This is a genomic window from uncultured Winogradskyella sp., assembly GCF_947501905.1.
Lineage (GTDB): Bacteria > Bacteroidota > Bacteroidia > Flavobacteriales > Flavobacteriaceae > Winogradskyella.
On the sequence record NZ_CANMXL010000006.1, the window covers coordinates 57,672 to 109,635 of the forward strand.

The 51,964-nt window shown below is 32.4% G+C and carries 51 protein-coding genes (1 of these 51 running past the window's edge); 25 read left to right on the forward strand and 26 right to left on the reverse strand.

Annotated elements, in window-relative coordinates; all coding sequences use genetic code 11:
• From Q0770_RS13685 to Q0770_RS13760, 16 genes are all read right to left on the reverse strand, one after another.
• Positions 1-277, reverse strand: partial view of a sensor histidine kinase KdpD gene (locus tag Q0770_RS13685; RefSeq protein WP_299117905.1) — the beginning only. The gene continues 1,298 nt to the left of window position 1, outside the view; only the first 277 of its 1,575 coding nucleotides appear in the window; it begins with the start codon at positions 275-277; its stop codon lies beyond the left edge, outside the window.
• A 76-nt stretch (positions 278-353) separates the two neighbouring features.
• On the reverse strand, positions 354-959 hold the full coding sequence (gene coaE / locus Q0770_RS13690) for a dephospho-CoA kinase (RefSeq protein WP_299117907.1): 606 nt from the start codon (positions 957-959) through the stop codon (positions 354-356).
• On the reverse strand, positions 959-1,927 hold the full coding sequence (locus tag Q0770_RS13695) for a YbbR-like domain-containing protein (protein WP_299117909.1): 969 nt from the start codon (positions 1,925-1,927) through the stop codon (positions 959-961). Before Q0770_RS13695 ends, coaE begins: the two co-directional genes overlap by 1 nt.
• Positions 1,924-2,928, reverse strand: a complete 1,005-nt coding sequence (locus tag Q0770_RS13700) for a glycosyltransferase family 2 protein (protein ID WP_299117911.1) — start codon at positions 2,926-2,928, stop codon at positions 1,924-1,926. Before Q0770_RS13700 ends, Q0770_RS13695 begins: the two co-directional genes overlap by 4 nt.
• A gap of 75 nt (positions 2,929-3,003) precedes the next feature.
• Positions 3,004-4,746, reverse strand: a complete 1,743-nt coding sequence (locus Q0770_RS13705) for an FG-GAP-like repeat-containing protein (protein ID WP_299117913.1) — start codon at positions 4,744-4,746, stop codon at positions 3,004-3,006.
• 31 nt (positions 4,747-4,777) lie between these two features.
• Positions 4,778-6,520 carry an FG-GAP-like repeat-containing protein gene (locus tag Q0770_RS13710; RefSeq protein WP_299117915.1) on the reverse strand — a complete coding sequence of 581 codons (1,743 nt, stop codon included), beginning with the start codon at positions 6,518-6,520 and terminating at the stop codon, positions 4,778-4,780.
• A gap of 78 nt (positions 6,521-6,598) precedes the next feature.
• Positions 6,599-9,412 carry a T9SS type A sorting domain-containing protein gene (locus Q0770_RS13715; RefSeq protein WP_299117916.1) on the reverse strand — a complete coding sequence of 938 codons (2,814 nt, stop codon included), beginning with the start codon at positions 9,410-9,412 and terminating at the stop codon, positions 6,599-6,601.
• Positions 9,413-9,582: 170 nt separating this feature from the next.
• Positions 9,583-11,319, reverse strand: coding sequence for an FG-GAP-like repeat-containing protein (locus tag Q0770_RS13720; protein WP_299117917.1), 1,737 nt, complete (start codon positions 11,317-11,319; stop codon positions 9,583-9,585).
• 105 nt (positions 11,320-11,424) lie between these two features.
• Entirely contained in the window at positions 11,425-12,243 is an 819-nt protein-coding gene (locus tag Q0770_RS13725) for an enoyl-ACP reductase (RefSeq protein WP_188375307.1), read from the reverse strand.
• 51 nt (positions 12,244-12,294) lie between these two features.
• Positions 12,295-13,947: a DNA repair protein RecN gene (gene recN, locus Q0770_RS13730; protein ID WP_299117919.1), complete on the reverse strand. Its 1,653-nt coding sequence runs from the start codon at positions 13,945-13,947 to the stop codon at positions 12,295-12,297.
• A 71-nt stretch (positions 13,948-14,018) separates the two neighbouring features.
• A complete protein-coding gene (locus Q0770_RS13735; RefSeq protein WP_299117921.1) occupies positions 14,019-14,906 on the reverse strand; it encodes a DUF4835 family protein in 888 nt (295 codons plus the stop codon).
• Positions 14,899-16,110 carry a bifunctional phosphopantothenoylcysteine decarboxylase/phosphopantothenate--cysteine ligase CoaBC gene (gene coaBC / locus Q0770_RS13740; RefSeq protein WP_299117923.1) on the reverse strand — a complete coding sequence of 404 codons (1,212 nt, stop codon included), beginning with the start codon at positions 16,108-16,110 and terminating at the stop codon, positions 14,899-14,901. Before coaBC ends, Q0770_RS13735 begins: the two co-directional genes overlap by 8 nt.
• A gap of 7 nt (positions 16,111-16,117) precedes the next feature.
• On the reverse strand, positions 16,118-16,447 hold the full coding sequence (locus Q0770_RS13745; protein WP_188375311.1) for a DNA-directed RNA polymerase subunit omega: 330 nt from the start codon (positions 16,445-16,447) through the stop codon (positions 16,118-16,120).
• A gap of 17 nt (positions 16,448-16,464) precedes the next feature.
• The gene (locus Q0770_RS13750) at positions 16,465-17,256 is read right to left on the reverse strand and encodes an outer membrane protein assembly factor BamD (RefSeq protein ID WP_299117928.1); all 792 of its coding nucleotides are present in this window, start codon (positions 17,254-17,256) and stop codon (positions 16,465-16,467) included.
• A gap of 107 nt (positions 17,257-17,363) precedes the next feature.
• The gene (gene dapA, locus Q0770_RS13755) at positions 17,364-18,248 is read right to left on the reverse strand and encodes a 4-hydroxy-tetrahydrodipicolinate synthase (RefSeq protein WP_299117930.1); all 885 of its coding nucleotides are present in this window, start codon (positions 18,246-18,248) and stop codon (positions 17,364-17,366) included.
• Entirely contained in the window at positions 18,248-18,766 is a 519-nt protein-coding gene (locus Q0770_RS13760; RefSeq protein ID WP_299117932.1) for a hypothetical protein, read from the reverse strand. Before Q0770_RS13760 ends, dapA begins: the two co-directional genes overlap by 1 nt.
• A 72-nt stretch (positions 18,767-18,838) precedes the next feature.
• Between Q0770_RS13760 and Q0770_RS13765 the strand changes: the two genes are divergently transcribed.
• Complete coding sequence (locus tag Q0770_RS13765; protein WP_299117934.1) at positions 18,839-19,597, forward strand: 5'-nucleotidase C-terminal domain-containing protein; 759 nt, start codon at positions 18,839-18,841, stop codon at positions 19,595-19,597.
• 5 nt (positions 19,598-19,602) lie between these two features.
• Positions 19,603-20,517, forward strand: a complete 915-nt coding sequence (locus Q0770_RS13770) for a bifunctional UDP-sugar hydrolase/5'-nucleotidase (protein WP_299117936.1) — start codon at positions 19,603-19,605, stop codon at positions 20,515-20,517.
• Positions 20,518-20,520: 3 nt separating this feature from the next.
• Here Q0770_RS13770 and Q0770_RS13775 read toward each other — a convergent pair whose 3' ends face one another.
• The 4 genes from Q0770_RS13775 to Q0770_RS13790 all read right to left on the reverse strand — a co-directional run bounded on the left by Q0770_RS13775 (position 20,521) and on the right by Q0770_RS13790 (position 24,769).
• Positions 20,521-20,934: a hypothetical protein gene (locus Q0770_RS13775; protein WP_299117939.1), complete on the reverse strand. Its 414-nt coding sequence runs from the start codon at positions 20,932-20,934 to the stop codon at positions 20,521-20,523.
• Between the two features lie 474 nt (positions 20,935-21,408).
• Positions 21,409-23,403, reverse strand: coding sequence for an NAD-dependent DNA ligase LigA (gene ligA, locus Q0770_RS13780; protein ID WP_299117941.1), 1,995 nt, complete (start codon positions 23,401-23,403; stop codon positions 21,409-21,411).
• 2 nt (positions 23,404-23,405) lie between these two features.
• Positions 23,406-24,275 carry a peptide chain release factor N(5)-glutamine methyltransferase gene (prmC, locus tag Q0770_RS13785; RefSeq protein WP_306420477.1) on the reverse strand — a complete coding sequence of 290 codons (870 nt, stop codon included), beginning with the start codon at positions 24,273-24,275 and terminating at the stop codon, positions 23,406-23,408.
• Between the two features lie 2 nt (positions 24,276-24,277).
• Entirely contained in the window at positions 24,278-24,769 is a 492-nt protein-coding gene (locus Q0770_RS13790) for a GNAT family N-acetyltransferase (protein ID WP_299117943.1), read from the reverse strand.
• 66 nt (positions 24,770-24,835) lie between these two features.
• On the opposite strand from Q0770_RS13790, the gene Q0770_RS13795 reads away from it, so the two are divergent.
• The 5 genes from Q0770_RS13795 to Q0770_RS13815 are packed head-to-tail and all read left to right on the forward strand — an operon-like array spanning position 24,836 to position 28,358.
• Positions 24,836-25,291, forward strand: coding sequence for a hypothetical protein (locus tag Q0770_RS13795; protein WP_299117945.1), 456 nt, complete (start codon positions 24,836-24,838; stop codon positions 25,289-25,291).
• A gap of 2 nt (positions 25,292-25,293) precedes the next feature.
• Positions 25,294-26,298, forward strand: a complete 1,005-nt coding sequence (gene ribD / locus Q0770_RS13800) for a bifunctional diaminohydroxyphosphoribosylaminopyrimidine deaminase/5-amino-6-(5-phosphoribosylamino)uracil reductase RibD (RefSeq protein ID WP_299117947.1) — start codon at positions 25,294-25,296, stop codon at positions 26,296-26,298.
• Positions 26,291-26,902 (forward strand): HAD family phosphatase, encoded by a 612-nt coding sequence (locus tag Q0770_RS13805; RefSeq protein WP_299117949.1) that lies wholly within the window; start codon positions 26,291-26,293, stop codon positions 26,900-26,902. The genes ribD and Q0770_RS13805 overlap by 8 nt, the downstream gene beginning before the upstream one ends.
• A 44-nt stretch (positions 26,903-26,946) precedes the next feature.
• Positions 26,947-27,759, forward strand: coding sequence for an EamA family transporter (locus Q0770_RS13810; RefSeq protein ID WP_306420478.1), 813 nt, complete (start codon positions 26,947-26,949; stop codon positions 27,757-27,759).
• Positions 27,750-28,358: a YigZ family protein gene (locus Q0770_RS13815; RefSeq protein ID WP_299117953.1), complete on the forward strand. Its 609-nt coding sequence runs from the start codon at positions 27,750-27,752 to the stop codon at positions 28,356-28,358. Before Q0770_RS13810 ends, Q0770_RS13815 begins: the two co-directional genes overlap by 10 nt.
• Here the strand turns inward: Q0770_RS13815 and Q0770_RS13820 are convergent.
• A complete protein-coding gene (locus tag Q0770_RS13820) occupies positions 28,353-28,760 on the reverse strand; it encodes a thioesterase family protein (protein WP_299117954.1) in 408 nt (135 codons plus the stop codon). The two genes, Q0770_RS13815 and Q0770_RS13820, sit on opposite strands and share 6 nt — an antisense overlap.
• A 211-nt stretch (positions 28,761-28,971) precedes the next feature.
• Between Q0770_RS13820 and dnaA the strand changes: the two genes are divergently transcribed.
• Genes dnaA through Q0770_RS13835 form a run of 3 tightly spaced genes read left to right on the forward strand, consistent with a single transcriptional unit; the run spans position 28,972 to position 31,631 of the window.
• A complete protein-coding gene (gene dnaA / locus Q0770_RS13825; protein WP_299117955.1) occupies positions 28,972-30,399 on the forward strand; it encodes a chromosomal replication initiator protein DnaA in 1,428 nt (475 codons plus the stop codon).
• Between the two features lie 16 nt (positions 30,400-30,415).
• Positions 30,416-30,889, forward strand: a complete 474-nt coding sequence (locus Q0770_RS13830; RefSeq protein WP_299117956.1) for a low molecular weight protein-tyrosine-phosphatase — start codon at positions 30,416-30,418, stop codon at positions 30,887-30,889.
• A gap of 28 nt (positions 30,890-30,917) precedes the next feature.
• Positions 30,918-31,631, forward strand: coding sequence for an SAM-dependent methyltransferase (locus tag Q0770_RS13835; RefSeq protein ID WP_299117957.1), 714 nt, complete (start codon positions 30,918-30,920; stop codon positions 31,629-31,631).
• Here the strand turns inward: Q0770_RS13835 and Q0770_RS13840 are convergent.
• The 5 genes from Q0770_RS13840 to dapF form a co-directional block, all read right to left on the reverse strand.
• On the reverse strand, positions 31,628-32,284 hold the full coding sequence (locus Q0770_RS13840; protein ID WP_299117958.1) for a peptidoglycan-binding protein LysM: 657 nt from the start codon (positions 32,282-32,284) through the stop codon (positions 31,628-31,630). The two genes, Q0770_RS13835 and Q0770_RS13840, sit on opposite strands and share 4 nt — an antisense overlap.
• A gap of 106 nt (positions 32,285-32,390) precedes the next feature.
• Positions 32,391-33,272: a DUF2279 domain-containing protein gene (locus Q0770_RS13845; RefSeq protein WP_299117959.1), complete on the reverse strand. Its 882-nt coding sequence runs from the start codon at positions 33,270-33,272 to the stop codon at positions 32,391-32,393.
• Positions 33,273-33,297: 25 nt separating this feature from the next.
• Positions 33,298-34,341 carry an endolytic transglycosylase MltG gene (gene mltG / locus Q0770_RS13850; RefSeq protein WP_299117960.1) on the reverse strand — a complete coding sequence of 348 codons (1,044 nt, stop codon included), beginning with the start codon at positions 34,339-34,341 and terminating at the stop codon, positions 33,298-33,300.
• Position 34,342: 1 nt separating this feature from the next.
• A complete protein-coding gene (locus Q0770_RS13855; protein WP_299117961.1) occupies positions 34,343-34,867 on the reverse strand; it encodes a GNAT family N-acetyltransferase in 525 nt (174 codons plus the stop codon).
• The gene (gene dapF, locus Q0770_RS13860) at positions 34,861-35,643 is read right to left on the reverse strand and encodes a diaminopimelate epimerase (RefSeq protein ID WP_299117962.1); all 783 of its coding nucleotides are present in this window, start codon (positions 35,641-35,643) and stop codon (positions 34,861-34,863) included. Before dapF ends, Q0770_RS13855 begins: the two co-directional genes overlap by 7 nt.
• A 126-nt stretch (positions 35,644-35,769) precedes the next feature.
• On the opposite strand from dapF, the gene Q0770_RS13865 reads away from it, so the two are divergent.
• The 15 genes from Q0770_RS13865 to Q0770_RS13935 all read left to right on the forward strand — a co-directional run bounded on the left by Q0770_RS13865 (position 35,770) and on the right by Q0770_RS13935 (position 51,892).
• A complete protein-coding gene (locus Q0770_RS13865; RefSeq protein ID WP_299117963.1) occupies positions 35,770-37,185 on the forward strand; it encodes a trypsin-like peptidase domain-containing protein in 1,416 nt (471 codons plus the stop codon).
• Positions 37,186-37,356: 171 nt separating this feature from the next.
• Positions 37,357-38,805 carry a glyceraldehyde-3-phosphate dehydrogenase gene (locus tag Q0770_RS13870; protein WP_299117964.1) on the forward strand — a complete coding sequence of 483 codons (1,449 nt, stop codon included), beginning with the start codon at positions 37,357-37,359 and terminating at the stop codon, positions 38,803-38,805.
• Between the two features lie 135 nt (positions 38,806-38,940).
• On the forward strand, positions 38,941-39,561 hold the full coding sequence (locus tag Q0770_RS13875; RefSeq protein WP_299117965.1) for a tRNA (guanine-N1)-methyltransferase: 621 nt from the start codon (positions 38,941-38,943) through the stop codon (positions 39,559-39,561).
• Positions 39,562-39,613: 52 nt separating this feature from the next.
• Positions 39,614-40,054: a GNAT family N-acetyltransferase gene (locus Q0770_RS13880; RefSeq protein WP_299117966.1), complete on the forward strand. Its 441-nt coding sequence runs from the start codon at positions 39,614-39,616 to the stop codon at positions 40,052-40,054.
• Between the two features lie 5 nt (positions 40,055-40,059).
• Positions 40,060-40,494 (forward strand): DUF1801 domain-containing protein, encoded by a 435-nt coding sequence (locus tag Q0770_RS13885; protein ID WP_299117967.1) that lies wholly within the window; start codon positions 40,060-40,062, stop codon positions 40,492-40,494.
• A 109-nt stretch (positions 40,495-40,603) separates the two neighbouring features.
• Positions 40,604-41,545, forward strand: coding sequence for a hypothetical protein (locus Q0770_RS13890; protein WP_299117968.1), 942 nt, complete (start codon positions 40,604-40,606; stop codon positions 41,543-41,545).
• 214 nt (positions 41,546-41,759) lie between these two features.
• Positions 41,760-42,404 carry a hypothetical protein gene (locus Q0770_RS13895; RefSeq protein ID WP_299117969.1) on the forward strand — a complete coding sequence of 215 codons (645 nt, stop codon included), beginning with the start codon at positions 41,760-41,762 and terminating at the stop codon, positions 42,402-42,404.
• 90 nt (positions 42,405-42,494) lie between these two features.
• Positions 42,495-43,172, forward strand: a complete 678-nt coding sequence (trmD, locus tag Q0770_RS13900) for a tRNA (guanosine(37)-N1)-methyltransferase TrmD (RefSeq protein WP_299117970.1) — start codon at positions 42,495-42,497, stop codon at positions 43,170-43,172.
• Between the two features lie 388 nt (positions 43,173-43,560).
• Positions 43,561-43,911 carry a 50S ribosomal protein L19 gene (gene rplS, locus Q0770_RS13905; RefSeq protein WP_299117971.1) on the forward strand — a complete coding sequence of 117 codons (351 nt, stop codon included), beginning with the start codon at positions 43,561-43,563 and terminating at the stop codon, positions 43,909-43,911.
• A 649-nt stretch (positions 43,912-44,560) separates the two neighbouring features.
• Positions 44,561-45,136, forward strand: coding sequence for a pentapeptide repeat-containing protein (locus tag Q0770_RS13910; protein ID WP_299117972.1), 576 nt, complete (start codon positions 44,561-44,563; stop codon positions 45,134-45,136).
• A gap of 102 nt (positions 45,137-45,238) precedes the next feature.
• Complete coding sequence (locus Q0770_RS13915; RefSeq protein ID WP_299117973.1) at positions 45,239-47,458, forward strand: NADP-dependent isocitrate dehydrogenase; 2,220 nt, start codon at positions 45,239-45,241, stop codon at positions 47,456-47,458.
• A gap of 62 nt (positions 47,459-47,520) precedes the next feature.
• Entirely contained in the window at positions 47,521-49,896 is a 2,376-nt protein-coding gene (locus Q0770_RS13920) for a TonB-dependent receptor (RefSeq protein WP_299117974.1), read from the forward strand.
• Between the two features lies 1 nt (position 49,897).
• Complete coding sequence (locus tag Q0770_RS13925; RefSeq protein WP_299117975.1) at positions 49,898-50,713, forward strand: DUF4249 domain-containing protein; 816 nt, start codon at positions 49,898-49,900, stop codon at positions 50,711-50,713.
• 128 nt (positions 50,714-50,841) lie between these two features.
• Positions 50,842-51,663 (forward strand): N-acetylmuramic acid 6-phosphate etherase, encoded by an 822-nt coding sequence (murQ, locus tag Q0770_RS13930; protein ID WP_299117976.1) that lies wholly within the window; start codon positions 50,842-50,844, stop codon positions 51,661-51,663.
• Positions 51,650-51,892 (forward strand): DUF6095 family protein, encoded by a 243-nt coding sequence (locus Q0770_RS13935; protein ID WP_299117977.1) that lies wholly within the window; start codon positions 51,650-51,652, stop codon positions 51,890-51,892. Before murQ ends, Q0770_RS13935 begins: the two co-directional genes overlap by 14 nt.
• Positions 51,893-51,964 lie beyond the last annotated feature (72 nt).

Consider the following 51,964-nt stretch of genomic DNA (forward strand, 5'->3'; position numbering starts at 1 on the left):
TTTCTTCATCTTCTAACGCTACAAATAAACGTTGAATAAGCGTAGAGTCAGGCTCCTTAGAGTCCTGAAGATAGGGCTGAATTTTTTCGAAATAATTTCTAAATTCTATATCTTCAATAGACTTTGAAACAAAACTCAAAGACCGTTTTACATTTAATGTAAACTGCTGACGCTCATTCTCTAAACTCTTATTTATAAAAAATGACTGAACGAAAATTATACCAATGAGTGATAGGCTCATTAATACCACCAATAACACGAAAAGCTTTTTGTTCATCGGTTCAAATTTAACATTTTAACATTTAGCATAAATTGTGTTTAACCTTACATTAACACAAATGTTAAAATTTGACTTATTTGATTTTTGCTAGAAGTTGCTCATGTATAGTTATAGCTTGAAGTTTTGCTTCTTCTAAATTGTTATTATAAATAACAAAGTCGGAGTTTTCAATTTTTTCATGATCTGAAAGTTGATTATTAATAATAGCCTTCACAGTATCACGGGATGTGTTATCTCTTTTAGTTACTCTTTTTATTCGTTCTTCTTCATCAGCAACTACAGTAATAATATAATCGTATTGTGCTTGTAAATTATTCTCAAATATTATAGCTACTTCTTTTAGCGTATAAGGCGCTGTTTGTTTTTTTACCCATCTCTTAAAGTGGGCACCAACTTTTGGATGCACAATACTATTCATTTGTTCTAAAAGCGCCTTATCTTTAAATATTTGCTGGCGTAGAAACTCCCTGTTAAGTTTATTTTCTTGGTAAGCCTTGTCTCCAAATAATGCAACAAGTTTCCGCTTAATAATCTTTGAACGGTTCATTAAAGCTTTGGCTTCTTTATCGGCGTGATAAACAGGTATGTCAAATTCTTCAAAATACTTTGAAATAGTAGTCTTTCCACTACCTATACCACCAGTTATACCAACAATTATATGCTCTTTTGACTCTTGCATTAATCTGAAATAATGAATTCTATCCTATTCTGTAATGTACGAGCGCGTTTCACTAATGGCGATATTTTTGCTAATTCTAAATCTAGGTAGCGTTTATTTTCATCTTTGAAATCTTTGAAATCACATATAACTTCAAAATTTTCGGACTTGATTATATTATAATTATCTAAATCTACATAATAAACAACATCAACATTTTTAGGAAAATAATTTATTTTTTTTCCTAATGGCTCATTAATTAGTTTGATTGGTATATTTAGCTTTCCCTCAGTAAAACGTCTTACAATTCCATTGATTTTTACTTTATCTGGTACTAAACTAATCTTATTGCTATTATTATTTAACAAAGTAATAGACGCTTCTATATCTTTATTAATATCTCCTAGCACAATTGGCTCAGTAACTATTTTTTTAATAGAGTCTATAATTCGCCTAGATCCAATAACTTTAACTGAGTCTTGGGATAATTCTAACTGTCCAACTACATCGTATCCTTCAGCATAAGTTATATCACTATCTAATATTAATGGGACATTTTTTGAAGAAAGGACATCGTAATGAAATTCAATTGTATCCGGTTTGACACTTAATATGTCTACTGTATTACCAAATTCTTGTATTAGCCTGTACCTATTATTACTTACATCCCAAAACAATGATTTGTCTTTCTTAAAAACTTCCGTTTGGGCATCAATATCTAGAGATATTGTACTACTGAATAAATATTTTAAAAGATTAAAACCTCTAGCTTTTACTGTAACTTCTGCAATACTAGAAGAATCATTTAATATTACTATCTCATCTTCTAAATTAGTAAGCTTTAGATTAACGGAAACTACTTGAGTGTAAGATTCAGAAAATTTAGTAAGCATTAAAAACAAAAATGCAGCAGCTAAAAAAAATCCAAATAACTTAATATTTCGCTTTTTTAAAGTACTAAACGTTTTTTTTGAAACTAGGTTTTTCATTTAAAAAACAATTTAGGAAAAATCTTCTCAGGTTTTCCTTTTAATGTCTTTAGTTTTATAGTAGAAATTAAGAAGCCATAGCCATATCCAAAAAACTGTATACAAACTGCCAATAAAGATTGAAAGCCAACCCATATGTTTTTATTAGATATAGTAGAAAGTATAAAAATTAGTAAAAGATAAAAACCATACATGTAAATCGGAATGTAGATATCTAAAAATAGTACTACAATCGACAATAAAAGCCCCAATGAAAAGATTGTAGGAAACCAATAGGTGATTTTTTTAGAACTAGGATGCCACTTATTTAAAATTGGTCTTACCTGTCCAAATTTATTTACCTGCTTGTAAAATTTGCGCCATGAGATCCGTCTTTTATGATAGACATAAGCATTTTTTATTAAGGTTGTTTTATAATTTAAAGCTTTAATCCTTAAGACTAAGTCTGGATCTTCTCCTGGATGAACTTTACCAAATCCTCTGGTAGCCAAAAAAGCTTCTTTTGATAATCCCATATTAAAACTCCTAGGCTGAAAATCTTCTAGAGCCTCGCTACCTCCACGGATACCTCCAGTGGTTATAAAGGATGTCATTGCAAAATTTATAGCTTTTTGCAAGCTGCTAAAAGAATGATGCGCTGCATCTGGACCACCAAAACAATGATAAAACTTATTACTTAAAAAATTATCTGCTTCAATAAGGTAATTTTCTGGAAGTATAACATCTGAATCTAGTATAATATAATAGTTGCCTTTAGCATATGTCATCCCGTAATTACGAGAATCTCCTGGTCCTGAATTCTCTTTAAAAAAATATGAAATATTCAATCTCTCATTATAATCAGAAATAATATGTTTCGAAGTTTGCGTAGAGCCGTCTTCTACTATTACAATTTCGAAACTAATAGAACCTCTAAGGTTCAAAAAACTCTCTAAAAGCTCTTCAATTTCTTTTGGTCTGTTATAAACAGGAATTATAAAAGAGTAACTCAATGGTTCCATATCAACAAATGTAAGTATTGTGCATAAAAAAAGCCACCTATTTTAGGTGGCTTTTAAATTAAAATAATTTATAAATTATTGTTTTATAACACGTACAGTTTTTGTATCTCCTTGGATAGATACTTTTACAAAATATGCACCTGATAACAAACTAGACAAATCTACATCTGTATTTACAGTATTAGGAGATAGTTTCATAACTTCTTGTCCTAGCATGCTATAGATAGCTACACTATCGATGCTTTCTCGAGCATTGAGTGTTAATACATTTTTAGTAGGATTTGGATAGTATACAAATGCTGTTTGGTTATCAAAATTAGTTGACGATAAGGCAGTTCCTTCTACAATAGCTAATTTTTGGTTTACACTTACATTGTACAAAATATCTGTTAAACCACTGAGCCATTTTACTTTTACGTAATCCACAGTTGACACATTACCAACTCCAAAGCTTTCAATTAAAGAATTCTGAGCCATATAACTTTCACCACCTAATACAACTCTAAATTGTTTATTACCTCCTATTGAGATTTCAATTACCGAGCCAATTCCATCTTTATTACTTACACTTCCTTCAAGTTGTATAGACAAATAATTGTTACTTGGAGTGGATGTGTTTTCCCAAAAAGAAGGATTCTGGTCGTTACCATTATTACTAATAATTTCAAGCTTTCCGTCATTATTATAATCACCTATAGCAGAAGAATAACTATTATAATCATTAGTCGTAAAGCCTACAGAAGTTGAATTTGAAAAACTACCTGAATTATTATTAATATAGAACCCATATGTTGGTAAACTGCTATCTGATGATGTATATTGAGAATTAATATATAAATCTAAATCTCCATCATTATCTGCATCTAAAAAATTAGAACCCCAACAAAAGCTAACTAGACTAGTTTGCGTAGAATTGGTTACATCAGAAAACGTTTCATCCCCATTGTTTCTTAGAAGTACAGTCCCAGGAGCATCGTAACCAGCGCCATTTGGTGAATTAGTTATAAATATATCGAAGTAACCATCAGAATCATAATCGTCTACAGTAACACTCATTGCACCAATAACAATATCTGCTCCCGATGACACACTTACATCACTGAAAGTTCCATCACCATTATTTTTAAATAAATGATTTGGTGTAGTCTTATCATTAGCTATATAGATATCTTGAAAGCCATCGTTATTGAAATCAAAAAAAGCTGAGCAAAATGACCATACCGAGCCTGCAGAAACACCAGAGGAACCAGTGATATCAGAAAAAGTACCATCACAATTATTCAAAAATAAATAATTAGTAATCAAGGTTCCTAAACTTCTATTAGACAAGTATACATCTAAACACCCATCATTATTTATATCTCCCCAAGATGCTCCGTAAGTAAATACATTATCTGTAGGGAAACCAGCTGTCAATGTTGCATCAACTAATGTCCCATTTTGATTTTCAAAAAGTCTATTACCATCAGTATCGCTGGTTAAAAATAAATCTTTATCTCCATCATTATCATAATCTATCCATGTGGTACTTCTAGTCCTGTAATCGTAACTTACAGAAGTAGGTAATAAACTTTCTTGAGAGAAAAGAAGACCATCAATATTTTTATAGAATCTTACAGGTATATTATCTCCTGATGCTAAGGTAATATCATCAAAGCCATCTCCATTATAGTCTACAAAACTTACGCCGAAGCCTCCAAAAACAGTATTGCCAGTGTTTGAGTTAAGCCCAAGTATACTAGCTCTGTCTTGAAAATTAATTTGTGCCATAGCACTATTAATAAACAAGCCTAATATGGTAAGTAAAAAATATTTCACTGTTAAGTTCTAAAAATGCAAAGTTATATAATTACTGCTTAAAAACTTTGATAACCTTTATATCTTCTTCGGATATTATTTTTACAAAATAATATCCTGATGCTAATTTAGAAAAATCGATACGATAGTCTCCAATGTCTGGTAATACATTAAATTGCTGTTGCACTAAGCTATTATAAACTAAGATTTGTTTTATTCTTTGCTGTGACTCTAGTTTTAAAGTATTAACAACTGGATTGGGATAATAAATAAATGCATTTTGTGTGTCAAAATCTGCTGAAGATAATGCTGTTCCTTCTACAACAGTTAACTTTTGGTTTACACTTACATTATACAAAATATCTGTTAAACCACTAAGCCATTTTACTTTTACATAATCCACTGAGGTAGCATTACCTACTCCAAAGCTTTCTATAAAAGAATTTTGAGCCATATAACTTTCTCCACCTAATACTACTCTATATTGTTTATTACCGGCTACAGAAATCTCGATAACTGAACCAATGCCATCTCTATTACTTGTTGTACCTTCTAAATCTATAGAAAGATAATTATTAGTATTAATTGATGATGTATTAGTCCATAATGAAGGTGTTTCATTAGCATCATTATTGACAACTATATCTTGCTTCCCATCATTATCATAATCGCCTATTGCACAGGCGTAACTCTTATAATCGTTGTTTACAAAACCAACACCAGTAGGGTTTGAAAACTGTTCATTACCTTCATTTTTATAAAACGCATAAGAAGGAAGATTATCTACCTGAGTATATTGGCAGCTTACATACAAGTCCAAATCACCATCATTATCAGCATCAAGAAAACTAGAACCCCAAGAAAAACTATCTAAACTTGTTCCCGAAACAACTGATATGTCCGAAAAAGTTTCATTTCCGTTGTTTTTTAATAAAATACTCCCCAGTGTAGGCGTGCTTATACTGTTTGGTGTGTTTGTAATAAAAATATCAAAAAAGCCATCAGAATTAAAATCATCTACAGTTACAGACATAGCATCAACTACAATATCTGTTCCTGATGATTGACTTACATCAGAAAATGTTCCGTCACCATTATTTTTATATAAGTAATTAGGTTTAAACTTATCATTAGCGACATATAAATCTTGATAACCATCATTATTAAAATCGAAAAAAGCAGAACAAAATGTTAGTGCCGAAGAATTTGTTAGCCCAACGCTATCTGTAACGTCAGAAAAAGTTCCATCACAATTATTTTTAAATAGATAATTGGTTATTGTCGTGTCACCTATTCTATTAGAAAGGTACACATCTAGACAGCCATCATTATCTATATCTCCCCATGACGCACCATAAGTGTGCACATTATCTAAAGGAAACCCTGCTACTATCGTTACATCAACTAATGTGCTATTTTGATTTTCAAAAAGTCTATTGCCATCAGTATCGCTTGTAAGAAATAAATCTTTATCACCATCATTGTCAAAATCTATCCAAGTAACACTTCGGGTTTTATAACTATAATCTCCTAAAATTGGAAGCAAATTCTCTTCAACAAAAAAGGTACCATCTAAATTCTTATAGAATCTTACGGGTAAGTTGTCTCCAGAGGCCAAAGTAATATCATCATAACCATCACCATTATAATCAACAAAGCTTACCCCAGAACCTCCAAAAATTGATGTACCTGTATTAGCTGTAAGTCCCAATACATTTCCATTATTCTGAAAATTAATCTGAGCTATAATAGAAAAACTCGATATATAGCATAATAATGCAACTATCTTTTTCATTGAGAATAGTATACAAAGTATTTATAAAATTGAAAAAAGCCACCTTTTCAGGTGGCTTTTGTTTTAATAAATTATAGTTTATTGCTTTATAACTCGTATTGTTTTTGTAGCACCTTGGATAGATACTTTTACAAAATACGCACCAGATAATAAACTAGACATATCTACTTCTGTATCAACAGAATTTGGAGACAATCTTATAACTTCTTGACCTAGCATATTATACATTGCAATGCTTTCAACATTTTGTTTTGCATTGATTGTTAATGTATTTTTAACTGGGTTAGGATAGTAAGTAAATGCTCTTTCAATATCAAACGAATCATTTGACAATGCAGAACCAGAAATAGAGAAGTTAAAAGCTCCAGGAGCTCTTCGCGTAGTACTACCATCATCACCAATTCTAATATAATAAGTAGTTCCTGTTGTTGCACTTGTTAAATTAGTGTTACAAGCAAGAGAAGTCGTAGTTGCACAATCGGCGTAGAAACCATATTCAAACCCTGCATCGATAGTCATCATAACGTCTCCATCTTGCGCTGCGGTAAACGAATACCATACATCATTACCAGACACACAACCATCTGTTAAGCCAGAATCTGTTGCTCCAACATTAGTTCCAGGTATTGTCATGCCAAAACTACCAGAGTCTATTGCCTCTGCGCCAGCACAATCATCATTTGGTAGAGTTGCACAATCAAGAGTTAAACTTATTGTTCCTGTAGTTGTATTACCATCTAAGTAATGTGCGATGTATACATAATATGTTTCGCCATTTGTAGTCGCAAATGTATGAGTTTCAGCTCCTGTACTTTGATCATCACATATTATGTTAGTTAATGTACCACAGTCTCCGCTAGCAATAGCCATTCTGTGGTCAAAAGAAGCCGTAGACGTTAAAGTTACATCTAAACCAGTACCAGTAAATGTGTACCATAAACCATTAACTCCCATGGCACATCCACTATCCTCAGAAGTACCCATTGAAGTAGATGAATTCCCATTAAGAGTCTCTCCACAAGTAATCGTATCTGCAGTAGCACAAGTAGTATTTGTCGAAGGCGGTGGTGGAGTACCTAAGCAAAAGGTAACATCTCCAAAATCATCATTATTAAAATCATACATTCTTAAATAGTAAATTGAACCTCCTGTTAATCCTGTGAAAGTATCAGCTGCTGATGTTGTGCAATCAACTTCTACGAGTGTCATACAATCTCCAGAATATAATTCAACTTGAGTGGTAGAGAAATCGGATGCACTTCTTGTGTAGTTCAATTCCGTTTCTCCCATTGGCATCATAAACGCATACCATATGTCTCCTCCTGCATAAGTAGCAGTAGCACATGTTGCTTGTGCTACACCAGAATCAGTGGCAGACACATTAGTACCAGTAACATCAGTCCCACATGTTCCAGACCCAACTGATACCATAGTTGCCCCAGAACATAAATCATTAGCTGGTGGTGGAGGTGCATCTTCAGTTGTAAAACTCCACTCAGGGCAACCAGTAGCAGGAGATCCCATATTTGATGGTACAATGGTCCAGAAATATTCTGTAGCAAAATCAATTCCTGTAACATCAATAGTTGTATTAGCAGCGAATGTTCCTAAATTATTCAATGCGCCAGAAGTAGTACCAAATAATAAATCGTAATTATCCGCTGTTTCTCCAGTAGTAGAAAATTCCCAAGCTAAAGTGACTCTATTATCTGTATCAAATACATCTACATTAGTAGCATCATCTGCTGGAGTAGGGTTCATAGCACATTCTGGTGCAGGTGGCAAAGTAAATTCTTCCAAACAAAATGCTACTGTTGATGTAGATCCTGAAAAATCGTAAATTTGAATTATTAAATCTTGACCTATTGTCCATCCGCTTAAAACTTCACCAGCTCCACTCGTAGCTGTAGACGTAAATGTTTGAGCACAATCTATTTCTGTTCCAGACGTATCTCTAATAACTATACCTGGATTACCAGGAGCAGTATCTAAGAAAAGTAAACCATCAGTTGTGGCAGTCCAAGTGAACCATTGGTCTAAACCAGTATCTGCCCCATTACAAGAGCCATCTACACCACTATCTGTAGTACCATCTATATCAAAAGGCAAAGTAAACTGTGCTGTTGCGCAACCTGTTCCTTGTGGATTAGGAACTATAGGTATGGCTGTTGCTTGTGTATCATTAACGACTGGCTGAAAGGTAGTAAACGTCTCTTCTGTACAACCAGTTGCTGGCCCTTGAGAATTAAATGGAATAATATTTACATAATACGTAGTTCCCTCCATTAAAGCTCCAATATTAGTAGTAAGCACATTTCCTAGTGTTGCTTGATATACATCATTCAATCCAGAACCTGTACCTACTGTTACACTGTAACCATCAACACCTCCAGATGCAGGTGACCAAGAAATATCACCTGTAGTAGGTAAATTAGCAGTCTGTGTCAACATAGCATCACAATTTGGAGCTGAACTAGGAGTAAATGTAGACACTACATCTATTGTTATAGTAATAGCATCAGAAAATCCATCATTCTCAGCTGATGTAATTGTAAGAGAAGTAAATCCAGTAATATCTACTCCATTTAACTCACCAGAACACCCAGAGATAGTAACGCCATCACTTGGCCCTCCTGTTATTAAAAGTGTAAAATCATACCAGTTGGATGTCCCATTAGTATCACAATTTGTATTTGTAAGGTTTCCAGCAGAATTGTTAAGTGTTAAAGCTGTAGGAGTTTCTGGGTCGGCACAATTAATTTCAGCGGCAGTAATTGTTAAAACTGTTGGGTCATCATCAAACCCAGAAGCAGAAAAAGTTTGATTACATGTCGATTGAGCGACAGAAAAAAAACTTGCAAATAAAAATAATAGTAAAGTAATTTTTTTCATAAACATAAATTAAAGTTAGTAGTGAATCTAAAAATATGTTAATTACTACTTAATTACTGGTTAACCAGATTATTATTCGACAAATAACAATTTTTCACGATAAGAGGTGTTTGAAAAAAAGAACTACAAAATATATTTTAAAAATAATTAAGAATAATCTAATAATAGTGCTAAAATATTGCGATTTTCTTAATAACTATATTATTACCTTTAAAATGTATTTTAAGTAGATATATTCCTTTTGAAAAAGAATTTATATCTGCTTTCAAGTTATTGGAATTTACCTCATAACTATTTATTTTTTGACCTGCAATATTTATGATATCTATCTGTTCCATCAGAGTATTAGAAGCTATATTAACTGTTTTGGATATTTGGTTTATATACGCAGTTAATTCTATATCATTGTTTGGGTTTGCTAATGAAAGAGTATTACCCTCAGTTATTTTCAAAGTATTATTAACATTAACATTATATATAATATCTTCTATACCACTTAACCATTTTACTTTTACATAATCAACAGTAGTAGCATTACCAACACCAAAGAATTCTTGAAGAGAATTTTGGGATAAATAACTTTCACCATTTGTAACATATCGATATTGTTTTTTATTTGCAACAGAAATTTCAATAACAGACCCTAAACCGTCTCTATTACTTACTACACCTAACAAATTAACTATCAAATAATTATTAACAGATGATGAGTTGTTCATCCACAAATTAGGAACTGTATTTAGATTATTAATTACAGCTATGTCAACTTTACCGTCATTGTTGACATCTCCTGTTGCAGAACCATAACTTCTGTATTCATTATTTTGAAAACCAAAACTACCAAGCTGACTATATGTTCCATCTGATTTATTATCGTAAAATCCATATGTGGGAAAATTATCATCTTGGGTATATTGACAGCTAACATATAAATCTAAATCTGTATCATTATCAGCATCTAAAAAATTTGCACCCCACGACCAACTGTCTAACTGTGTACCAGAACCAATAGAAACATCGGTAAACTGAACTCCATTATCATTTTTTAAAAGAATACTACCGCTAGTTTCTGTGCCTAAATCATTAGGTGTATTTGTAATATATATATCAAAATATCCATCATTATTGTAGTCATCTACGGTAACAGACATAGCATCTACAACTATATTAGAATTTGTAATTTCACTTACATCTGTGTAAGTACCATCTCCATCATTTATATACAAAAAATTAGGGTAAATTTTATCATTTGAAACATATAAATCTTGCCAACCATCATTATTAAAATCAAAAAAAGAAGCACAAAAGGTTAAGGCTGGATCATTATTTAGACCAGATTGCTCTGTAAAGTTTGTAAAAGTACCATCACAATTATTTTTGAAAAAATAATTTGTAATTACTGAGTCAACAGACCTATTGGATAAATACAGATCCAAGCAACCATCATTATTTACATCTCCCCATGATATTCCATATGTAAAAACATTATCCTCAAAAAGACCAGAAGCAATTGTAACATTAGTAAAACTACCATCGTCATTATTCCTGTAAAGTCTATTGCCATTAGTATCACTAGTTATAAATATATCTTTATCTCCATCATTATCATAATCAACCCATGAAACCGCCCTAACTTGATATGTGATTTGTGGAGTAATCAGGCTTTCCTCCACAAAAAAACCTCCTATATTCTTATAAAACCTTAAAGGAACACCATTACCAGAAGGAAGCGTAATATCATCCCATCCATCATTATTATAATCAACAAAAGTAATTCCATTACCATTCCCAATAGTTCCGGTATGTAATGTCATTCCTCTAATAGCTGCTTCATCTTCAAACAAGATTTGTCCATTAAGCAATAGACAGGAAAATACAGTAATTAGCGTAAGTGTAGATTTATACATTAAAAATAGAAATATATTTTCTTGTGCAATAAATATATATAATTATATAAACACAAAAAAGCCATTGCTATAAACAATGGCTTATTAACGTTAAAGAGTAATACTCTATTCTTTTTCTACAAAAGCATCCATAACAGCATCACTAACACCCATGTTGCTAAATCCACCATCATTATATAAGTTTTGTAATGTCACACGCTTAGTTAAATCACTAAATAGTGTTACTGTATAATTAGCACAATCTAAAGCTGTAGCGTTACCAAGAGGAGACATTTTTTCTGCGTAAGAAATAAATCCATCAAATCCTTTTACACCTTGACCTGCTGTTGTTGGTGTAGGTGATTGCGAAATGGTATTCACTCTAACTTTTTTATCACGTCCAAAAAAGTATCCAAAACTACGTGCTATACTTTCTAAATAGGCTTTGTTATCTGCCATGTCATTATAATCTGGGAATACACGTTGTGCAGCCATATAGGTTAAAGCTACTATACTTCCCCACTCGTTCATGGCATCTGCTTTGTAAAGTGATGACATTACTTTATGAAAAGACATTGCAGAAACATCAGTGCCTTTTTGAGTCCAATCATATTTCTGGTCTGTATACGCTCTTCCCTTTCTTACATTAACTGACATACCAATAGAATGCAATACGAAATCGATTTTACCACCGAGGATTTCCATAGATTTTTCGACAAGGTTTTGTAAATCTTCTTCTGATGTTGCATCTGCAGGAATAATTTGCGAACCTGTTTTCTCTGCCAAGTCATTAATCTGTCCCATACGCATCGCTATAGGTGCATTAGTTAAAACAAACTCTCCGCCTTCTTCATGAACACGTTCTGCAGTTTTCCATGCTATAGAATTAGGGTCTAAAGCTCCAAAAATGATTCCTTTTTTTCCTTTTAATAAATTATAAGACATAATTGTTTATGTTAGTTTATTTGTGGTCTAAATAATAGTTCAAATATAGTATTAATTCAATAATTGTTTTGCATGTGCAATAGCAGATTCTGTAATGTTTGCACCACTCAACATTTGCGCTAATTCTACCACACGGTCATCTTGTGTTAGGCGCTTCATATCTGTATGCGTAACATCATTTTTTTCTGTTTTATAAACCTTGTAATGCCAGTTACCTTTTGAGGCTACTTGAGGTAAATGCGTAATAGAAAATACTTGCATATTTTTACTCATGCTCTTCATTATATCTCCCATTTTATTAGATATTTCCCCAGAAACACCAGTATCAATTTCATCGAACATAATGGTTGGGAGTTTTACATAATTTGCCAATATAGACTTAATGGCTAACATGATACGAGATAATTCTCCACCTGATGCCGATTTTTTTAATTCGGTAAACTGACCTCCTTTGTTTGCCATAAACAAAAACTGCAACTCATCCTTGCCATTTGCCAAAAATTTATCTGTCTCCGTAAATTCAATATTAAATTTGGCATTAGGCATGCCTAATTGTGACAAAATATTTTCAAGATTTGATTTAAATTCTGGAACTACAGCTACTCGATTCTTATAAATTTTGGATGCTATACTATTGATTTGTTTTTCAGAAGCTTCAATCTCTGATTTTTTATCTAAAATATCAGTATCTAAATTTTCGGATTTGTCGACTTTAGCTTCTAGTTCTTCTTTTAGTTTTATTAATTCAGAAACGTCAAATACCGAATGCTTTTGTATGAGGTTATTTATAGTTTGTAATTTGTCACTTACCAACTGTAGCTCTTTAGGGTCTGTTGATAAGTGACCTTGTAGATTATCTAGTTCTGATACAATATCGTCTAACTCGATAGCTACACTCTCTATACGCTCCTCAATAGAATTATATTGTTTTCCGAAGCTTGAAATATTAATAAGTTGACGTTTTACTTCATTTATTCGGTCTATAATACCAACCTCATCTGACTCTAAAAGAGATTTTGAATAACCTATAGTTTCTTGTATAGTTTCAACATTACTTAGCTGTTCGTAGGTAGATTCTAACTCTTTAAGTTCTATGCCTTCAAGTTGTGCTTCAATTAATTCATTTAATAAAAACACATTATAATCGTACTCTTTCTTTGATACACTTAGAGACTTTTCTAAATCAAGTAATTGCTGTTTTAATGCTTTATACTTTTTTAACTGATTCGCATATTCCTTCAATAAATCTGCATTGTTAGCTAAAGCATCTATAACCTTAAACTGAAACGAGTCATTAGTTAACTGAAGCGTTTGATGCTGTGAATGAATATCTAAGATGTAACCACTTAAATTTGTTAAGCTATCTAAATTAACTGGGGTATCATTGACAAATGCTCTAGATTTTCCTGAGGGTAATATTTCTCTTCTAATGATAGTTTGCGGGTCGTAATCTAAATCTTCTTGATTAAAAACTGTTTCCAAATCATAATTAGCAATATCAAAAACGGCTTCTATAATGCATTTGTTAGAACTATCTTTAATTTGACTTAAGTCAGCTCTTTTTCCTAGTACAAGCGATAATCCACCTAATAAAATTGATTTACCTGCACCAGTTTCACCAGTGATAATAGAAAACCCATTATTGAAAGAGATTTCTAACTCATCGATTAAAGCATAATTTTTAATACGTAATGTCGTTAACACAAATGCAAGAATTGATTATATACAAAGCTACACTTTGTATACTATATATAAAATTAAGGATATAGAATAATTTAGAATTTAATTTTACTCCATTTAGAACCATGAATTGGAGCTATCTTATTAAGTACATCTACAACCCTAGTAATGTTTATATTAGGACCACCACTAAAAACACTTGCCACTTCATTAGCTTTAGAATCGAAAAAAACACGCATTAAAAAAGAATTTGGTCTACGGGAATGCATTTTTTGCAAATCTATCAATGATTCTGCAATAGCAGACTTACTACCTCTAACATCTTTATGCATTAAATCTAAACCATCTCTATGATATTTGTACATAGAACTTCTAAACTCTTTATATGTAGGAGACAGAATATTATCAATTAACGCAAAACGAGACTGCAAACCATCCTCTAGTTTCCATCCTCTTGAATTTCCTTGTTGAGAATAATTAGCAATTGTTTGAGCTTGTCTGTAATATTCATCACCTCCGCTAGGCTTAAATGTATCAGCATCCATACCCAATATCATATATATATGAAATGTTAATACCGAAATTAAATTAGACTCAAACTGATTTGGATTAAAAACTAAGTTCTGAAACTCTAAATATTGAAACCCAAACTCTTTATCATTAAATGTATAAACGGGCGTACTGTATGTAGAACCATAAATTGGTCTCGAAGTCTGTACTTGAAGTGTAGCTGAAAAAGCATCATTACTATAATTCTGTACGTTAATAACCATGCTACAATCTATGCGCTCTTGAACTTTAAAATTTTTGTCTGTCCATTGTGTATTATTAACAAATTCCGTTAGCTGTCTTTCTAAAGTCTTAAAAACTTGATTGTTATCATTACCTGTTTGTTGGGCAACAACTGTTACAGTACAATTAAGCTCTTGAGCCATTGTTACGGCAGTAACAAAAAGAAAAAGTATAAAATAGTATTTACGCATTGATTTGCTTTAAAATTTGATGCATTAAATCTTTAGCCACTTCAGCTTTGGATTTAAGTTCGTTTTCTATAACCTCATTAGATTTGGTTATAAATGTAACTTTATTTGTGGATACTCCAAAACCGGCTCCTTTATCTCTAAGGGAATTAAGCACTATTAAATCTAAATTCTTAGACTTAAGTTTTCCTTTTGCGTGCTCTAACTCATTGTTTGTCTCCAAAGCAAATCCTACCAGAAATTGTTGCACTTTTTGCTGCCCAAGTGATTTAAGAATATCTTTTGTTTTTTCTAACTCAATGGTAAACGTTGAATTGGACTTCTTTATTTTCTTATCTGCTATTTCTTTTGGTCTATAATCTGCTACAGCGGCAGATAAAATAGCAATATCTATCTCTTTATAATGCTTATGCACTTCATCATACATCTCTTGAGCACTTACAACAGGATGTATCGTAATTAAACTATGAGATATGTTTTGATGTGTAGGTCCTGAGATTAAAATTACCTCAGCACCTAAATTTGCAGCTGCGTTTGCAATCTCAAAACCCATTTTTCCACTGGAATGATTACCGATAAATCGTACTGGGTCTAACGCTTCATATGTTGGTCCAGCTGTGACAATAACTTTTTTTCCTTTTAGAGGCAATTTATTTAAAATGTCTGCTTCAATAAAAGCTACAATATCCTCTGGTTCTGCCATACGTCCTTCACCTACCAAACCACTTGCTAGTTCGCCACTTGTAGCCGGTATTATGATATTACCAAACGAGTTAAGTTTATCAAAAGATGTTTTAGTAGACTCATGCTTATACATGTCTAAGTCCATAGCTGGAGCAAAATAGACAGGGCACTTTGCAGATAAATATGTTGCCAGTAATAAATTATCACAAGTACCATTTGCCATTTTAGACATTGTATTTGCAGTTGCTGGTGCAATGACAAATAAATCTGCCCATAGTCCCAGTTCTACGTGGTTATTCCACATAGCATTATCATCATCTTCATTAGTAAAAGATGAATAAACTGGGTTTTTAGAAAGTGTAGAAAGCGTAAGTGGTGTAATAAAATCCTTAGAAGCAGGTGTCATCACTACTTTGATGTTGGCACCTGCTTTTATGAATTGTCTTACCAAATGTGCTGTTTTATATGCTGCAATTCCTGCAGTTACACCTAGTAAGATATTTTTGTCTTTAAGAATAGACATTTAGTTTTTATTCCTGAGTATCGTCCTCAGTATTTCTGTGATAAATCTTATCCTCTAACCACTCTTTAACTGCTAATGCATGTGGCTTAGGTAATTTTTCGTAAAACTTAGAAACTTCTATTTGTTCCTTGTTTTCAAAGATTTCTTCTAAACTATCGTTGTATGTAGCAAACTCTTCAAGTTTATCAACAAGCTCTCTTCTGATATCCGTATTAATTTGCTCAGCACGTTTAGCTATTACAGAAATAGCTTCGTAGATGTTATCCGTAGGAGCATCTATTTCGTTTCTGTTGTAAGTTAACGTAGTTACTGGTGCGTCTGTCTTTTTTAAATCCATTTTTATAATGATTAACTTTAAATCTCTTCTTTTTTTGCTTCTTCTAACTCAGCTTTCATTTCACTAGCTTCGTCTAGATATTTTGTTTCAGGATAGGCCTTTATAAGCGAATTATAATCAGCCAATGCTGTTTTAATACGTTCTTGCTTAAGTTCTTCAATACTTAATACTGCCAAATTATACTCTGAATTAAACTTGTAATATAAGGCATCTTCTCTTAAAGACGTTCCTGGAAAGTCTAATAAAAAATTATTAAATGACTTTATTGATGCTTTATAATCGTAAATTCTGTTGTATTGCTTAGCTATCTCAAATGCTTTTTTCTCAAGCTTAAAGTCTAATTCCTTAACTAATTCATTAGCTTCAGGAAGATATTTTGAGTCAGGATGATTATTTACGAATAGCTGAATTTTCTCTATGGCTTTAACTGTTTCTTCTTTATCTTTAGAATAAGCTGGTGACTCTTCATAGTAGCTCTTTACAGATAAGAAAGCAGCTTCTTCTGCTTTTTCACTATTTGGATATGAGTTAACAAATTGCTCAAATCTATAGGCCGACAGGTAGTATTGCTCTTCTTCATAAAAACACTTAGCGTGCATGTACATAAGTTTTTCAGCCTGAGGCTTACCTCTATACTTTGGGACAATTTGTTCAAAAAGTCTATTCGCTTTTTTAAACTTTCCAGCTTCATATAGCTCCTCGCCTAGTTTGAATTTTAATGCAGTATCTTCAGACTTCATTGCTTTCTGAAAATCGTTACAAGACGTTAAAACCAAAACAGATAGTAAAATATAAAATGCTCTTCTCATAAATTTAAAACAGTGTGCAAAAGTATGCATTAATAACGGATTTTAAAAACAAAAATTTGCTCTAAAATACAGGGTTATTTAAGTCTTTAATTGACTTTACAAGAAGTTTAACGTTTACCTAATCGTTTTAGTTCATTTTCAATTGATTTTTTCAAGCTTTCTGAAGCTTTAACTAAAGGCAATCTCACATAAGAATCGCTTAAATCTAAAGCGCTAAGAACAGATTTAATACCTGCTGGATTGTTTTCAGAAAAAATAAGATTGGTAATTGTTATCAAGTCAAAATGTGTTTTGTAAGCCTCTTTTGCATTGCCTCCAATACCTTGTCTTATCATTTCTGAGAATTCTTTTGTTAAGGCTTGACCAATTACTGAAATAACTCCAGAGCCTCCTGCTAAAGCTACAGCTAATGCCAAATCATCATCTCCAGATATAACATGAAATCCTTCTGGCTTATCTCTCAATAACTCTAAGTATTGCCCCATATCATTACCAGCTTCTTTAACTGCTATAATATTCTCAAAATCACGAGCCAAGCGCAATGTAGTTTCTGGCAACATATTTTTTGAAGTTCTACCTGGTACATTATATAATATAATTGGCTTAGGTGAAGCTATTGAAATGGCTTTAAAATGCTGATAAAGCCCTTCTTGCGTTGGTTTACTATAATATGGAGATACAGAAAGAATGGCGTCTATCTGAGATAAATCTGTAGTGTTTATTTCCTCAATAATAGTGTGGGTATTATTTCCTCCAATACCTAAAACTAAAGGCACACGACCTTTATTAACTTTAGCAATATGCGCAGTTATCGCAGTTTTTTCTTCTTTACTTATAGTTGCACTCTCTCCTGTGGTACCACTAATAACCAAATACTCGACACCATTAGAAATATTATGTTCTACTAGCTTACTTAAAGCATCATAATCGACTGACAAATCTTTTTTAAATGGTGTAATTAAAGCCACACCAGTACCTACAAACTTGGTCATTATATTTTATTTAATATGGTTAAATACTTTTTTAGTTCTGTTTTAAAAATCTCAAAATCTTTTGGCTTAACGTCAATAATTAAATCATAGAGGCGTTCATCCTTATTAGAAATACCTACTTTAAAATTTGCCTTAGACATGGCTGCAATTTGCTTTAATTCGTTCTCTTCTGCTAAAAAATAACAGATTAAGACATCAAACTTAGTATCTGTGAAATTTTGCAAATCTACATTTTTAAGTTTTCCATTCCATCCAAAATCTTTTGGACTATATACAGCATCCCATTGATTATGACTTTCGGGATTTAACTTAGAGAATGTATAAAAATTACATTTCGCAGATAATATCCCTAAAGCATTGATAAAAGCTTCAATTTCTTCGTAATCACAATATTCTGAATCATTTAAAAGCACACCTACAGACTTAATCTTATCCGAGCTAACCTCTACACTACGATTAGATAGCGTTTTGTTAATATATTTTTGATTTGATTTTTCCTTAAATGCTTTTAAAATCATTTATCTTTAGCCTTTGTGCAAATTTAACAAAAGTGTATTCACTTTGTTGTTAAGATATCATAAGTTATTTAGATGAGAAATAGACTTTTTTTAATGTTTGTTATGGCAGTTTTTATAACAGCTTGCAAACAAGACCATTCACTTAATAAGATTGTAGGCAAGAGAAATGCCGTTACAGACAGCCTAAAAACTAACGCTGAAATTGAAGCCTATATTAAACCCTATCGTGAAAGCGTTAACAAGGACTTAGATAGTGTAATAGCCTTTGCTGCAAATACTTATTCCAAAAATGACGGAGAACTTAATACAGCCATTGGTAATTTTATGGCTGATGCAGTTTTTGAAATTTGCAACCCAGTTTTTGAAAAAAGGACTAACAAATCTATTGATATGGTCTTGCTCAATCATGGCGGTATAAGATCAATAATTTCTAAAGGAAATATTACAAGTCGCACGGCTTATGAAGTAATGCCATTTGATAACTCTGTTGTCGTAACACCAATGGATGGGCAACAAATAAAGGATATGCTTTCATTTTTAGCCAGTAAAAAACGTGCGCATCCAATTTCAAGATTAAAACTAACACTTTCTAACGACTACTCTATCAAAGAAGCATTAATTAATGGCAGTGAAATTGATTATGAAAAAATCTATCATGTAGCTACTAATGACTATCTATATAATGGTGGCAGTAGAATGCATTTTTTAAAATCAAAGGATACAGTCTATGACCTAGATTATAAAATAAGAAATCTACTTATAGATTACTTTAAGAAAATAGACACCTTACAACCTAGCATTGACGACAGATTTACTCACCAAAAAGATTAATTCAAATGAACCGTAGAAAATTCATACAACAGACTTCAGCAGCCAGTGCTTTGATAGGTTTAGGCGGACTCACACTTTCTTCGTCTAGCGCAAAGACAACAAAAAGAATAACCATTTTACACACCAATGATGTTCATAGTCATATTGACCCGTTTGGACCAAATGATGGTAGAAATGCCAATAAAGGTGGAGTTGCAAGGCGAGCATCGTTAATTGAAGCGGTGAGAAAAGAAAACCCTAATACTTTATTATTAGATGCTGGTGATATATTTCAAGGTACACCCTATTTTAACTATTATGGTGGCGAATTAGAATTTAAGCTCATGAGTATGCTTAAATATGATTTAGCCACAATTGGTAATCATGATTTTGATAATGGTATAGACGGTTTATACAGTCAACTACCAAATGCCAATTTTGATTTTGTATCTGCTAATTATGATTTTAAAAACACCATTTTAGACACTCACGTAAAGCCTTATAAAATCTTTCTTAAGGATGGTGTTAAAATAGGAGTTTTTGGCTTAGGCATTGAACTAGAAGGCTTAGTTGGTAAAAAACTGTATAAGGAAACAGTGTACAACTATCCTATTGAGATTGCTCAAGACATGTCTCGCATTCTTAAAGAAGAACAACAATGTGATTTGGTAATATGCTTATCTCATTTAGGCTACTACTATAAGAATAACCCCGAGATCGTATCTGATTTACTAATAGCTAGACAAACAAAAGACATAGACTTAATTATAGGTGGTCATACACATACGTTTTTACCAAAACCTACTATTGAAAAAAATAGTAATGGTAAAAATGTGCTTGTTAATCAAGTTGGCTGTTATGGCTTATATGTAGGTCAAGTAGATTTTTACTTAGAAACAGGAAAAGAAAAGCAAGCAGAAGGCACTACAATTATAGTATAACACTTAAACCTTCATTTTAGAATCTAGAAAATTAAAATCCGTCTGTCTTTGATGTTTAAGACTCGATTGCAAATAATAGAACACAAAAGCAAGTACTAAAAATACCGAATATATAGCAGCTAAATGTGTCATATCTGCAACGTAATAGTAGGCTAACTGAATCATTTCTGAAAAGAAAATAAACATTGAACCTATTAAAAATAACATTGATTTATTATCTCCTTTATCCATATAATTAATCAAGGCCACAGAGAGCAATGTCATAACTATAATATTATAGAGAAATTCAGTGATATACTCTGGAGTTTCTAATTTGGTTTGTGCAGTTTCAGTAATAAGAGTCACACAAAAAACACCGAGAACAGCTAATATTATTAATGTCACAGGGAATTGCTTTACTATCTCCTTAAATTTCATGGTTAGCATGCATCTTAAAATCAAAAATACATAAGCTAGCATATAAAAGAAATTACCTAAATAATAATCGTAATTAACTGTTTCTGTGACAAGTAAAATGTAATTAGAGGATAAGGATAAGATTTCAGAAATTGTAAACGCAATTAAAAAATACAAAAAGTATGGTCTTTTTTTAGTTTTTAAATCTATGCTTCTCTTATACAGATAAGTTAGTAACAAAAGTAGCAGTGCACTTGCCCAATCATTGTACAAATCCACTTTTAAAACCTCTAAAATTATATACGCGACACTTAATATCACTAGAGCAACCTTAAGTAACCTATTGATTATCATACCATTTTCTTATTAATAGCTTGGGCAAATATATATAAAAAATACTATTAAACGAAAAAAACATGCATTTAAACGATAAAAAAATAAAATTTATAAGAAAAATAGGACGTTAACAGAAAGGGGTAAGTACCAAAGGAGAAATCATTTGAGCATATTCATAAAGTCAGATTCACTAATTATTGGCACATTCAAAGATTCTGCTTTTGTCCTTTTACTTGGTCCCATTTTATCACCTGCAACTAAATAACTGGTCTTAGAAGAAATTGAAGATGATACTTTTCCTCCATTATCTTCAATCAGTTTTTTAAGTTCCGTTCGCGAGACAGATTCAAAAACACCTGACACTACAAAAGTATTACCAGATAGCTTAATTGTTTGATTAGCTAATTTTTCGGCAGAAATTTCGAGTTGCAACCCAAAAGATTTTAAACGCTCAATAATTTTAAGGTTTTCTGGGGATGAGAAGAATTCAACAACACTTTCTGCAATACGTTCTCCTATTTCATCTACACTTACCAAATCCAATATAGAAGCTACCATCAAATTATCAATTGATTTATAGTGCTTTGCTAGTTTTTTAGCTACAGTTTCTCCAACATATCTTATGCCTAACGCAAATAAAACACGTTCGAAAGCTATTTTCTTAGAGGCTTCTATGCCATTAACTAAATTCTCTGCACTTTTTTGGGCCATACGTTCTAACGGAAGTACTTGCTCAACTGTTAACTCATATAAATCCGAATAATCATTAATTAATCCGCCATTAACTAAAAGCGCAACAGTCTCTCCACCCAGGCCTTCAATATCCATTGCTTTTCTGGATATATAATGCTGGATACGTCCAATAACTTGTGGTGGACAACCATTATAGTTTGGGCAATAATGCTTAGCTTCTCCTTCAAGGCGCAGCAATTCAGTTTCGCATTCTGGACAAGTTGAAATATATGTGGTAGGTTCAGTATTTTCAGGTCGATTAGATAAATCTACAGCTATAATCTTTGGGATAATCTCTCCTCCTTTTTCTACAAAAACGGTATCACCTTCTCTAATATCTAATTTTTCAATTTGGTCAGCATTATGTAATGAGGCCCGTTTTACAGTAGTGCCTGCCAATTGTACAGGTTCTAAATTTGCAACTGGTGTAATAGCACCTGTACGACCGACTTGGTATGTAATTTCATTTAATCGTGTAGATACTTGCTCTGCTTTAAACTTATATGCCATGGCCCAACGTGGCGCTTTTGCTGTAAAACCCAATTCTTCTTGCTGAAACAAGCTATTGACTTTAATTACAATACCATCAATCTCGTAAGGCAAATCATGACGTTCTTTGTCCCAATACTCAACAAATTTTAAAACCTCATCGATAGAGCTCACCAATTTGGCTTCTTTTGGTACTTTAAATCCCCATTCTCGAGCTTTTTCAAGACCTTCAAACTGAGTAGAAACATTAAGATTATTACCTTTAATACTGTATAGTAAACACTGTAAAGGACGTTTTGCAACCTCAGCACTGTCTTGTAATTTCAAACTCCCTGAAGCAGTATTTCTAGGGTTTCGATAGGGTTCTTCATCATTTGCAATACGGTCTTCATTCATTTTCAAGAAACCTTCGATTGGCAAGATAATCTCGCCTCTAATATCAAACCGTTTAGGAAAGTCGCCTTTAAGCTGAAGCGGCACGGTATTTATCGTTTTTATATTTGCAGTAACTTCATCGCCTTGAACACCATCTCCACGAGTAACTGCCCTGATAAGCTTTCCGTTTTCGTAAGTGAGATTCATGGACGCACCGTCATATTTTAACTCACAAGTGTATTGAATATCTCCATCGACCAGCTTTTTTATTCGTGTTTCCCAATCGAGTAAATCTTCTTTCGAATACGAATTATCTAAGGAATACATCCTAAAATCGTGAACTACAGTATTAAAGTTTTTAGTAATTGCACCACCTACACGTTGACTTGGTGAATTTGCATCAAAAAATTCAGGATGTTTTTCTTCTAAAGCTTGAAGTTCTTTCAACTTCATATCAAATTCATAATCCGAAATCGTCGCATTATCGAGTATGTAGTAATTGTAATTATGTTGACGTAGCTCTTCGCGAAGTGCTTCTATGTTTTGTTTGATTTCCATTTTTAATTTATCCCTTTTAGCATTCTATGATTACCATTAAGGTCTTCTCTAAGCTCTACATTATCAAAATTAGCATCTATTAAAAGTTGCTTAGTTTCGTTTCCAAGATACTGATTGATTTCAAAATAAAGCTGTCCTTTTTGTTTCAAATTATTAACAGCAAACTCAGTAATCGCTTTATAAAATATCAACGGATTATCATCATCAACAAACAATGCTAAATGTGGCTCATTATCTAACACATTAGATTGAATTTCTACTTTCTCTAAATTCCTGACATATGGTGGATTGGAAACAATAACATCAAATTCCAAATCCTTAAATTCTGAATTCCATGTCCTGCTGTCTAAAATATCTGCTTCTAAAAAAGTGATATCTACATTATTGTTTTCAGCATTATATTTTGCAACTTCGAGCGCTTTATGACTTACATCAAGAGCATAAATATTTGCTTTTGGCAATTTCTTGGCCAAACTAATAGCTATACAACCAGAACCAGTACCAATATCTAAGATATTATAAGACTTATCAACTGAGTTCAAAGCGGCAGAACGTATCATCCAATCTACTAACTCTTCGGTTTCTTGACGAGGAATTAAAACATCTTCAGATACTTTGAGTTTTAATCCGTAAAACTCTGTTTCTCCAAAAATATATTGAATCGGTTTTTGTTGTTTTAATGTTTCAAGTGTCGTAAAAAACTGTTCAATTTCAAGCTTATCAATTGTATATTCAGAATCTAATTGCAGTTGAATTCTAGCCACATCTAGATAATGTTCTAAACACAAAAAGAAAAAGCTTGCAACTTCTTCTTTTCCGTAGATATTATCTAATTCCTTATGAAATATAGCTTTTAAATCGAGAGCTTTCAATATTATAAATCTTTAAGCATCCAAACAGAACACGAATAATGGCCTGTATCTCCCATTGGTGCATCAATAGACTCAAAGCCTACTTTCCGATACAGTTTCCTGGCATCATCCATATATGGCATTGTTTCTAAATAGCATTTATCAAAACCAGCTTCTTTAGCATAATCCAAACACTTTTTCATCATTTTACTACCAATCCCTTTACCTCTAGCATCTGGCATAAAATACATTTTTTGAAGCTCACAGATATTGCCATCATAATTATCTAATGGCGAAATTCCTGCACCTCCCAAAATTTCATCGCCTTTTACAACAACAAAGTATATTTTTTTTGGTTCATCATAAGTCTCAAGCATACAATCTAAAGCAGTATCTTCATAAGCCGTACCAACTTTGGGCACACCAAACTCTATTAAAACTGAGCGAATTGCTTTTGCAATTTCAGGATTGTCTTGTGGTTCTATTTCTCGAATAACAATAGTATCTTTACCCATGTTATTTTTTAATTATTCAGTATAAAATTACAAGGCATGAAGATACATAATAAAAATCTCCTTTTTATGAAAAAACTAATGTTGATTTCAGTATTTTTTTCACTACTTCTTAACTGTACTGTTACTGAAAAACCAGAATTCATTGGTGTTGAAAATATTAAGGTATTAGATTCTAACATCAAAACAATTACGCTAAGTGCAGATGCTAATTTTATTAACCCAAATGATGTTGGTGGCTCCTTAAAAACTGATGATTTAAAGGTCTTTATAAATGATACCGAAGCCGCAAAATTTGAAGCCAAAAGTTTTGACGTTCCCTCAAACAAAAGTTTTACTATTCCGCTTACTGTTGCCGTATCCACAGACAGTATTATCGATAAAAAAAGTATTGGTGGGCTATTTGGAAGTCTAATTTCACAACGCCTAAAAGTGCAATATAAAGGCAAAATTGATTATAAGGTTTTAGGGTATTCCTCTTCATATGATGTAGACAAAACTCAGGACCTAAAGATTAAACTCTAAACTTGAATACTAACGAATACTATATAAAACGTTGTTTGCATATTGCAAAAAATGGATTAGGTTCAACTAGACCTAACCCAATGGTTGGTGCTGTAATTGTATTTGAAAACAAAATTATTGGCGAAGGCTACACAAGTGCATATGGCGGACCACATGCCGAAGTGAATGCAATAAATGCTGTAAAAGACAAATCACAACTAAGTAAATCTACACTTTATGTAACACTTGAACCTTGTAGTCATCAAGGAAAAACTCCGCCTTGCAGTGATTTAATCATTAAACACAAAGTTCCGAAAGTAGTTATTGGCTGCGTTGACGATAATCCTCAAGTCTCAGGAAAAGGTATTGCAAGACTTGAAGCTTCTGGATGTGAAGTTACAATTGGAGTTCTTGAAAAAAAATGTAAAGCGCACCACAAACGGTTTTTTACGTTTCATAATAATAAGCGCCCTTATATTATTTTGAAATGGGCAGAAACTAAGGATGGATTTATAGCTCCAAAAGCTAAGAACGAACAAAAACCCGTTTGGATTACCAATAGATACTCAAGGCAATTGGTGCATAAATGGCGAGCTAATGAGCAAGCCATTTTGGTTGGTACAAATACCGTGATAGAAGACAACCCCAGTTTAACAGTAAGAGACTGGTCTGGCGAAAATCCTATTAGAATTGTTTTGGATAAGCATTTGAAATTAAACAAGTCAAATTCAATTCTTAATGATGAAGCCAAGACTATTACTATTTCAAAAAAAGACATAGAGTTTAATGCGAATTTAGCTCGACAAGTCTGTGATGTTCTATTTCTAGAAAATATAAACTCAATAATAATAGAAGGTGGCGCAAAAACGCTTCAAACATTTATAGATGAAAACCTTTGGGACGAAGCAAGAGTTTTCACTGGAGAAGCTGAATTTACAGAAGGTATTACTGCTCCTGTTTTAAAAGGAAAGCTAATTTCTGAAGAGCGCATTCTTAATGACACACTAAAGGTTTATAATCGTGATTAAAACTTTAATTTTTGATTTCGGTGATGTCTTTATTAACCTTGATAAGCAAGGTGCTATGTCTAATGCGCTTCGTTTATTTAAGATGACTGAATTTGAATATGATATGGTTGAAACCAATATAAAATATGAAATTGGTGAAATCTCAACTTCAGAATTTTTAGGTTTTTATAAAACTAAGTTCCCTTATTTATCAGAGCATAATATTGTACATGCATGGAATTATATTATAAAAGACTTCCCTAATCATAGGTTAGAATTTGCAAAACAACTTAAAAAAAGCAACAAGTATAAACTCATATTATTGAGCAATACCAACGAAATGCATATTGACTTTATCAAAGAGAATGTTTCGTTTTATAATGCTTTTAAAAAATGCTTTGACAAATTCTATTTATCTCATGAAATTAATCTTAGAAAGCCAAATACTAATATTTACGAATTTGTATTAACTCAGAATAACTTAAACCCTGAAGAATGCATATTTGTTGATGACACTAAAGAAAATACTGATACAGCTCATAAATTAGGAATACACACTTGGAACATAGATGAAACCAAAGAAGATGTTGTTAACTTGTTCAAAATCCAGAAACACTTATTTTGATTTATTTAGCACTCAGCATTCTATCTTCTACTGCAATTTTTGTCTTGTTCAAACTATTTAACAAGTATAAGATAGATACTTTACAAGCTATAGTCATCAACTATTTTACAGCTTGTACATGCGGATTAATTCACAATAACAATGCTATCGTTGCTTCAGAAATCATCTCTTCTGATTGGTTTATTGGTGTAATTTTCCTTGGATTTTTGTTTATAGCCGTATTTAACGTCATGGCCTTAACTGCGCAGAAGAATGGACTTTCTGTAGCTTCAGTAGCAAGTAAAATGAGTGTTATCATTCCTGTAGTATTTGGAATTTATGTATATAATGAAAGTATTGGGTTCCAAAAAATAATCGGGATTATTCTAGCTTTAATCGCTGTGTATTTAACTTCTGTCAAACAAAAAGACAATAATGTCCTTACACAATCTCTATACTTGCCTATTCTCCTATTTTTTGGTTCAGGAATTATAGATACGTCTATTAATTACTTTGCGCCAGATGATAAAATTCCATTGTTCTCAGGACTAATTTTTGGTTGGGCTTTTATTTTAGGTGCTTTTATACTTATTTATAAATCCATTAGATTCAATAAAAATTTCAAGGTCAAAAGTATTCTTCCAGGGATAACTTTAGGTTTAGTAAATTATGCATCTATTTACTTTTTACTGAAAGCCTTACGAATTGATGGTTTAGAGAGTTCAACACTATTTACGGTTAATAACGTTGCTATAGTTGCTTTTTCTACACTAATTGGTTTGCTCATCTTTAAAGAACGTATTTCTAATAAAAATTGGCTTGGCATTTTACTAGCACTAATTTCTATAGCTTTGGTTACAATTACAGAATGGAATTAAAAGACACATACAAAACAATAACAAGTCCATCTGAAGAGGCTTTGTTTAAAGATAAAAACAGTAAGTTTTTTGGGTATGCATTTCCAGTAAAAACTGAAGATGATATAAAACTCCAAATGGAAAAACTAAAGAAAGACCATTACGCTGCTAGGCATTGGTGTTATGCTTATCAACTTGGCACAGAACAACTAAGATATAGAGCTAATGATGATGGCGAACCCAACAATTCTGCAGGAATGCCAATCTATGGACAAATACAATCGTTTGATGTTACAAACATATTGATTGTTGTGGTAAGATACTTTGGAGGTATAAAACTTGGTGTAAGTGGACTTATTAATGCCTACAGAACTGCAGCGCAAATGGCTTTAGAAAATGTTTCAATTACTGAAAAGACTATAGATATTGATTATAGTATTCAGTTTGAATATAAAAATATGAGTAAAGCTCTTAGACTACTAAAAGATAATGAGGCGGAAATTATAAGTCAGAAATTAGAATTAGACTGCTTAATTACATATTCAATTAGAAAAAGCAAAGCTGAGCAACTTTTTAACATTTTCGAAAATTTTCATGGCGTAGCAATAAAAAAATTATAAATTTTTGTTCTCAATTTTGTCTAACAAATATTTTGGACAACGCGTTGGTCTATTTTTTTTCATATCAATAAACACCAAAACTGTATGTCCTGTTGCCAATAATTCTTCGTTATCATTTAATAATTCATAGTCAAATTCTATGCTAGCCATAGGTGTTTTTTTAAGAGAAGTTTTTAGCGTTAACAAATCATCATATCGCGCAGAATTTTTATATTTTATATTTAGAGATACAACAGGTAACATTATTCCGTTTTCTTCCATAGATTTGTAAGTAATTCCGTACTGTCTTAACCACTCAGTTCTTCCGACTTCAAAATAACTGGCATAGTTTGCATGGTATACAACGCCCATTTGGTCTGTCTCTCCGTAGCGTACACGAATTTGTGTCTCATTTTTATTCATGTTTGTAATTTTCTGTTTAATAAAAAAATTGTACATTTAAAGTTGACAAAAACATGAGAAAAAATTTCTTAAAAATCTAATCAATTTGATTTTTTTTTTAACTTTTTTGTTCACATATTTGTCAAGCAATAAAAAAACACGTCAGAGAATTTCTATGTCTCTTTTTTTTTGCCCAATTAACTAACTAACTGACAGAAATTTAAAATAAAGTATGGATGTAACGGCTCAATCGGTCTGGGGCAATTGTCTCTCTTTTATTAAAGATAATATTCAACCACAAGCTTATAAAACTTGGTTTGAACCTATTGTAGCAGTTAAACTTTCCAATAATGCTTTAAGTATTCAAGTTCCTAGTAAATTTTTCTATGAGTGGCTTGAAGAGCATTACGTTAAAATCTTAAAGGTAGCTTTAACCAAAGAACTTGGTGAAGATGCTAAGTTGGTTTATGTTATTAAAATGGAAAATACTTATGGCAACAGACAGCCATTTACTGAGCGTATTCCTAGTTCTAACAGAACAGCGGTAAAATCTCAAGATGTAGACGTACCATTCAACAACAAAAACCCTGAGCTTAAAAATCCATTTGTAATTCCAGGAATTAGAAATGTAAAGATAGAGTCTCAGCTTAATCCTAATTATACTTTCGAGAATTTCTTAGAAGGTGACTCTAATCGTTTGGCAAGAAATGCTGCTATTGCTGTAGCTAACAAACCTGGTGGCACATCTTTTAATCCTTTATTAATTTTTGGTGGTGTTGGTTTAGGAAAAACACACCTTGCGCATGCAATTGGTGTAGATATTAAAGATAAATACCCTGAAAAAACGGTATTATATATTTCTGCTGAAAAATTTACGCAACAATATATAGACTCTGTAAAGAAGAATAATAGAAATGATTTTATTCATTTTTATCAAATTATAGATGTTTTAATTATTGATGATGCTCAGTTCTTTTCTGGTAAAACAGGAACGCAAGATGTATTCTTCCATATATTCAACCATTTACACCAAAACGGAAAGCAAGTCATATTAACTAGTGATAAAGCGCCCGTTGATATGCAAGATATTGAACAACGTTTGTTATCAAGATTTAAATGGGGATTATCTGCTGAATTACAAAGTCCAGACTTTGAAACACGTGTTTCGATTTTAAATAATAAACTCTATCGTGATGGTGTTGAAATGCCAGATGAGATTGTAGAGTATGTTGCTAAACATATTAAATCTAATGTTAGAGAACTTGAAGGTGCTATTATTTCTTTAATCGCTCAGTCTTCTTTCAACAAAAAAGAAATTACTATAAACTTAGCGAAAGACATCGTTGAGAAGTTTGTAAAAAACACAAAACGCGAAGTCTCTATCGATTATATACAGAAAGTAGTTTCAGATTATTTCCAAATGGATGTTAGCACATTGCAATCCAAAACAAGAAAGCGTCATATTGTTCAAGCGAGACAATTGGCAATGTTTTTTGCTAAGAAATACACAAAAGCTTCATTAGCAAGTATTGGTTCTCAAATAGGACAACGTGATCATGCTACTGTACTGCATGCCTGTAAAACTGTAGATAACTTATCATCTACTGACAAGCAGTTTAGAAAATACGTAGAAGATTTATCTAAGAAGTTAACCCTGTAATTTTTCAGAATTATTTATGTCTTCCAAACCATCAAAAAGTAAGGTTTTAATGGTTTGCTTAGGTAATATTTGCCGCTCTCCATTGGCTCACGGTATTCTAGAGTCTAAATTGTCAAACGATCATTTTTTTGTTGATTCTGCAGGTACAGCTAGTTATCATATTGGTGAGAAACCAGACCATCGTTCAATTACTGTAGCTAAATCTAAAGGTATTGACATTAGCAAACAAAAAGCAAGACAGTTCATTGAAGCAGATTTTGACAGATTTGATATCATTTATGCCATGGATAAGTCTAATTATGATAATATATTATCGCTGGCTCAAAATGAAGAAGATAAGCGTAAAGTAAGACTTATACTAAACGAAAACCCATCAATAACTAACAAAGCTGTTCCTGACCCTTATTGGGGGAACATGTCAGATTTTGAATATGTTTTTGAGATTTTGGATGAGACTTGTGAGATAATTGCTAAGAAATTACTTATATAGATAATTTATGTTTGGTTATATTTGAAATATGAATCCCAAAGGCAAACTCTACCTTATACCTACCCGACTTGGTGATAATCCGCCACTAGAAGTTTTACCGCTATCAATAAAAAAGATTATTGAACAACTCGATGATTATATTGTTGAGAACGAAAAAACAGCAAGACGTTTTATAAAACGTGTAGTCCCTAATAAATCTCAACCTAGTTTAAGACTAAAAGTCTTAAATAAATACACACAAGATTCTGAACTTAATTCTTTTTTAGACCCGTGCTTAAATGGTATTTCTATGGGTATCATATCTGAGGCTGGCTGTCCTGCAATTGCAGATCCAGGAGCAGATATCGTTAGTATTGCTCATGAATTAGATATTAAAGTTGTGCCGCTTGTTGGGCCTTCTTCAATTCTACTCGCATTAATGAGTTCTGGAATGAACGGGCAGAGTTTCGCATTTAATGGCTATCTCCCAATTGATAAGCAAGAACGTAAACAACAAATTAAATTATTAGAAAAACGTTCTTTGGAGTTAAATCAATCACAATTGTTTATAGAAACACCTTATAGAAATAATCAAATGCTGAGTGACTTAGCAACAACACTAAATCAAAACACAAAGGTATGTGTTGCGTGTGATTTGACATTGCCTACAGAATACATTAAAACAAAATCAGCTAAAGCATGGAAATCTAACACTGAAGATTTTCACAAGCGTCCAGCAATGTTTATAATCCAAAGAGATTAGATACGTGCTTTAGCACGTTTATCCGCCTTTACAAAAGAAGTATCGTAACCAGCAAAGCGCTTCATGTAATACCTTACTGTAGTGCCATAACCATCAGCAAAATTATTAGATCCGTAACTTCTCAAGAATTTCTTAACACTTCCTGCTCCTGCTAAGTGTGCAGCTGCTAAAATACCAGATTCAGTAACTTCTACACCACCTATTCTCTTACCTTCAAAACGACTAATATCTTTTCTTAAAATCCATTTATTTCGCTTTGCATTTGCCGTAAATGCTTTTTCTTGCAACTCTGGTGTGTTCAAGAAGTAATTAGGATTATAAATACCTATCATTTTTAGGGTTTCTTTCCCAAATTGGTATTTTCCTAAATACCCAAAAGTGTTAACAGAGAAATAATTTCCTTGAGACTCTTTAAAAGCCAAAGCTTCTTTAAAGGCTTCAAATGATTTCCCTAAATATGGTGTAAATACCTGCTCATCTTCTGGTTGAGACGTTTTCTCAACCATAGCAATTTCCTTAGGCGCATTAAAGTCCAATTCCAAACCATGAGTAGAATACTTCTCATAATCTAAAGTTGTAGGATACAATGCTAATGCAATAAGAAGACAAATTGCAAAAGGAGCTATAACGTTAGATATTATTTTTTTTAACATAACAGTAAATTTTAACTAAAGTCGTATTGCAAATACTAACCTTTCAAAATTCGCTGCAAAGATAGGTAAAAATATTTTTTACTGAAAATCAACACCTTAAACTCGACTAAAAGTAAATATAATGGGCTTTTGCACCATTTTTTCCGTTGAACTCCAAAGTAGGCATTGGCACTTTTATAGTGTTAAAAACGCTAAAAAGGGTTTTGAGTACGTTAGAATTTGTTTTTATACGTGTTAAATCGATATCCAGACTCAAGTAAAACTGGCGGTATCTATCTTGGTTTGGGAACGATAAATTATCATTACTACCCGTAAGCATTCCGTTTGCACCATAACCAACCGCAAAGTTTAACCAGTTAGGAATAAAGTCTGTTTTTAAAAAAGAATTTAGATTAAAACTCAACCAATACGTTTGGCCATTATAATCTTTAAGAAACTCCTCAGTGAATCCATTCCCTAGTTTATCAGGATTTAAAGCTGCAAATTCTGTTCTACTAAACGAATATTTTAAAGCTATACGTTGTTCATGCCACAACAATTCTTGTCCAACATATAATCCCGTTCCGCTTGCATTCGCTAACATATCACCCCATGAAAACCCCCATTCTTGTGAAAAACCATCAAAAACCTCAACAGCAGTCAAAAAAGAAAGTCCTAAAGTAGCGCCATATATAAGTTGGTCTTTTTGCGATACACCAACCCAATTTAATGACTCAGCACCTACTCTACCCAATTGATAAGATGCATATACATGCCCCAGCTTATCCATTTGTAGCCATTGGCTATTATCATTAGTGGTTCTGAATTTTGAACGGTCAAAATCAGCATACCATAATTGATCTAAACCCACTAAAGTTAATGTAGCCAAAGAAGCTTGGGAAATGACTAAAGCGTTTCGTCTTGGTTTATTTAGCGAATCACTTGGTTTTAAGAAGGAATTGATTTTTGATTGCCCATACCCAATAGAGCATAAACAAATAGTAATCAATATTGAACAAAAAACATTTCTCAAATTACTTTTTTATACCTTTTTGATCTAAATATCTATGATAAGCTCGAGCATTACTATTATGCTGACTTAAGCTTTTTGCAAACCTATGAAATCCTGGCTTTTTAGGATCTACAGCAAAATAGTAATAATTATGTTTTTCATAGTTAAGCACAGCATCAATAGCAGATAAGTCAGGCATTGCTATTAACCCTGGTGGAAGTCCAGCATATTTATAGGTGTTATACGGAGAATCTATCTCTTTATGAACATTAAGTACTCGACGTATAATTTTATTTTTGTATTTGGGTAATTTATAGGCTGCAAATTTTAGCGTTGGATCAGCATCTAATTTCATTCCTATTTTTATTCTATTAATATATACTCCTGCCACTCTTGGTTGTTCTACTTTTTGTTTTGATTCTTCATAAACTATAGATGCCAATGCAATGACCTCATTTTTTGAAAAACCCAGAGCTTTTGCTTTCGCTAACCTATCTGCATTCCAAAATCTATTGTATTCTTTGTACATCCGTTCTACAAAACCTTGTGCAGATGTATTCCAAAAGACCTGATAACTATTAGGCAAATACATACCCAAAGCTGTCTCTGTTTTAAAGCCTGCTTTAGATAAGAAACTTTCATCTTTCATAGCTTTTAAAAGACTTAGACTATCTACTTCGATTTGAGAAGAAATTCGTCCAGCTAAATTTTCTAAAGAATTCTGATTATTAAAAGATAGTTTTATAGCAATGTTATTACTTCGGATAGAGTTAATAATCTCATTGTTATTCATGCCTTTTTTTATCTGATACTTTCCAGCTTTAACATAAGCGATATACTTTTTTTGCTTTGCCAAAGCATCAAAACTGTCAATATCATCTAGCAACGGCATTAGTTTTTGCCTTACTTCACGGTAAGTATCTCCACTAGAGATATAGATATATTTTGAATCTTCTTCAAAATTAGTATTTGGACTAAACATTGCATTGTAGAAATAATAAGCAATTGCTCCAAAAGCAATTAAACCTATTATAGCTATAGCCCAAAGTATCTTTTTTATATACATATTAGTTATTTATAAGTTGAAGAAGGTACTCGTTTTTAAAGCCTTCGTTAGTATAATTCCAATCGTTTTTTAATCCTATTCTTTTGAAACCTCTATTTTCAAAAAGCTTAAGGCTATTTATATTATCTGCAGAGATATTACAATATAACTGGTGCAGATTCAATTTTGTGAAACAATAATTTACCAGTAAATCAAGGGCTTCATGCCCATGCCCTTTTCCTCTATTTTCCGCTTCAGCAATAACAATTCCTATACCTGCTCTTTTATTTTTAAAATCAAAATCAAAAATATCAATCAAGCCTAAGGTCTTATTATCGTAATTAGAGATTACCAATCGCAGTTGTTTTGCTTCATAGATATCTTGATGTGCATTTTCTAGATATTGCTGAATCAAAAAGCGTGAATATGGTGTTTGCGTATGACTTAACTCCCAAATGTTTTCGTTGTTTTCAACCTCATATATAAAATCTAAATCTTCTTTTTCTAAAGCCCTGAGATATGTATGCTTACCTTTTAGAGTTACCATGAAATTTCGCCTTTAAAAACCTGTGTTGCTGGGCCAATAAGCCAAATATTATTGTAATCACCACGCTCTGAAACATCAAAAACAATTTTGAGTTCTCCTCCTTGAGTCTGTAAATCTACTTCCTTGGATGTAGTCTTTCCGCTTTTGTGCATTGCCAGCGCCACAGCAGTAACACCAGTACCACAAGATAGTGTCTCGTTTTCCACACCACGTTCGTAAGTTCTTACTGCAAAACTATTCTTGGAGGTTTGCTTGACGAAATTAATATTAGAACCTGCTTCATTGTAAGGTGCTCCATATCGTATTGCTTCACCATTATTTTTAACGTCAAAATCTTTTAAATTGCCTACCAATTCTACATGATGCGGAGAACCTGTATCTAAAAACAAATGGTTTTCAAAAGTTTCGATATGAGAAACATCTTGCATTTGCAATCTCACAATACCATTTTTAATTTCAGCTTTATGAAGACCATCAATAGCTTCAAAAGTAGTTGTTCTATCTATGACGCCAAGAAATTTTGCAAAAGCAGTAATACATCTTCCTCCATTGCCGCACATACTACTTTCGTTTCCATCGGCATTATAATACACCATTCTAAAATCTTCTTCAGGGTGGTTTTCTAAAAGAATTAATCCATCTGCCCCAATACCAAATCGGCGATCACATAGCTTGGCAATATTTTTGCTGTTAGATTTATCAAATAATAACGACCTATTATCTATGATAACAAAATCATTGCCCGTACCCTGATATTTATAAAAATTGAGTGTCATAATTACTGGCAAATATAAGAATAAAACACCTTAAACTATGTTGTTAAATCGTAGTTAAAGTTGAATATAAAAATCAATAATTCGATAATTTTAAACGTTAAATAGAATAACTAAAAACTGAAGAATATGAAGAAAATTTTAACATTAATATGTGTTTCTGCATTAGGCGGCTTATTAACCCTTGGTGGCTATAAACTATTTGTTGAAGAAGAGCAAGTTCAAGTTGCAACCGACAATAACACACAACTTCCAGTATATATACCTACATCTACAAATAATGCCTTACTAACAAACACAGAACGACCAGATTTAATTACAGCGGCAAACAAAACTATTGATGCGGTTGTCCATGTAAAGAATACACAGATTAATCGAAGTCCTCAAACATGGGGTGATGTTTTTAGCGGACGTGCTCCTGAACGCAGACAACTTGCCGGTGCAGGTTCTGGTGTTATAATTTCTCCAGACGGACATATCATTACAAACAATCATGTTATAAGAGGTGCTGTAGAAATTTCTATTACACTCAATGATAATAGAACTTATATGGCAGAATTAGTCGGCACAGACTCTAAAAACGATATTGCATTACTAAAAATAGACACCGAAGAAAAATTACCATTTGTGGCCTTTGGAAATTCAGACGCAACTCAAATTGGTGAATGGGTTTTAGCAGTTGGCAATCCTTTTAATTTAACCTCAACAGTTACAGCCGGGATTATTAGTGCTAAATCCAGAGACTTATCTGGCGGACAGTCATTTATTCAAACAGATGCTGCTGTAAATCCAGGGAACTCAGGTGGTGCTTTAGTAAATATCAATGGTGAACTGGTAGGTATTAATACAGCTATCTCTTCCCAAACAGGCTCATATGTAGGCTATTCTTTTGCTGTACCTAGCAATATTGCTCGTAAAATTGTCGAAGACATAATGGAATTTGGTGATGTACAAGATGTGATTTTAGGTATTTCTGCATTAAGAAGAGATACAGATGAAGCTAAGAAATTAGGTGTTGATGAAATACAAGGCGTATATGTTAGTGAAGTTGACAGTAAATCTGGCGCTGCAATTGCTGGAATAAAGCCTGGAGATATCATTAAAGGGTTAGACAACATTGAGGTTACTAAATTTTCTGAATTGTCTGGCTATTTAAAAACTAAAAGTGTTAATGATGTTGTCAATGTAGAAGTGTTAAGAGGAAATGATTTAAAAACAATTCCTGTTACACTTACAAAAAGGGATGATATTTATGTTGAATTTATGGATATACAGTTTAAAGATATTCCTGAGAAAGTTAAAAATGAGTATCCTGAAACTTATGATAGTGGCGCACTAGTTATCGAAAATAAAAATCAATTCTTAGCTCAAAAAGTAGGGATAAAAAGAAATTATGTGATTACTGGTATAAATGGTAACAAAATTGAATCCACAAAAGATATTAAAGCGCTTTATGATAAATATGGAAATGATTTTAATGAAAATCTAAAAAGCATAGAGTTTATTGACACATATGGTCAAAAGAAAGAAATTATTTTCAGGTAAAACAATCTAAAAACACCAATAAATTAAACCCTTTGAAATATATTATTTCAAAGGGTTTTTATTTTTGTAAAAATGCGCTACGAAAACGTTTGAAATATATTATTTTTGCCGAAAATTTAGAAAGTATAATTGATAGCTTTCAAATTAAAAAACAACAAAACACACAACACAATGCCCGTAAAAGACACTTACGAAAAAGAATTAGCTTTTCAAGCTGACAGACGTCGCGCAACTGTAGAGTTTATTAAAATCTTAAACGATTTATGGTATGATAAGTCAATTGAACTGGTTATTTTCAGAAATCCATTAATTGACAGAACAGTAAGCGATATTTTAAACCTACATGAATATGCTGGAGAATTTGTTCAAAAACCAATTTCAATTTTTGATTCTGTTGAGATTGCTAAAGCAATCAATCAGCTTGACTTGCCACCTGCGAAATTAGATATTGGTAAATTGACTTACGAGTATCACTTAGAAGACGAAAAATTTAGCAACGCATTAAGCTTTGTCGCAGATAAATTAAAAGATGCTGAAGATAGTAATGGTATTGCACCAAAAGATGTTGTACTATATGGTTTTGGACGTATAGGTCGCTTACTTGCTAGAGAGTTAATGACTAAGACCGGTAAAGGCAGTCAAATGCGATTAAGAGCTATTGTAACCCGTGGTGCTATTGATGCTACTGTTTTAGAAAAAAGAGCATCATTATTAAGAAATGATTCTGTTCATGGTGATTTCTCTGGTACCGTAACTGTAGACGTAAAAAATGAAGCTTTAATCATTAACGGAACTACAGTAAACATCATATCGGCCAATGCGCCAGAAGATATCGACTATACTAAATATGGCATAAGCGATGCTTTAATCATAGATAACACTGGTGCTTTCAGAGACAAAGAAGCTTTAGAAAGACACTTGGTACCAAAAGGTGCAGACAAAGTATTATTAACTGCTCCAGGAAAAGGTATTCCTAATATTGTACATGGTGTTAATCATTTAGAGAACAATCCAGATAAGATTAAGATTTTCTCAGCGGCATCTTGTACAACTAATGCTATTACACCAATATTAAAGGCTATCGAAGATTCTTATGGTGTAAAATCTGGTCATTTAGAAACAATTCATGCCTATACAAATGACCAAAACTTAGTAGATAATTTTCATAAAAAATACAGAAGAGGTCGTGCTGCAGGACTTAACATGGTAATTACAGAAACTGGCGCTGGAAAAGCAGTGAGTAAAGCATTGCCATCTTTAGAAGGAAAACTAACTTCTAACGCTATTAGGGTTCCTGTACCTAATGGGTCTTTAGCAATTTTGAATTTAGAACTTGATAGAGAAACTTCTGTTGAAGCTATGAATGCTATCATGAAAAAGTATGCACTTGAAGGTGATTTGGTAGAACAAATCAAATACGAAATGAGCGATGAGCTTGTATCTAGTGATATTGTTGGAAGCTCAGCACCTTCAATCTATGACAGCAAGGCAACTATTGTAAGAGCTGATGGTAAAAATGCCGTATTATATATCTGGTACGATAATGAATATGGCTATAGCCATCAAGTTATTCGTTTAGCTAAATATGTATCAAAAGTAAGACGCTACACTTATTATTAGATTTATATAATCTAAAGTAGACGTTTCAACGTATATCAATAGCCTTACAATTTGTAGGGCTATTTGTTTATAGAAACTCAAGAAATATTGTTAAAATCCCTATATTGGACATGTCTTAACCTAACGCAACCAAAAATGAAAAATGCAACCAAATTAATAGTCTTATTAGCTTTAATGCTAAACTACTCTTTTACTATTGCCCAAGAAACGACACAGAACGAAGAATTATCATTAGATAGTGGTACTATTGATAGCCAGTTTGAATATATATTCAGGAAATCAGGAAATTTTAAAGGGACTAACGGTCAAAAATACGAAGCTGTAAAATACAGTTCTTTACTAACTTTAAAGGCACATGTTTTAGACTCACTAAAAACAACTTATGCCAAATTGAATAGTTCTGAAAAAACAGTTAATAATCAAGCTAAAGAAATTGAATCTCTAAAATCTCAGCTTAGCAATACACAAACAGAACTTACAAATACAAATGCCGAAAAAGACAGCATGTCTCTATTTGGTATGCAAATGAGTAAAACGGGTTATAATGTTTTAATGTGGGGTATTATTGCTGGCTTATTGGCTTTAGCTTTATTATTTGTTTTTCGTTTTAAAAGTAGCAACTCCTCTACTAAAGCTGCTAAGCGTAAATTAGAAGAAGTCGAAGTCGAATTTGAAGAACATCGTCGTGTGGCATTAGAGCGCGAGCAGAAAGTAAGACGTCAATTACAAGACGAAATTAATAAAAATAAATCTTAATAGCATTATAGAATAAATCAAAATCCGTAATTTACAGTTACGGATTTTTTTTATGACTATACGCAAAGCAACCATAGACCATCTCGGAGACCTCATTCCATTGTTTGATGGTTATAGAACATTTTATAAGCAAGAAAGCAACTTGCCAAAAACAAAACAATTTTTATTAGAGCGCTTAAAAAAAAATGACTCTGTTATTTTTATGGCATATTTAGAAGATAATCCTGTTGGCTTTACACAACTTTATCATTTGTTTTCATCAGTGTCCATGGAGCGCATGTATTTACTTAACGATTTATATGTGTCTGACTACTGTCGCGGTAAAGGCGTTGGAGAAGCGCTCATAAATAAAGCCAAAGCACTTTGTATAGCACAAAAGCAAAAAGGTATAGCCATACAAACAGCACATGATAATCCAGCACAAAATTTATATCAACGATTAGGTTTTGAGCCTGACTCTGATTTGCATTTCTTTTGGACCAATACACATTAAATACAATGGCAAAAAACAAAACAGTAGAAACTGAAAAAGACGTTATCGAATTTATTAATTCTTACGTAGACAACGACTTAAAAAAAGCTGATAGCTTACAACTCATAGAACTATTGACAAAATGGTCTGGCTTTGAGCCCAAAATGTGGGGACCAACAATTATTGGTTTTGGCAGTTATCATTATAAATATACTAGTGGTCATGAAGGCGATGCCCCATTATTAGGCTTTTCACCAAGAAAAACAGCATTTTCATTATATGTGTATTCTCCCACTGAAGAGCATAAACCCTTGTTAGATGACTTGGGGAAATTTAAAATGGGAAAAGCATGCATATATGTAAAAAAACTTTCAGATATAAATATCGAAGCTTTAAAAAAAATCAGCCTAGCATCAATCGCATATCTAAATGAGCATCATGAATGCGCTTGTAGGAATTAACCAGAAAAAATATCAATTATTTCTTATTCACTATCCTTAGTAACAAGCTGTTATGCTTAAATAAGCTTACAGATTGGTTTTATTTTGACATAACATAAACATTTATGATATGAAACATATAACTACTTTGTTCCTGATTTTTGTCTTATTCTTCTCCTGTGACGATGATGACGATACTATTTCAATTGGTCTTCTAGCAGAACATCGGGGTATATACATCAATGATTTTTATACTGCTGGTATTTTAGGAAACAGCGCACTCGAGGACGATTTATTAGCTTGGGTAGACGTCAACGATTTTACAGATATATATCTATATAATATTGGAGCCGCTCTTGGAGATGGCCTTGATGATGACTTACGTGCTTTTGTAGACAAAGCGCATAATCAATCACCATATCTTAAAGTGTCTTTTGTCTCTGCGGGTTTTGGTGATTCTTTTACAGAGATTGAAGGCTATCATGATGGACGCAAAGACAATAGACCAGATGGTATAGTTAGTGAAATTGAATTCTGGAACGGCAGTATGAATTTTGCGGATAACTATGCACCTTGGATTGATAAGATTAATGACTTAAAATTCACGCCACCACCAGGAGATACAACACCACTCAATGCAGGTGTTACTCGTCAATTTTATATTGGTAAGATTAAAGACCCAGGATTACCACCAAGTCTAGCTATAGCAAAAGAATTAGTCATGCATCATGACGAGATTTTCTTAACCAACTACCATAATGATGCTTGGTTACTATCTGGCTCTACATTAGAAAACTCTATAGTAAATAAGCTGAATTTACTAGCGCAAGCTGGAATGGAACTTAACAAAGAAGTAAATATTGTTATTCTATTTAATGTATTTCAATCGTCGCCATCTCCAGAAATATGGGATTACTTTTCAACAACTGGTATGAATAACGAATTTGAAAATGCATTTGTAGAATGGAGCGAGGATTTTGACGCCAGTACGGATATTACTAATAAAGAATACATAAACCTTAAAGGCTTTGGCATCTATCGATATAGTGATGCTTTGAATGCAAGACCCTAGATAAGCTTCCTTTTTTGTATTAATGATTGCAGGTTGACATTGTAGTCATTTTCTAATAACTTCGTTTACTTATGCTGAATAAGTCGAAGTAGTAAAACTGATTCTATTCTAGAATCTAGATTATTTATTTTGGTAATTAAGTAACAATACCATGATAACTTCTACTTATCATATGTGATTTATATATTTGACTATCAATTTTATATAAAAATAAATGATTGACTTTATAAGAGACATTTTTTCATTCGCTAAAGATAAATCTACATCTATTGGATTGAAAGCTGGAATAGTAATTACTCTTTTTGGTTTATTAGTTTTCTCTGATTATGCCTTTAACCTTACCTATAATTATTACGTTAATAATAAAACTGAACAGTTAATTAAATTAAATCAACTAAAAGTCATTTATGCAGAAAATTCGTTGGAACTAAAAAAAATTAGACTTACTGAGAAAAGGATTTTAAATCAAAGACATTACTCTGAAGTCTTAAATGAGTTTTTAGAAAGTTATTCAAAGCAAAAGATTACAGTTGAAAATCCAATCATTAAAAATGAGAACAAAGAAGAAAGGAATAGTAAGCGGTCATTATTTTGGATGGTATTGTCATCAAACTATTTTTTCATATTACTTATACTAGTATTATTAATATTACCATTTACAGGTAGTATTCATCGTGAGATAAAAAATATTCTTGGTTCCTTAGCTGCTATTATAATTTTAATGGGTCTTATATCTTTAATCACTTGGATAGCTTATAAAATTCCATTGATATACAATAGACCCTATTTGAATTATGCACTGAACTTTATTATACATTTTCCATTGTTATATTTTGCTTATCGCTCAAGTAAAAATTAAACTGTTAATTCCTACATTAAAGATAAATTACTAAAAGGGAATATCTAAATCCCATTTCCCAATTTCCAAGATTAATCGCATCTTTGCAAAATGCGTATAGATATTATCACTGTTTTACCAGAACTCTTAAAAAGTCCTTTTGAGGCCTCTATACTCAAACGTGCGATAGATGCAGGTTTGGTTGAAGTTCATTTTCATAATCTTAGGGATTACACAACAGACAACTACAAATCTATAGACGACTACCAATTTGGTGGCGGTGCTGGTATGGTTATGATGATTGAGCCTATAGACAAATGCATCACAGGCTTGAAAGCAGAGCGTAATTACGACGACATTATTTATATGACGCCAGATGGTGAGCGTCTAAACCAAAGTATTGCCAACCAAGTGTCCTTAAAAGAAAACATTATTATTCTTTGTGGCCATTACAAAGGTGTAGACCAACGCGTCAGAGATAAGTTTATAACTCGCGAAATTTCTATTGGGGATTATGTGCTCTCTGGTGGAGAGTTAGGTGCTGCAGTACTTTGCGATGCTGTGATACGTTTAATTCCTGGTGTTTTGGGTAATGAGACTTCAGCATTAACTGATAGCTTTCAAGATAATTTGCTAGCGCCTCCAATCTACACAAGACCAAGAGAATACGATGGCATGAAAGTCCCTAAAGTACTATTTAGTGGTAACTTTGGTGAAATAGAAAAATGGCGCGAAGAACAAGCTTATCAACGTACCAAAGAACGCCGACCTGATTTATTAGATGATTAAATAATAAATCATGGATGTTCTTACAGAGCTAATACTTAGAAATATAATTTGTAGTTCTTTAGGAAAATACTCAAGATACTATTTCTTTAAACTTACTGGAAAAAAGAAAAGTTTGAATCAAATCAAAAATCAGAGTTTTTTAAATGGATTAGTAGGTTTGATTGTCTTTGTATCTATATCAGTGATTTGCGCTTACATTTATTTCTCTGTTTTCTAAAACAAAATTTCAGAATAATTAGGTAAAATACTTCTTAACTTTTTACTTTAAACTTTTTTACTTTTCACTTTATATTATACACTTTTTAACTATCTTTGCACCCAATTTTAGATTAACCTCTGGCGAGAATCGTGAATGTTGGTTTGAATTAACTATTATAAACAAAATAACATGGAGTCTTTAGTAAAATTTGTACAAGACGAGTTTGTAACAAGAAAAGATTTACCGGATTTTAGTGCTGGTGATACAATTACTGTATACTACGAAATTAAAGAAGGGAACAAAACACGTACACAGTTCTTTAGAGGTGTTGTATTACAACGTAAAGGAAGTGGAACTTCTGAGACATTTACTATTCGTAAAATGTCTGGTACTATTGGTGTAGAACGTATTTTCCCAGTGAACTTACCTGCGCTACAAAAAATCGAAGTTAATAAGCAAGGTAAAGTACGTAGAGCTCGTATCTTCTACTTTAGAGGTCTTACTGGTAAGAAAGCAAGAATTAAAGAAATCAGAAAATAAGCCTTTAATAGCTTGCCAAAAATATTTAAAAGCCCTGATTCTCAGGGCTTTTTTAGTTATTAACTTTTGTTAATAACTGCGGTTTATAAATTGTGAATATCTACTGTGTTAAAAAATTTGGAATTCTTAACTAAAAATATACTTTAGCTAAACAATTGACAACGAACCCAGTTTGGTTTTGAATTTATTTTCAGATTTATGTTAAATTGTAACAGAGTAACGTTCTTTGTTTAATGAGATTTTTTCAGTTGCGGAACAATCTGTGTATGCAGACTAGTGAAGTAACTAACTTAAACTAAAAAATAATTTAGGTTATTTTTTTAGATTAATGATAGGTTTTGAAAAGTAAGTACTACTTGTAGTGACGAAAAGTAAAGACAGGACGCCCAAACATTGCTATTGCGAAAGTAAAGGTTAATGATAAAGCGGACTAAAAAATCTCTTGAGATGTGAACTAACAGGTCAATACATTTTGAAAGTTATGAAGCATTTCGATAGAATCTGAAATACTTGAACTGAAAAAGATGAGGGTTTTGCCCATCAGCTGAGTTAGTGAAAACTAAATAGGTCATGTAGAGTACGTTTCTAAAAAAGCCATGTCAACATCAGTTTACTGAATGATATGGCTTTTTGTTTTTATATTAGCCTAATGAATCTTCCTTTTATAGACAGTAAAACATTTCAACAAAAAAACTACACTACCTCTATACTACCTAAAGGAGAATATGATACCTGCATTTTTGTTAGCTGTAACTTCGAAAACTCTGATATTTCAAACAATATTTTTATCGAATGTGAATTTATAGACTGTAATTTTAGTAATGTTAACGTTATGCATACACAATTTAAAGATGTAGAATTTAAGCAGTGTAAATTGGTCGGTGTACAGTTTAATAATTCTAATGACTTTTTGAGAGCTTTCAATTTCACAGATTGTATATTAGATTTTGCGTCATTTACTAATACAAAAATAGACGGTACTCATTTTAGTACAAGCAAATTAATCAGCACTGATTTCACAAATACTGAAGCCAAAAAAGTTGCTTTTAAAGATTCTGATTTACAAGATGCTATCTTTGATAATACTAATTTAGAGCAAGCCAACTTTTCCTCGGCATATAACTTCAATATTATACCTTCTAAAAACAATTTAAAGAAAGCCATCTTTCATGAAGAAAATCTTTCAGGATTACTCCATTCTTCAGGAATTATAATAAAATCTTAATTTATTAAATACAATAAATTCTAGCTTTACACAACGCCTAAGATTTTGTATATTTGCTCGGCTAAAAAACAGCCTTTAATACTCTAAATAGCATACACAGACATGACAAAATCTTCTACTATTTTTTATACGTTAACAGATGAAGCACCAGCTTTGGCAACACGTTCGTTTTTACCAATTGTAAAAGCGTTTACAAAATCATCAAACGTAAATATAGAAACCAAAGACATATCACTTGCAGCAAGAATACTGTCTGCTTTTCCAGATTTTTTAACTGAAAAGCAACGCGTGTCTGATGCTCTAGCAGAACTTGGTGAGCTAGTAAAACAACCTCAAGCTAATGTTATAAAGTTACCTAACATTAGTGCTTCTGTTCCACAACTTACAAATGCTATTGAAGAGTTACAAGCTAAAGGTTATACCTTACCTGATTATCCAGACGAGCCAGAAAATGATGAAGAAAAAGCAATCAAAGCTCGATATAATAAGATTAAAGGTTCTGCTGTAAATCCAGTGCTTAGAGAAGGAAACTCAGATAGACGTGCGCCTAAAGCCGTAAAGAATTACGCTAAGAAAAATCCACACAGAATGGGCGCTTGGTCATCAGATTCTAAAACTCATGTGGCGACAATGACGCATGGAGATTTTGCACACAACGAAAAATCTGTAACTATTAATGGTGCTACAAACGCTAAGATTGTGCATACAGATGCTAACGGAAATCAAACTGTTCTTAAAGATAATCTAGCATTATTAGATGGTGAAATTATTGACGCTACAAGAATGAGTCAGAAAGCATTGATTTCATTTTTAGAAGCGCAAGTAAAAGACGCAAAAGAGAATAATGTGCTGTTTTCTTTACATATGAAAGCAACAATGATGAAGGTCTCTGACCCTATTATTTTTGGTCATGCTGTAAGAGCTTACTTCAAACCTTTATTTGAAAAGCATGCAGATACATTTGAAGAAATAGGTGTCGACGTTAATAATGGATTTGGAAATCTTATCGAAAAATTAGAAGAAGTTTCAGACGCTAAACGTCAAGAAATCGAAACAGATATTAAGTCTGCTTTTGAGAACGGACCAGATTTAGCAATGGTAAATTCTGAAAAAGGAATTACGAATCTTCATGTGCCAAGTGATGTTATTATTGATGCTTCGATGCCTGCAATGATTCGTACTTCTGGACAAATGTGGAATGCTGAAGGTAATCAACAAGATACCAAAGCAGTAATTCCTGATAGTAGTTATGCAGGTATTTATACAGCTACTATAGATTTCTGTAAAAAACATGGTGCATTCAATCCAACGACAATGGGAACTGTACCAAATGTTGGACTTATGGCTCAAAAAGCTGAAGAGTATGGTTCTCATGATAAGACTTTCGAAATATCTTCTAATGGAAAAGTAGATGTTATTAATGCTTCTGGAACGGTTTTAATTTCTCATAATGTTGAAGTTGGAGATATTTGGAGAATGTGTCAAGCAAAAGATGCGCCAATACAAGACTGGGTAAAACTAGCAGTTACTAGAGCAAGAGCATCACAAACGCCTGCCGTTTTTTGGTTAGATAAAAATAGAGCTCATGATGCAGAATTAATTAAAAAAGTAAATAAATACCTTCCAAATCATAATACTGAAGGTTTAGATATTAGAATTTTATCGCCTATAAAAGCCACTGAGTTTACACTTGAACGTGTAAAAGATGGAAAAGATACCATATCAGTTACAGGAAATGTACTTCGAGATTATTTAACGGATTTATTCCCAATTTTAGAATTAGGGACAAGTGCAAAAATGCTATCTATTGTTCCGTTAATGAATGGTGGTGGATTGTTTGAAACTGGTGCAGGTGGTTCTGCACCAAAGCACGTACAACAATTTGTAACAGAAAATCATTTGCGTTGGGATTCTCTTGGAGAGTTCTTAGCACTTGCAGTATCTCTAGATCATTATGCAGATTTTACTAATAATGAAAAGGCAAGAGTTGTAGGTGAAGCTTTAGATGATGCCACTGAGAAATTATTGCAAAACAAAAAAGGGCCTTCTCGTAAGGTTAATGAATTAGATAACAGAGGAAGCCATTTTTATTTAGCATTGTATTGGGCAGAAGCTTTAGCAAATCAAGATAAAAATGCAGATTTAAAGCAAGAGTTTTTTCAAGTTTTTAAAGGATTACAAGAAAATGAATCTCAAATTGTTGAGGAGTTAAATACCATTCAAGGCAACTCTGTTGATATTGAAGGCTATTATTATCCTAATGAAGTATCAACTAGTAGCGCTATGCGACCAAGCAAAACACTCAATACAATACTCAATTAAACTTAAGTTAAAAAAGCCTCATCTAAAATGGGGCTTTTTTATTTTTACATAAAAACAAATTGATGAGAAAATTCCTATTAGGAAGTCTTATATGTATTCTTTTTTCGACATCTATAATTTCTGCCCAAAACAAGTACACCTTAAGCGGAATTATTACAGATAGTAAAACCACAGAAACCCTAATTGGTGTTAACGTTATAATTCCAGAATTAAAAAATGGAACCGTAACAAATGAGTATGGCTTCTACTCTATTACTTTAGATGAAGGTACTTATCAAATACAGATTAGCTACTTAGGTTTTAAAACCATAACGCAAACTTTAGAGTTAAATGCAGATAAAACATTGAATTTTAAACTTGAAGAGTCTGCAGAGAGTTTAGAGGAGGTTATTATTACTGAAGATGTTGAAAAGCTAAATATCCGAAAGCCTCAAATGAGTGTTAATCGTCTCTCTATAAAGACTATAAAACAAATGCCTGTTGTCTTAGGTGAAGTAGATGTCATAAAATCTATTACATTACTTCCTGGAGTAACTAATGCAGGTGAAGGTTCATCAGGTTTTAATGTCCGTGGAGGTTCTGCAGATCAAAACTTAATTCTTTTAGATGAAGCTACAATTTTTAATTCTTCGCATTTATTTGGTTTCTTTTCAGTATTCAATCCTGATGCCATAAAGGATATTAAACTCTATAAAGGCGGAATTCCAGCAAAGTATGGTGGTCGTGTATCATCAGTTTTAGACATCTATCAAAAAGAAGGTAACAATCAAGAGTTTCATCTTAACGGTGGTATTGGTTTAGTATCAAGTCGTCTTTTGGCTGAAGGTCCAATAAAAAAAGGAAAAGGCTCTTTCCTCCTTGGTGGGCGTAGTAGTTATGCACATTTATTTTTACCCCTATTCGACCTTGATAACATTGCATATTTCTATGATTTAAACACCAAACTTAGTTATAGATTAAACGAAAAAAACAGCATTTATTTATCTGGATATTTTGGACGTGATGTTTTTAGCCTTAGTGATACGTTTGAAAACACTTATGGAAATACAGTGTTAAATTTTAGATGGAATCATTTATTTTCTGATAAACTCTTTTCAAACTTATCAGCAATTTATTCAGATTATTTCTATGGTTTGGAGTTAGATTTTGTTGGTTTTGATTGGGAATCAGGGATTACAAATTTCAATATCAAGTATGATTTAAAGCATTACATCAGTGATAAATTCAAGCTAGAATATGGTCTTAATAGTATTTATTATAAGTTTAATCCAGGCGAGATTCAACCTATTGACGAGAATTCTGGTATTAACCCAGATAAACTTATAGACAAATATGCATTTGAAAATGCGTTATATATAGACGCCGAGCATAAATTATCTGATAAGCTTTCGGTGTCTTATGGCGCGCGCCTAAGTACTTTTCATAGATTAGGGCAAGACGAGTTAAATGTCTATCAAAATAATAACCCTGTAAGTTTTAACCAACAACTTCAGATTTACGAGAAGGCAGAACCTATTGGTACAGAAACATTTAGTAGAAGTGATATTTTAGAGTCTTTTGCAAATATAGAACCTAGAGCTTCTGTAGCTTATCAATTAAATGAATCTTCTTCAATAAAGGCTAGCTATAATCGTTTATCTCAATATTTACATTTGCTTTCTAATACAAGCTCTCCAACACCACTGGACGTTTGGGCGCCTAGTGGCAAGTTTATAAAACCACAGCTTTTAGATCAAGTCGCATTGGGTTATTTCAAGAATTTTAATAACGATGCTTACTCACTAGAAGTAGAAACTTTTTACAAAACCATTAAAAACCGTATAGATTATATTGATGGTGCAGATTTAATTGCCAATGATGCTATTGAGCAAGTCATTTTAAACGGAGAAGCAAGAGCGTATGGATTAGAAATTTTATTACGAAAAAATGAAGGTCGATTAAAAGGATGGTTAGCATATACTTTGTCTAAGTCTGAACAACGCACTCCAGGAAGAACACCTTTAGAAACAGGTATAAATAATGGTGAATGGTATAATACACCATGGGACAAAACTCATGATATAACACTAACTGGGTCTTACGAGCTTAATAAAAAATGGAGCATAAATAGTAATTTCTTATTCCAAACCGGTATACCAGCTACATTCCCAAATGGACAATATCAATTTAATGGACTTACTATACCAGTCTTTGAAGCTAGAAACTCAAGTCGCTTAACAAGTTATCACAGACTTGACCTTTCAGTAAATTACAATCCAAAACCAGATTCCGAAAAGAAATTTAAAGGACAATGGGTATTTAGTCTTTATAATATTTACAACAGACGTAATGCCACAAGCATAACCTTTAGAGAAAATAGAATGACAGGCAGAAATGAAGCCACTAGATTTGCCATTTTTGGTATAGTCCCAGCAGTAACCTATAACTTCCAATTTTAAGATGAAAAAGATTATAGTAATATTAATAATAGCGGTCATCACATTTTCTTGTGAAGATGTTATAGAAGTAGATTTAAACGAAGCATCACAAAGATTAGTTATTGATGCAGGTATTAATTGGTTTAAAGACACTCCAGGTAATGAGCAAAGTATACGACTATCATTAACAGCGCCTTTTTTTGATGAGGATGTCCAACCGGCAAACGGTGCCATAATATCTATATCAGATACAAACGGAAATACTTTTAATTTTATAGAAGATGGAGTTACTGGTATTTATAGGAATTCAAATTTCATCCCAGTTATAGATACTACATATATACTTTCCGTTTTTTATAATAACGAACTTTACACAGCAACAGAAACACTTAAGTCTGTAGTGCCAATAGATTTTGTTGAACAAAGAGATGATGGTGGTTTTTTAGGTGAGGATATAGAGTTAAAAGCTTTTTACACAGATCCAGCAAATATTGAGAACTATTACTTTTTCGAATTTATAAGTGATATTCCTGTAATTCCAACCTTAGAAGTATACGAAGATAGGTTTACTGATGGAAATCAGATTTTTGGTTTTTATACCGAAGAGGACTTACAAGCAGGAGACCAAGTAACAATTCGTAATTATGGTGTCTCGGAGCGTTTCTATCAATTCATGTTTACACTTTTACAACAAGGTAGTGAGGACAACGGTGGCCCTTTTGAAACTCAACCAGCAACCGTAAGAGGTAATTGTATAAATCAAACTAATCAAGATAATTTTCCTTTCGGATATTTTAGATTATCCGAAGTAGATGAAGTTGTTTATACTGTTCAATAAATAAATTATTATTTGGGCGTTACCATAACAACACATATTGTTATGGTCGCGTTATACACTATATCTTTTGCTATGCAAAAGGATGCCGTTTCTATCGCTAACGCAAACAAATTCATTATTTTTATACAATGAATTTCGAAAAAACTACAGAAAAAGATTCCAACTACAATAATCTCGAAAACATGTCTGTTAATGAGATTATTACTAATATTAATAATGAAGATAAAACAGTAGCTTTAGCTGTAGAAGAAGCACTTCCTCAGATTGAAAGTCTTATAAAACAAGTTGTAGAAAAACTCAAAAATGATGGCCGCTTATTTTACATAGGTGCTGGTACTAGCGGTCGTTTGGGTATCTTAGATGCGTCAGAATGTCCTCCAACATTTGGAGTATCTCATGATTTGGTTATTGGTTTAATTGCTGGCGGAGATTCAGCTATAAGAAAAGCTGTTGAATTTGCAGAAGATTCTAAAGAACAGTCTTGGGCAGACTTAAAAGCATATAACATAACTGATAAAGATATAGTTGTTGGCATTGCTGCTTCTGGCACAACGCCTTATGTACTCCATGGGCTCAAGAAATGTAATGAACAAAACATAGTCACTGGATGTATTGTTTGTAATCATCAAAGCCCTATTTCTATAGAAGCAAATTATCCTATAGAAGTAATCGTAGGTCCAGAATTTATAACAGGTAGCTCAAGAATGAAAGCTGGTACAGCACAAAAACTTGTTCTTAATATGATTACTACTGCAACTATGATTCAGTTAGGTAAGGTCAAAGGAAATAAAATGGTAGATATGCAATTGAGTAATCACAAATTAGTAAATCGAGGTACACAAATGCTAGTAAAAGAACTTAATATATCTGAATTTAAGGCAAAAGAGTTATTAGACAAATACGGTAATGTTAGAGAGGTAATAAAACATTTAAAAAATGGAAGAAACTAAGCGCACAGATAAAGACATATTAAGCAAAGGTATTCGCATTATGATTATATGTCTAATTTTAATGTTTAGTGGTCCTACTGCACTACATATTGCATTCTCAAATAAAGAAAAACCACTTTACATTCCATTAATAATATTAGGAATCTTATTATGCCTAGGAGCAATTATAACATTGTTCAAAGGCATCCAAACAATCATGGATAGTTTGTTTGGCAAAAAGAACAAATAACAACTTTCATCTATTCTCAAAATTTATTTTCATTTACTTATTTATAAAAACAAAAAAAGACCCAATCGTTAG

What these genes read in the sequence shown, in the direction of transcription:
- coaE (WP_299117907.1), bottom strand. Translation starts at nt 959, where the DNA reads ATGCAAGAGTCAAAAGAGCATATAATTGTTGGTATAACTGGTGGTATA.
- Q0770_RS13695 (WP_299117909.1), bottom strand. Translation starts at nt 1,927, where the DNA reads ATGAAAAACCTAGTTTCAAAAAAAACGTTTAGTACTTTAAAAAAGCGA.
- Q0770_RS13700 (WP_299117911.1), bottom strand. Translation starts at nt 2,928, where the DNA reads ATGGAACCATTGAGTTACTCTTTTATAATTCCTGTTTATAACAGACCA.
- Q0770_RS13710 (WP_299117915.1), bottom strand. Translation starts at nt 6,520, where the DNA reads ATGAAAAAGATAGTTGCATTATTATGCTATATATCGAGTTTTTCTATT.
- Q0770_RS13715 (WP_299117916.1), bottom strand. Translation starts at nt 9,412, where the DNA reads ATGAAAAAAATTACTTTACTATTATTTTTATTTGCAAGTTTTTTTTCT.
- Q0770_RS13720 (WP_299117917.1), bottom strand. Translation starts at nt 11,319, where the DNA reads ATGTATAAATCTACACTTACGCTAATTACTGTATTTTCCTGTCTATTG.
- Q0770_RS13725 (WP_188375307.1), bottom strand. Translation starts at nt 12,243, where the DNA reads ATGTCTTATAATTTATTAAAAGGAAAAAAAGGAATCATTTTTGGAGCT.
- Q0770_RS13735 (WP_299117921.1), bottom strand. Translation starts at nt 14,906, where the DNA reads ATGCGTAAATACTATTTTATACTTTTTCTTTTTGTTACTGCCGTAACA.
- coaBC (WP_299117923.1), bottom strand. Translation starts at nt 16,110, where the DNA reads ATGTCTATTCTTAAAGACAAAAATATCTTACTAGGTGTAACTGCAGGA.
- Q0770_RS13745 (WP_188375311.1), bottom strand. Translation starts at nt 16,447, where the DNA reads ATGGATTTAAAAAAGACAGACGCACCAGTAACTACGTTAACTTACAAC.
- Q0770_RS13750 (WP_299117928.1), bottom strand. Translation starts at nt 17,256, where the DNA reads ATGAGAAGAGCATTTTATATTTTACTATCTGTTTTGGTTTTAACGTCT.
- dapA (WP_299117930.1), bottom strand. Translation starts at nt 18,248, where the DNA reads ATGACCAAGTTTGTAGGTACTGGTGTGGCTTTAATTACACCATTTAAA.
- Q0770_RS13760 (WP_299117932.1), bottom strand. Translation starts at nt 18,766, where the DNA reads ATGATTTTAAAAGCATTTAAGGAAAAATCAAATCAAAAATATATTAAC.
- Q0770_RS13765 (WP_299117934.1), top strand. Translation starts at nt 18,839, where the DNA reads ATGAGAAATAGACTTTTTTTAATGTTTGTTATGGCAGTTTTTATAACA.
- Q0770_RS13770 (WP_299117936.1), top strand. Translation starts at nt 19,603, where the DNA reads ATGAACCGTAGAAAATTCATACAACAGACTTCAGCAGCCAGTGCTTTG.
- Q0770_RS13775 (WP_299117939.1), bottom strand. Translation starts at nt 20,934, where the DNA reads ATGAAATTTAAGGAGATAGTAAAGCAATTCCCTGTGACATTAATAATA.
- ligA (WP_299117941.1), bottom strand. Translation starts at nt 23,403, where the DNA reads ATGGAAATCAAACAAAACATAGAAGCACTTCGCGAAGAGCTACGTCAA.
- Q0770_RS13790 (WP_299117943.1), bottom strand. Translation starts at nt 24,769, where the DNA reads ATGGGTAAAGATACTATTGTTATTCGAGAAATAGAACCACAAGACAAT.
- Q0770_RS13795 (WP_299117945.1), top strand. Translation starts at nt 24,836, where the DNA reads ATGAAAAAACTAATGTTGATTTCAGTATTTTTTTCACTACTTCTTAAC.
- Q0770_RS13815 (WP_299117953.1), top strand. Translation starts at nt 27,750, where the DNA reads ATGGAATTAAAAGACACATACAAAACAATAACAAGTCCATCTGAAGAG.
- Q0770_RS13820 (WP_299117954.1), bottom strand. Translation starts at nt 28,760, where the DNA reads ATGAATAAAAATGAGACACAAATTCGTGTACGCTACGGAGAGACAGAC.
- dnaA (WP_299117955.1), top strand. Translation starts at nt 28,972, where the DNA reads ATGGATGTAACGGCTCAATCGGTCTGGGGCAATTGTCTCTCTTTTATT.
- Q0770_RS13830 (WP_299117956.1), top strand. Translation starts at nt 30,416, where the DNA reads ATGTCTTCCAAACCATCAAAAAGTAAGGTTTTAATGGTTTGCTTAGGT.
- Q0770_RS13835 (WP_299117957.1), top strand. Translation starts at nt 30,918, where the DNA reads ATGAATCCCAAAGGCAAACTCTACCTTATACCTACCCGACTTGGTGAT.
- Q0770_RS13840 (WP_299117958.1), bottom strand. Translation starts at nt 32,284, where the DNA reads ATGTTAAAAAAAATAATATCTAACGTTATAGCTCCTTTTGCAATTTGT.
- mltG (WP_299117960.1), bottom strand. Translation starts at nt 34,341, where the DNA reads ATGTATATAAAAAAGATACTTTGGGCTATAGCTATAATAGGTTTAATT.
- Q0770_RS13855 (WP_299117961.1), bottom strand. Translation starts at nt 34,867, where the DNA reads ATGGTAACTCTAAAAGGTAAGCATACATATCTCAGGGCTTTAGAAAAA.
- dapF (WP_299117962.1), bottom strand. Translation starts at nt 35,643, where the DNA reads ATGACACTCAATTTTTATAAATATCAGGGTACGGGCAATGATTTTGTT.
- Q0770_RS13865 (WP_299117963.1), top strand. Translation starts at nt 35,770, where the DNA reads ATGAAGAAAATTTTAACATTAATATGTGTTTCTGCATTAGGCGGCTTA.
- Q0770_RS13870 (WP_299117964.1), top strand. Translation starts at nt 37,357, where the DNA reads ATGCCCGTAAAAGACACTTACGAAAAAGAATTAGCTTTTCAAGCTGAC.
- Q0770_RS13875 (WP_299117965.1), top strand. Translation starts at nt 38,941, where the DNA reads ATGAAAAATGCAACCAAATTAATAGTCTTATTAGCTTTAATGCTAAAC.
- Q0770_RS13880 (WP_299117966.1), top strand. Translation starts at nt 39,614, where the DNA reads ATGACTATACGCAAAGCAACCATAGACCATCTCGGAGACCTCATTCCA.
- Q0770_RS13885 (WP_299117967.1), top strand. Translation starts at nt 40,060, where the DNA reads ATGGCAAAAAACAAAACAGTAGAAACTGAAAAAGACGTTATCGAATTT.
- Q0770_RS13890 (WP_299117968.1), top strand. Translation starts at nt 40,604, where the DNA reads ATGAAACATATAACTACTTTGTTCCTGATTTTTGTCTTATTCTTCTCC.
- Q0770_RS13895 (WP_299117969.1), top strand. Translation starts at nt 41,760, where the DNA reads ATGATTGACTTTATAAGAGACATTTTTTCATTCGCTAAAGATAAATCT.
- trmD (WP_299117970.1), top strand. Translation starts at nt 42,495, where the DNA reads ATGCGTATAGATATTATCACTGTTTTACCAGAACTCTTAAAAAGTCCT.
- rplS (WP_299117971.1), top strand. Translation starts at nt 43,561, where the DNA reads ATGGAGTCTTTAGTAAAATTTGTACAAGACGAGTTTGTAACAAGAAAA.
- Q0770_RS13910 (WP_299117972.1), top strand. Translation starts at nt 44,561, where the DNA reads ATGAATCTTCCTTTTATAGACAGTAAAACATTTCAACAAAAAAACTAC.
- Q0770_RS13915 (WP_299117973.1), top strand. Translation starts at nt 45,239, where the DNA reads ATGACAAAATCTTCTACTATTTTTTATACGTTAACAGATGAAGCACCA.
- Q0770_RS13920 (WP_299117974.1), top strand. Translation starts at nt 47,521, where the DNA reads ATGAGAAAATTCCTATTAGGAAGTCTTATATGTATTCTTTTTTCGACA.
- Q0770_RS13925 (WP_299117975.1), top strand. Translation starts at nt 49,898, where the DNA reads ATGAAAAAGATTATAGTAATATTAATAATAGCGGTCATCACATTTTCT.
- murQ (WP_299117976.1), top strand. Translation starts at nt 50,842, where the DNA reads ATGAATTTCGAAAAAACTACAGAAAAAGATTCCAACTACAATAATCTC.
- Q0770_RS13935 (WP_299117977.1), top strand. Translation starts at nt 51,650, where the DNA reads ATGGAAGAAACTAAGCGCACAGATAAAGACATATTAAGCAAAGGTATT.